The organism is Citrobacter sp. Cb041 (assembly GCF_030336655.1).
Classification (GTDB): domain Bacteria; phylum Pseudomonadota; class Gammaproteobacteria; order Enterobacterales; family Enterobacteriaceae; genus Citrobacter; species Citrobacter braakii.
Window position 1 is genome coordinate 31,664 of record NZ_JAOWDD010000041.1, and the last position, 56,215, is coordinate 87,878.

Sequence of the window (56,215 nt, forward strand, 5' to 3'; positions counted from 1 at the left end):
GCGGGAATAGCTCAGTTGGTAGAGCACGACCTTGCCAAGGTCGGGGTCGCGAGTTCGAGTCTCGTTTCCCGCTCCAAATTCTTACCCCAATAAAAATATCCACAGCGAATAAATACGTTGGGGACGTTTTGTTTCGTCATTGACATACTCTTGTAAACAGACTTATCCACAGGTTCGGGTATTATTCCTGGAGTGCAAAAAACTTAGTCGGGTGAATAGTATCATTTTAACTATTTGAAAATATTGAATTAATTATCATTTCAAATTGTTAATGCGATCACTTGACGATTTTTTCCCTCTTGAATATCAATGTGTTTTTATTTTTATACACAAGCTGTGGATGACTTAAGCGTCACGCGGCAGACCCTTTTCAATGACCCTGACCAAACGTTGTTTCTTCGGTAACTGCACTTCAACTACGCAGGCATTTCGCTTCTCGATTTGCTGAGCAACCGCCCATTCTATGTGTTCGTCGAGAAGTGGGTGCTCACCTCTGCGACTTTCCAGCGCGTGAATAATGGCTTCATCCCATGGGGCATTACCCAGCGCAACGGCGATATTTCGCAGCCAGCGCAGGTGGCCAATACGACGAATAGCAGACCCCTCCGTGACTTTTAAAAACCACGCTTCGCTCCAGCTAAACAGCTCTATTAACTCCGGAGCATGAAGCTGTTTGCGTGGGTTGAAGTCATCCTCTGTCGTCAACTGCGAGTAACGGTTCCACGGGCAAATGAGCTGGCAATCATCGCAGCCGTAAATTCGATTCCCCAACAGGGGACGAAATTCTTCCGGGATCGCGCCTTCCAGTTCGATAGTGAGATAAGAGATACAGCGGCGCGCATCTACCGTGTAGGGTTCAACGATGGCTCCGGTGGGACAGATGGTCATACAGGCGACGCATTTCCCGCATCCTTCTTCTACTGGGTTGTCGACCGGCAGGGGCAAATCGATCAGTAATTCCCCGAGGAAGAAAAATGAACCAGCTTCGCGATTGAGGATAAGTGAGTGCTTACCTGTCCAGCCAAGCCCGGCTTTTTCCGCTAATGGACGCTCAAGAATGGGCGCAGAATCGACAAAAGGTCTAAAATTCAGCGAAACGCAGTGCTGTTGAATCCTCTCTCCCAGTTTTTTTAAGCGGTTACGCAGCAGTTTATGGTAGTCGCGCCCAAGCGCGTAACGGCTGACGTAACCCAGAGAGGGGTTTTTCAACGTGCTGGCAAAGGCCGCATTGGCAGGAAGATAGTTCATACGTACGCTGATGACACGTAACGTACCGGGTAATAATTCGTGAGGTCGGGCGCGCATCATGCCGTGACGGGCCATCCAGTCCATCTCGCCGTGATAGTGTTTATCCAGCCAGGCCTGCAGTTTGGGCTCCGCTTCGCTGAGGTCGGTATCGGCAATACCGACCTGCTGAAAGCCAAGCTCCAGCCCCCACTGCTTAATATTTTGCGCTAACTGATTGAGATCGAGGGGCTCTGACATGACGGACCATACAATGAAGAAAAACCCCGCAAGTATACCACACTCCATTTGGCACGCCGATGACATCAGGCGGATGGAGCGAGAGGCGGCAGACAGTTTAGGACTGACGTTGTACGAGCTGATGCAACGGGCGGGAGAGGCGGCGTTTCAGGTCACCCGCGAGACATATCCAAACGCTCAGCACTGGCTGGTGCTATGTGGTCATGGCAACAACGGTGGTGATGGTTACGTGGTGGCAAGGCTTGCCAAAGCTCAGGGGCTTGATATTACGTTGCTGGCGCAGGAGAGTGATAAAGCGCTCCCTGAGGAAGCACAGCAGGCACGCGACGCCTGGCTTAACGCCGGTGGCGTCATTCATGCTGCGGATATCAATTGGCCAGATCGCGTGGACGTCATTATTGATGCGCTGTCAGGCACGGGCTTAAAACACGCGCCGCGTGAGCCGCTCTCGGCATTGATCGAACGAGCTAATCACCATCCTGCCCCTGTCGTGGCAATAGACATTCCATCCGGCCTGCTGGCGCAGACGGGCGCGGCGCCGGGCGCGGTTATCAATGCGGCGCACACCGTGACCTTTATTGCGTTGAAGCCTGGTCTGCTAACCGGTAAAGCGCGCGATGTCACCGGACGCCTGCATGTTAACGCACTCGGTCTGGACGACTGGCTGGCGGGGCAGAACGCGCCGCTGCAACGGTTTGATGCTCAACAGCTTGTACATTGGTTAACGCCGCGTCGACCCACCTCGCACAAAGGCTCCCACGGTCGGCTGGTGATCATCGGTGGTGACCACGGCACGGCTGGCGCAATACGCATGGCCGGTGAAGCGGCGCTGCGTGCAGGAGCCGGGCTGGTTAAAGTGCTGACCCGTAGTGAAAATATTGCGCCTATTCTGACTGCCAGACCGGAACTGATGGTCGATACGCTGACGCCGCAGACTCTGGAGGAGAGCCTGGCGTGGGCGGATGTTGTGGTGATAGGACCAGGGCTTGGTCAGCAGGAATGGGGTAAAAAAGCGCTGCAAAAGGTAGAGAATTTTCGCAAACCGATGCTCTGGGATGCGGATGCGCTGAACCTGCTGGCAATCAACCCCGATAAACGTCACAATCGCGTGATCACGCCGCATCCTGGTGAAGCCGCGCGACTTCTGGGCTGTTCCATTGCAGAAATTGAAGACGATCGCTTACTTTGTGCACAACGTCTGGTAAAACGGTACGGAGGCGTCGTCGTGCTGAAAGGCGCGGGTACGGTTGTTGCTGCCGAACAGGCCGAATTGGGTATTATTGATACCGGCAATGCTGGAATGGCCAGCGGCGGAATGGGTGATGTGCTTTCCGGTATTATTGGCGCATTGCTCGGACAGAAGCTTACCCCGTATGATGCGGCATGTGCGGGATGTGTCGCGCACGGTGCGGCGGCGGATGTGCTGGCGGCGCGTTTTGGTACGCGCGGCATGCTGGCGACAGATCTCTTTACCACGCTACAGCGTATTGTTAACCCTGATGTGATTGACGTTTATCATGATGAATCGAGTAATTCCACTACCTGATGAGCAGGCGACTTTAGACCTGGGACTGCGGGTAGCCAAAGCCTGTGATGGCGCGACGGTAATTTATTTGTACGGCGACCTGGGGGCGGGTAAAACCACTTTCAGCCGGGGATTCCTGCAGGCGTTAGGTCACAAAGGAAATGTAAAAAGCCCCACCTATACGCTGGTTGAACCCTATTCGCTCGATAATTTGATGGTATATCACTTCGATCTGTACCGACTTGCGGACCCAGAGGAGCTGGAATTTATGGGGATCCGCGATTATTTTGCCAATGACGCCATCTGTCTGGTGGAATGGCCGCAACAAGGTAAAGGTGTACTGCCAGACCCGGACGTCGAAATACACATTGAATATCAGGCGCAAGGTCGAGAGGCGCGCATAAGCGCAGTCTCCTCATCGGGTGATTTATTGCTGGCGCGTTTAGCCGATTAACCTTAAGGGTGGCGGGATGATTTATCGCATCAGAAACTGGCTGATGGCAACACTGGTCCTGCTGTGCGCGCAGGCAGGGGCCGCCAGCCTCTCCGATCTTCAGGTGTCCAATGGCGATCAACAAGCGCGGATTACGCTGAGCTTTATTGGCGATCCTGAATACGCAGTTTCGCAGGACGGGAAACGAACCGTCGCGTTGGATATTAAACAAACCGGTGTGATTCAGGGGTTACCGCTGCTGTTTAGCGGCAATAATCTGGTGAAATCTATCCGTTCCGGCACGCCAAAAGATGCGCAGTCTCTGCGCCTGGTGGTGGATTTAACCGAGAACGGCAAAGCCGAAGCCGTAAAACGCCAGAACGGCGGCAATTATACCGTCGTGTTTACCATCAAAGCTGATGCGCCACCGCCGCCTCCACCACCTCCAGTGGTTGCGAAGCGTGTTGAAGCGCCGGTTATCGCCCCGCGCCCTGCCGAGCCTGCGCGTAATCCGTTTAAAGCGGAAAACGATCGCACCACGATGGTAACCAACAGTAATACCTCCACACGGCCTGCGGCGCGCGCCAGTACAAGTAACGGCGAAAAAGTAGTTATCGCCATTGATGCCGGACACGGCGGGCAGGATCCTGGCGCTATTGGTCCCGGTGGCACACGTGAGAAAAACGTCACGATTGCCGTGGCGCGCAAACTGCGCAGTTTGCTCAATGATGACCCGATGTTTAAAGGCGTACTCACCCGTGATGGCGATTACTTTATCTCGGTGATGGGGCGTTCAGACGTTGCGCGTAAACAAAACGCCAACTTCCTGGTCTCTATACATGCAGATGCCGCACCAAACCGGGATGCCACAGGTGCTTCCGTCTGGGTACTGTCAAACCGTCGGGCAAACAGTGAAATGGCCGGCTGGCTGGAACAGCACGAAAAGCAATCGGAACTGTTGGGTGGGGCGGGCGATGTGCTGGCAAACAGCCAGTCCGATCCTTATCTCAGCCAGGCCGTGTTGGATCTGCAGTTCGGTCATTCGCAACGCGTTGGGTATGATGTAGCGACCAGCATGATCGGCCAGTTAGAACGTATTGGCTCGATGCATAAGCGTCGTCCGGAACACGCCAGCCTTGGGGTATTACGTTCGCCTGATATCCCGTCAGTGCTGGTTGAAACTGGCTTTATCAGTAACAACAGCGAAGAGCGTCTGTTGGCGAGTGATGACTACCAGCAGCAGCTGGCCGAGGCAATTTACAAAGGATTGCGTAACTATTTCCAGGCGCACCCGATGCAAACCGGGCCTCAAGGCACACCGGCGCAAACCGCCAGTGCGGTATCGCCTGGCAACACGTTAACAAATTAAGGATTAGCCATGCCGATTCAGGTTCTACCGCCACAGTTGGCGAACCAGATTGCCGCAGGCGAGGTGGTAGAACGGCCTGCGTCAGTGGTGAAGGAGCTGGTGGAAAACAGTATTGATGCTGGTGCGACGCGCATTGATATTGATATTGAGCGCGGCGGCGCGAAGCTTATCCGTATTCGTGACAACGGCTGCGGGATTAAAAAAGACGAGCTGGCGCTGGCGCTGGCGCGTCATGCCACCAGTAAAATTTCCTCGCTTGACGATCTCGAAGCCATCGTGAGCCTCGGGTTTCGCGGCGAAGCGCTGGCCAGTATCAGCTCCGTTTCTCGTTTAACCCTGACGTCGCGTACGCAAGAACAACCTGAAGCCTGGCAAGCTTATGCCGAAGGGCGCGACATGGATGTGACGGTTAAACCCGCTGCGCATCCGGTGGGAACCACGCTGGAGGTGTTAGATCTGTTCTACAACACTCCGGCGCGGCGCAAGTTTATGCGCACCGAGAAAACTGAATTTAATCATATCGACGAAATAATCCGCCGCATTGCGCTGGCACGTTTTGATGTGACGATTAATTTGTCGCACAACGGCAAAGTGGTGCGTCAGTACCGGGCAGTGGCCGCGGATGGGCAGCAGGAGCGCCGACTGGGCGCGATTTGCGGCACGCCATTTCTGGAACATGCGCTGGCGATTGAATGGCAGCATGGCGATTTAACGCTGCGCGGCTGGGTGGCCGATCCTAACCACACAACGGCGGCGCTGGCGGAAATCCAGTACTGCTATGTGAATGGCCGGATGATGCGCGACCGGTTGATCAACCATGCTATTCGTCAGGCCTGTGAAGATAAGCTGGGAGCCGATCAGCAGCCCGCTTTTGTGTTGTATCTGGAAATCGACCCGCATCAGGTGGATGTTAACGTACATCCCGCCAAACATGAGGTCCGTTTTCATCAATCACGCCTGGTGCATGATTTTATTTACCAGGGCGTGTTGAGCGTCCTGCAACAGCAGCTTGAAACGCCGCTGCCGTTGGCTGATGACGACGAGCCCGCGCCAAGGCACATCCCAGAAAACCGCGTCGCGGCCGGGCGTAACCATTTTGCCGAACCGGCCCCGGCGCGTGAACCTGCGACACCGCGTTACTCAGCATCTGCTGGCGCTGGCAGCAGTGGTGGCCGTCAGACGGGGGCCAGTTGGCCTCATGCCCAGCCTGGATATCAAAAGCAGCAGGGTGAGATTTATCAGCAACTGTTACAGACGCCGGTTCCGCCGCGTAAAACGCCGGTTTCTGAAACGCCATCAGCACCTCTGACCGGCAACAGTCAGGGCTTTGGGCGGGTGCTAACCATTGTCGGTACGGACTGCGCATTACTCGAATGCGATGGTCATATTCGGTTGCTGGCATTGCCGGTGGCGGAACGTTGGCTACGTCAGGCGCAGTTAACGCCGGACCAGGGCGTCGTTTGCGCTCAGCCGTTACTGATCCCTTTACGTCTAAAAGTGACCGCTGATGAAAAAGCGGCGCTGCAAAAAGGGCAGAGCCAACTGGCTGAGTTGGGTATTGAATTTCAACTGGATGCACAGCATGTGACCATCCGGGCGGTGCCTTTACCCTTACGCCAACAAAATTTACAAATCTTGATTCCTGAACTGATAGGCTACCTGGCGCAGCAGTCCGAATTCGAACCGGGCAATATTGCACAGTGGATTGCACGTAATCTGATTAGCGAGCATCCGCAGTGGAGCATGGCTCAGGCGATTACGCTGTTAGCGGATGTTGAGCGGCTTTGCCCACAACTCGTGAAGGCGCCGCCGGGTGGTTTGTTACAACCTGTTGATTTACATTCGGTAATGAATGCCCTGAAACATGAGTGATACCCGTAAGGCGAGCCTGCCAAAGGCGATTTTTTTGATGGGGCCGACGGCCTCCGGTAAAACGGCACTGGCAATTGAATTGCGTAAAATTTTGCCTGTAGAGTTGATAAGCGTTGATTCCGCCCTTATTTACAAGGGGATGGATATCGGTACAGCCAAGCCTGATGCAGATGAATTACAGGCCGCGCCGCACCGGTTGCTGGATATCCGCGATCCGTCCCAGGCGTACTCTGCTGCGGATTTTCGCCGCGATGCGTTAGCCGAGATGGCCGATATCACCGCAGCGGGGCGTATTCCGCTGCTGGTGGGCGGCACAATGTTATATTTCAAAGCCTTGCTTGAAGGGCTGTCGCCGTTACCGTCGGCAGATCCGGAAGTCAGGGCCAGAATTGAGCAGCAGGCGGCAGAGCATGGGTGGGACGCGTTACACCGACAGCTTCAGGAAATAGATCCGGTGGCTGCGGCGCGTATTCATCCAAATGATCCGCAAAGACTTTCCCGGGCACTGGAAGTTTTTTTCATTTCGGGTAAAACTTTAACGGAGCTGACGCAAACGTCAGGAGATGCTTTGCCGTATCAGGTGCATCAGTTTGCTATCGCCCCGGCGAGCCGTGAACTGCTCCATCAGCGAATTGAGCAGCGTTTTCATCAGATGTTGGCTTCAGGTTTTGAAGCAGAAGTCCGGGCGCTATTTGCCCGTGGAGATTTGCATACGGATTTGCCTTCCATTCGTTGTGTAGGGTATCGCCAGATGTGGTCATACATTGAAGGCGAAATTTCATACGATGAAATGGTTTATAGAGGTGTTTGCGCCACGAGGCAGTTGGCGAAGCGACAGGTAACCTGGTTGCGTGGTTGGGAAGGGGTGCACTGGCTTGACAGTGAAAAGCCTGACCAGGCGCGAAACGAAGTATTACAGGTTGTTGGTGCTATCGCGAACTGAATGTGTACAATTGAAACGTATCGTGCGCAATTTTTCAGAATCGAAAGGTTCAAAGTACAAATAAGCATATAAGGAAAAGAGAGAATGGCTAAGGGGCAATCTTTACAAGATCCGTTCCTGAACGCACTGCGTCGGGAACGTGTTCCAGTTTCTATTTATTTGGTGAATGGTATTAAGCTGCAAGGTCAAATCGAGTCTTTTGATCAGTTCGTGATCCTGTTGAAAAACACGGTCAGCCAGATGGTTTATAAGCACGCGATTTCTACTGTTGTCCCGTCTCGCCCGGTTTCTCATCACAGCAATAATGCCACCGGCGGCACTGGCAGCAACTACCATCACGGTAGCAACGCGCAAGGTTCATCTGCGCAACAGGACAGCGAAGAAACCGAATAAGGTTGTTAGCTGTTTTACACACGGGGAGCCAGCGATCCTGCGTTCCCCGTTGATATATATTAAGGGGTTGACGCTTGTTTGACCGTTATGATGCCGGTGAGCAGGCGGTACTGGTACACATCTATTTTTCGCAAGACAAAGATATGGAAGACCTCCAGGAGTTTGAATCTCTGGTTTCTTCCGCCGGTGTCGAAGCAATGCAGGTGATTACCGGGAGCCGTAAAGCACCGCACCCGAAGTATTTTGTTGGTGAAGGTAAGGCAATCGAAATTGCGGAAGCCGTAAAAGCGACTGGCGCTGCGGTGGTGATTTTTGATCATGCTCTAAGCCCCGCCCAGGAACGTAACCTGGAACAGTTGTGCCAGTGTCTTGTTATCGACAGGACAGGTCTTATTTTAGATATTTTTGCCCAGCGTGCGCGCACCCATGAGGGTAAGTTGCAGGTTGAGCTGGCGCAGTTGCGCCATATGGCTACTCGTCTGGTCCGTGGCTGGACCCACCTTGAAAGGCAAAAGGGCGGGATTGGTTTGCGCGGTCCGGGTGAAACCCAGCTCGAAACCGACCGTCGTTTGCTGCGTAATCGCATTTTGCAAATACAGTCGCGCCTGGAAAAAGTTGAAAAGCAACGTGAGCAGGGGCGACAGTCGCGCAAGAAAGCGGATGTCCCAACCGTATCACTGGTGGGATATACCAACGCCGGAAAATCCACCCTGTTCAACCAGATCACCGAAGCCCGGGTTTACGCAGCGGATCAACTGTTTGCGACCCTGGACCCAACGCTGCGCCGTATAGACGTAGCGGACGTCGGTGAAACCGTGCTGGCGGATACCGTAGGGTTTATCCGTCATTTGCCGCACGACCTGGTGGCGGCGTTTAAAGCCACCCTGCAGGAAACGCGTCAGGCGACATTGCTGCTGCATGTTATTGATGCTGCAGATTTTCGTGTGCAGGAAAACATCGAGGCCGTCGACACGGTGCTCGAAGAGATCGATGCGCATGAGATCCCGACTCTGCTGGTGATGAATAAAATCGATATGCTGGATGATTTTGAACCGCGTATCGACAGAGATGAAGAGAATAAACCCATTCGCGTTTGGGTTTCAGCGCAAACGGGAATAGGTATACCACAGCTTTTTCAGGCTTTGACTGAGCGACTTTCCGGTGAGGTGGCGCAGCATACGTTGCGTTTGCCGCCGCAGGAAGGGCGTCTGAGAAGCCGGTTTTACCAACTTCAGGCAATAGAAAGAGAGTGGATGGAGGAGGACGGCAGCGTAGGTCTGCAGGTTCGTATGCCGATCGTAGACTGGCGTCGCCTCTGTAAACAAGAACCGGCACTGGAAGACTATATTGTCTGACCTGACGGATATGGCCTGAAGATTTTTTCGCCTCTATACCTTGTGGGTTTTGTGCAGCATGAAGGTGGCAAGTCCTGAAATCTTCAGGAGCATAGTCAACTATGTGACTGAGATTAAGGGGCGTAGCCAACGCATCGGCAGCGCAAAATACGCAGGTATAGCATCGCATAACAAATATGGAGCACAAAAATGGCGTGGAATCAGCCCGGTAATAACGGACAAGACCGCGACCCGTGGGGAAGCAGCAAACCTGGCGGCAACCCTGAGGGAAATGGAAACAAAGGTGGTCGCGATCAGGGACCTCCCGATCTGGATGATATCTTCCGCAAACTGAGTAAAAAGCTCGGTGGTCTGGGTGGCGGTAAAGGTGCTGGTTCTGGCGGCGGTAGCTCATCGCAAGGCCCGCGTCCGCAATTGGGTGGTCGAGTCTTTACTATCGCAGCGGCAGCTATCGTCATTATCTGGGCGGCCAGCGGTTTCTACACCATTAAAGAAGCGGAACGCGGCGTGGTGACACGCTTCGGTAAATTCAGCCATTTGGTTGAACCGGGTCTGAACTGGAAACCGACCTTTGTCGACGAAGTGACCCCGGTCAACGTGGAAGCCGTGCGTGAACTTGCCGCATCCGGCGTGATGCTGACCTCTGACGAAAACGTCGTACGCGTTGAAATGAACGTGCAGTACCGCGTGACCGATCCGCAGCGTTACCTGTTTAGCGTAACCAGCGCGGATGACAGTCTGCGTCAGGCAACCGACAGCGCCCTGCGTGGGGTTATCGGTAAATACACCATGGACCGTATCCTGACCGAAGGGCGTACCGTTATTCGTAGCGATACCCAGCGTGAACTGGAAGAAACGATCCGTCCGTACAACATGGGTATCACCCTGCTGGACGTCAACTTCCAGGCAGCACGTCCGCCGGAAGAAGTAAAAGCCGCGTTTGACGATGCCATTGCAGCACGTGAAAACGAGCAGCAGTACATCCGTGAAGCAGAAGCGTACACCAACGAAGTTCAGCCACGTGCTAACGGTCAGGCGCAGCGTATTCTGGAAGAAGCGCGTGCTTACAAAACGCGAACCATCCTGGAAGCACAGGGTGAAGTGGCTCGTTTCGCAAAAATTCTGCCGGAATATAAAGCCGCACCGCAAATTACTCGCGAGCGTCTGTATATCGAAACCATGGAAAAAGTGCTGAGCAATACCCGCAAAGTCCTGGTTAACGATAAGGGCAGCAATCTGATGGTTCTGCCGCTGGATCAAATGCTGAAAGGCGGTAGTGCGCCAGCAGCAAAGAGTGACAGCAGTTCAAACCTGCTGCGTCTGCCGCCAGCAACGACGTCCGGCGCTGGAGCAAGCAATACCTCGTCCACCAGTCAGGGCGATATTATGGACCAACGCCGCGCGAACGCGCAGCGTAACGACTACCAGCGTCAGGGGGAATAACGATGCGTAAGTCAGTTATTGCGATTATCATCATCGTTCTGGTAGTTCTGTTCATGTCTGTCTTTGTGGTCAAAGAAGGCGAGCGCGGGATTACTCTGCGCTTTGGTAAAGTTCTGCGTGACGATGAAAACAAGCCGCTGGTTGTTGCACCAGGCCTGCACTTCAAGATTCCGTTTATTGAATCTGTGAAGATGCTGGATGCGCGTATTCAGACCATGGACAACCAGGCCGATCGCTTTGTTACCAAAGAGAAGAAAGACCTGATCGTTGACTCCTACATTAAGTGGCGCATCAGTGACTTTAGCCGTTACTACCTGGCAACGGGCGGTGGCGATGTTTCTCAGGCAGAAGTCCTGCTGAAACGTAAGTTCTCTGACCGTCTGCGTTCTGAAATTGGTCGTCTGGACGTGAAAGACATCGTTACCGATTCCCGCGGTCGTCTGACGCTGGAAGTTCGTGATGCGCTGAACTCCGGTTCTGCTGGCACGGAAGATGAAGTCGCGACACCGGCGGCAGATAGCGCGATTGCCGAAGCGGCTGAGCGTGTTCAGGCTGAAACAAACGGTAAAGTACCTGTCATCAACCCGAACAGTATGGCGGCATTGGGCATCGAAGTGGTTGACGTGCGTATCAAGCAAATCAACCTGCCTGCTGAAGTGTCTGAGGCTATCTACAACCGTATGCGCGCTGAGCGTGAAGCGGTAGCGCGTCGCCATCGTTCACAAGGTCAGGAAGAAGCGGAAAAACTGCGTGCCACGGCGGATTATGAAGTGACTAAAACGCTGGCAGAATCTGAGCGTCAGGGCCGCATCATGCGCGGTGAAGGCGATGCAGAAGCCGCTAAACTGTTTGCCGATGCGTTCAGCCAGGATCCTGACTTCTATGCCTTCATCCGTAGCCTGCGTGCTTACGAGAAGAGCTTTGAAGGCAACCAGGACGTGATGATCATGAGCCCGGACAGCGATTTCTTCCGCTACATGAAGACACCGAGCGCTACGACACGCTAGTAAAGTTCCAGCGGTTTTAAACCAGCAAAACCACCGGCATCCCCAGGGATGCGGTGGTTTTCTTTTTATAAAAGGACGATGGATGAATTCAACAATTTTGCTGGCGCTCGCGCTGGTTTTGGTGCTGGAAGGCCTGGGCCCTATGCTTTATCCCCGCGCGTGGAAGAAAATGATTTCCGCAATGGCGCAACTTCCCGAAAATACTTTGCGTCGTTTTGGTGGAGGTCTTGTGGTTGCGGGCGTTGTGGTCTACTACATGTTGAGGAAAACGATTGGCTGATCAATAAGTAGCCTATTTTGCGGATTTTCGCATGCAAAAAGTGCTGTATATCTGAAAAAGCGGTGGTAGAATCCATTTTTAAGCAAACGGTGATTTTGAAAAATGGGTAACAACGTCGTCGTACTGGGCACCCAATGGGGTGACGAAGGTAAAGGGAAGATCGTCGATCTTCTGACTGAACGGGCTAAATATGTTGTGCGCTACCAGGGTGGTCACAACGCAGGCCATACTCTCGTAATCAACGGTGAAAAAACCGTCCTCCATCTTATTCCATCAGGTATTCTTCGCGAGAATGTCATCAGCATCATCGGTAACGGTGTTGTACTGTCTCCGTCCGCGCTGATGAAAGAAATGAAAGGACTGGAAGATCGTGGCATCCCGGTTCGCGAGCGCCTGCTGTTGTCTGAAGCTTGTCCGCTGATCCTTGATTATCACGTTGCGTTGGATAATGCTCGTGAGAAAGCGCGTGGCGAGAAAGCGATCGGTACTACCGGTCGTGGCATCGGTCCGGCTTATGAAGACAAAGTAGCTCGTCGCGGTCTGCGCGTTGGCGATCTGTTTGATAAAGCAACCTTCGCTGAAAAACTGAAAGAAGTGATGGAATATCACAACTTCCAGCTGGTGAATTTCTATAAAGTTGAAGCAGTTGACTACCAGAAAGTGCTGGATGATGTGATGGCGATTGCCGACATCCTGACCTCTATGGTTGTTGATGTTTCCGATCTGCTGGACCAGGCGCGTAAGCGTGGCGATTTCGTCATGTTCGAAGGCGCACAGGGTACCCTGCTGGATATCGACCACGGTACCTATCCGTACGTAACGTCTTCCAACACCACCGCAGGTGGCGTGGCGACCGGCTCCGGCCTGGGTCCACGTTATGTGGATTACGTTCTGGGTATCATCAAAGCTTACTCTACACGTGTAGGCGCGGGTCCGTTCCCGACTGAGCTGTTTGATGACGTTGGCGAGTTCCTGTGCAAACAAGGTAACGAGTATGGCGCGACCACCGGTCGTCGTCGTCGCACCGGTTGGCTGGACTCCGTTGCGGTACGCCGTGCAGTACAGATTAACTCCCTGTCTGGCTTCTGCCTGACCAAACTGGACGTACTGGACGGTTTGAAAGAGGTGAAAATCTGTGTCGCTTATCGTATGCCGGATGGCCGTGAAGTAACGACTACCCCGCTGGCTGCAGACGACTGGAAAGGTATCGAGCCGATCTACGAAACCATGCCGGGCTGGTCTGAATCCACCTTCGGTGTGAAGGAACGTAGCGGTCTGCCGCAGGCAGCACTGAACTACATCAAGCGTATTGAAGAACTGACCGGTGTGCCGATTGATATTATCTCAACTGGCCCAGACCGTACTGAGACCATGATCCTGCGCGACCCGTTCGACGCATAATTCTGGTTATAGCGTGGCGTCGAATGGCGCTGCGCTTGCACTATCTTAGGCCGGATGAGGCGCTTTGCATCATAATCCGGCTTAAAATCACGTAAGTTCCTCGCTTTTTTCCTTCCTGAACTGAAATAAATTAGCGACCTGGCTGGTGGCTGGTTTATCATCAATGTAATTAATACCACCAGGTTTATCCGTTTTATCCCTTTTCCTGAGGTTGATGTGCAGTTAACAAGTTTCACCGATTACGGATTACGTGCGCTAATCTACATGGCGTCACTTCCCGAAGGACGTATGACCAGTATTTCTGAGGTGACAGAAGTCTACGGCGTGTCCCGTAATCATATGGTCAAAATAATCAATCAACTTAGCCGTGCGGGCTTCGTTACTGCTATTCGAGGAAAAAATGGCGGTATCCGCCTGGGTAAACCAGCTAAGGATATTGGTATTGGTGATGTGGTTCGCGAGCTGGAACCACTATCGTTGGTCAATTGTAGCAGCGAGTTTTGCCACATTACCCCAGCCTGTCGACTCAAACAGGCGCTTTCTAAGGCAGTGCAAAGTTTTCTCACGGAACTGGACAACTACACACTTGCTGATTTGGTTGAAGAGAATCAACCGCTTTATAAATTATTGCTGGTGGAGTGACGAAAATCTTCATCAGAGCTGACAATGGAGGAACCTCGATGTCACAAGATCCTTTCCAGGAACGCGAAGCAGAAAAATACGCGAATCCTATCCCGAGCCGGGAATTTATCCTCGAACATTTAACTAAACGTGAAAAACCGGCCAACCGCGATGAGCTGGCCGCTGAACTCAACATTGAAGGTGAAGAGCAGCAAGAAGCGCTGCGTCGCCGCCTGCGCGCCATGGAGCGTGACGGGCAACTGGTCTTCACTCGTCGTCAGTGCTATGCGCTGCCGGAGCGTCTTGACCTGCTGAAAGGTACCGTTATTGGCCACCGTGATGGCTACGGCTTTCTGCGCGTTGAAGGCCGCAAAGATGACCTGTACCTGTCCAGCGAGCAGATGAAAACCTGCATTCATGGCGATCAGGTGTTGGCACAGCCGCTGGGAGCGGACCGTAAAGGTCGTCGCGAAGCGCGTATTGTGCGCGTACTGGTACCGAAAACCAGCCAGATTGTCGGTCGCTACTTCACCGACGCTGGCGTTGGGTTTGTCGTCCCTGACGACAGCCGCCTGAGCTTTGATATCCTGATCCCGCCGGAAGAGGTGATGGGTGCTCGTATGGGTTTTGTGGTCGTGGTTGAGCTGACCCAGCGTCCGACGCGTCGCACTAAAGCGGTGGGTAAAATTGTTGAAGTCCTGGGCGACAACATGGGAACCAGCATGGCCGTTGATATGGCTCTGCGTACTCATGAAATCCCGTATATCTGGCCTCAGGCGGTCGAAAAACAGGTCTCCGGACTGAAAGAAGAAGTGCCGGAAGAAGCGAAAGCCGGACGTGTCGATCTGCGCTCCCTGCCGCTGGTCACTATCGATGGCGAAGATGCGCGTGACTTCGACGATGCGGTTTACTGCGAGAAGAAACGCGGCGGCGGCTGGCGTTTATGGGTGGCGATTGCTGACGTAAGCTATTACGTTCGCCCGCCGACTCCGCTGGACCAGGAAGCGCGCAGCCGTGGCACATCCGTCTACTTCCCATCGCAGGTTGTTCCGATGCTACCGGAAGTGCTGTCTAACGGATTGTGTTCGCTCAACCCACAGGTGGACAGGCTGTGTATGGTCTGTGAAATGACCATTTCGTCGAAAGGCCGCTTAACAGGCTTTAAATTCTACGAAGCGGTTATGAGCTCCCATGCGCGTCTGACCTACACCAAGGTCTGGCACATGCTGCAGGGCGATCAGGAACTGCGTGAGCAGTACGCGCCGTTGGTTAAACACATTGAAGAGCTGCATAACCTCTACAAAGTGCTGGATAAAGCGCGTGAAGAGCGTGGCGGTATCTCGTTTGAAAGTGAAGAAGCGAAGTTTATCTTCAATGCTGAACGCCGTATTGAGCGTATTGAGCAGACGCAGCGTAATGACGCGCACAAACTGATTGAAGAGTGCATGATCATGGCGAACATCTCAGCGGCGCGATTCGTTGAGAAAGCCAAAGAGCCGGCACTGTTCCGCATTCACGATAAGCCGACGACCGAAGCGATTAATTCGTTCCGTTCGGTGTTGGCGGAGCTGGGGCTGGAGCTGCCCGGCGGTAATAAACCCGAGCCGCGTGATTACGCTGAACTGCTGGAGTCGATTGCTGACCGTCCTGACGCAGAAATGCTGCAAACTATGCTGCTGCGTTCAATGAAGCAGGCGATTTACGATCCGGAAAACCGCGGTCACTTTGGTCTTGCGTTGCAGTCTTATGCACACTTTACCTCGCCGATCCGTCGTTACCCGGATCTCTCCTTGCACCGGGCGATTAAGTATCTGCTGGCGCAGGAGCAGGGACATAAAGGCAACACCACGGAAACGGGTGGCTACCATTATTCGATGGAAGAGATGCTGCAGCTGGGTCAACACTGTTCGATGGCCGAGCGCCGTGCTGACGAAGCCACACGCGACGTCTCTGACTGGCTGAAGTGCGACTTCATGCTGGATCAGGTAGGTAATGTCTTCAAAGGCGTGATCGCCAGCGTGACCGGGTTTGGTTTCTTCGTTCGTCTTGATGAGCTGTTTATCGACGGTCTGGTGCATGTCTCCTCCCTGGATAACGACTACTATCGTTTTGACCAGGTTGGGCAGCGTCTGACGGGAGAATCCAGCGGTCAAATGTATCGCCTGGGCGATCGCGTGGAAGTTCGCGTGGAAGCGGTCAACATGGACGAGCGTAAAATCGACTTCAGTTTGATCTCCAGCGAACGTGCACCGCGCAATGAAGGTAAAACCGCGCGTGAAAGAGCGAAAAAAGGCGATGCGGGTAAAAATACCGGTAAGCGTCGTCAGATGGGCAAAAAAGTAAATTTCGAGCCGGATAGCGCTTTCCGCGGCGAGAAGAAAGGCAGAGCCAAACCTCAGGCCGATAAAAAAACGGCTGAGAAGAAAGGCGATAAAAAAGCGAAAAAGCCATCGGCAAAAACGCTTAAAATCGCTGCCGCCACCAAAGCTAAACGCGCGACGAAAAAGAAAGTCGCGCAATAACAGCCATAAACAGTAAGTCGGGCAACCTCGCGTTGCCCGCGTTACGCATAAACTATTAACGAGTACATTCATGAGTGAAATGATTTACGGCATCCATGCGGTGCAGGCTCTGCTGGAACGTGCGCCTGAGCGCTTCCAGGACGTCTTTATTCTCAAAGGTCGTGAAGATAAACGCCTGCTGCCGCTGATCCACGCACTGGAAGCACAGGGTGTTGTCATTCAGCTGGCTAACCGCCAGTTCCTGGATGAGAAAAGCGAGGGTGCGGTACATCAGGGAATTATTGCTCGCGTGAAACCGGGTCGTCAGTATCAGGAAAACGATCTGCCGGATCTGATTGCTACGCTCGATCAGCCGTTTTTTTTGATCCTCGATGGTGTTACCGATCCGCATAACCTGGGGGCATGCCTGCGTAGCGCCGATGCTGCTGGCGTCCATGCTGTTATCGTACCGAAGGATCGTTCTGCGCAGTTGAATGCAACGGCGAAAAAAGTGGCCTGCGGTGCGGCAGAAAGCGTACCGCTGATCCGTGTGACCAACCTGGCGCGCACTATGCGTATGCTGCAGGAAGAGAATATCTGGATCGTCGGAACCGCAGGTGAAGCTGACCATACTCTCTACCAGAGCAAAATGACCGGACGTCTGGCGCTGGTGATGGGCGCAGAGGGTGAAGGTATGCGTCGTTTGACCCGCGAACACTGTGACGAACTGATCAGCATCCCGATGGCTGGGAGCGTTTCGTCGCTGAACGTTTCAGTTGCGACGGGCATCTGCTTGTTTGAGGCTGTACGCCAGCGCGGCTAAACTATCTCCCTCATTTCTCTCTTCTCTCAAGCCATCCTTCGGGATGGCTTTTTTGTGACCGTTGTCCCATGCGTGCAGCCCTCTGCCTGACCATACTTAAGGTGACGGCCATTGACGGAGGGAGACACAATGCACTGGCAAACGCATACCGTTTTTAACCAACCTGTACCGCTCAATAACAGCAACTTATATCTGTCCGATGGCGCGCTGTGTGAAGCGGTTATCCGTGAAGGCGCTGGCTGGGACAGCGATCTTCTCGCCAGTATTGGTCAGCAGCTAGGGACTGCCGAGTCGCTCGAGCTTGGCCGTCTGGCCAATGCTTTTCCACCCGAGTTGTTGCGCTACGACTCGCAGGGTCAGCGGCTGGATGATGTGCGTTTTCATCCTGCCTGGCATTTACTGATGCAGGGATTGTGCGCCAATCGCGTACATAATCTGGCCTGGGAAGAAGACGCGAGGCAGGGAACATTTGTCGCCCGGGCGGCCCGTTTCATGCTGCATGCGCAGGTGGAAGCGGGCACGTTGTGTCCGGTTACCATGACTTTTGCCGCCACGCCGTTGTTACTTCAGATGTTACCTACCCCCTTTCACGACTGGTTTACGCCGCTGCTAAGCGACCGTTATGACTCGCATTTACTGCCCGGAGGGCAAAAGCGTGGTTTATTGATCGGCATGGGAATGACCGAGAAGCAGGGGGGGTCAGATGTGCTGAGCAATACCACTCAGGCAGAACGTCTTACAGACGGCTCGTATCGACTGGTGGGACATAAGTGGTTTTTCTCCGTGCCGCAAAGCGATGCCCATTTGGTACTGGCCCAGGCAAAGGGAGGCTTATCCTACTTTTTTGTACCGCGATTTTTACCCGACGGGCAGCGTAATGCTATCCGTCTGGAGCGGCTGAAAGATAAGTTAGGCAATCGCTCCAACGCCAGCTGCGAGGTTGAATTCCACGATGCGATTGGCTGGCTATTGGGTGAAGAAGGGGAAGGTATACGTCATATCCTGAAAATGGGCGGGATGACGCGTTTTGACTGTGCGCTCGGCAGTCATGGCATGATGCGACGTGCTTTTTCCATCGCGATTTACCATGCGCACCAGCGACAGGTTTTTGGCAAACCATTGATCGAACAACCGATGATGTGCCAGGTATTAGGTCGGATGGCGCTCCAACTGGAAGGTCAGACGGCGTTACTGTTCCGACTGGCGCGGGCCTGGGACCGTCGCGCTGATGCCAAAGAATCTCTGTGGGCCAGGTTGTTCACGCCAGCAGCGAAATTCTCTGTTTGCAAGGCCGGTATGCCGTTTGTTGCAGAGGCGATGGAAGTGCTCGGCGGGATTGGCTACTGCGAGGAGAGTGAATTGCCGCGCCTGTATCGTGAGATGCCGGTAAACAGTATCTGGGAGGGCTCTGGCAACATTATGTGCCTCGATGTATTGCGGGTGCTGACAAAACAACCCGGCATATACGATATGCTCAGCGAAGCCTTTGCTGAGGTAAAAGGGCAAGACCGACATTACGATCGAAGGGTACGTCAACTACAGCAGCGTTTACGTAAACCCAGCGAGGAGTTGGGACGGGAGATTACACAGCAGCTTTTCCTGCTCGGTTGCGGGGCGCAGATGTTGCGCTATGCCTCTCCGCCAGTGGCGCAGGCCTGGTGTCAAATGATGCTCGATACGCGTGGTGGACTACGATTGTCCGAGCAGGTGCTGAACGACTTGCTCCTGCGGGCAACGGGGGGATTACGGTAATAATATGCCTGATGGCGACGCTGGCGCGCCTTATCATGCCTACATTCAATGTAGGCCGGATAAGTTTACGCCATCCGGCAATCTGTTAAGCATAGAGTATGGCCTGTACGCGCCAGTTGTCGGGCTGCTGGTCTTCGTACATCTGAATGATCCGATACCATGAGGCACCCTGTTCATCCGCTTTTAACGCGACTACTCGTTCTACATCCTGCGGATTCCCTGCAATGTTACTGACAGATATCAGGCCAATTTCGTTCAGGCCTGTAACGCAGTCAGCACTGGCGAACTCGGCAGACTGCGCCGTAGTACCTACCAGTCCGGCAGAAAGCAGCAGTGAGGATAAGGCAAGTGATTGTTTCATCGTCAGCTCCATTATTCGTACCCCTACACACGGCAGGGCATTCCATCGCGATCATAAACCTCAAGCTTCCTGCTGTTGGTTTATTGTGCACAGGTAAACGCATAGCGGCGCAAAGCAATGTAAAGCTGACTAAATTCCAACCCAATGTTATTTACGATACAAAATAGCCTGTGAATACCATTGGCCTGTCACGATGGTTTCATCCACTAATAAAACCACGTAGTAATCAGCTTTAGCCGCGACGGCTTTGTCACGGATCTCTGCCAGCGCATCATCCGGAGAGCCTCTTACCAGCGCGCTGACCGTTCCTATTCGCTGTAACCCATTACTCTGGTCACGGCGGATCTCCTGCGGGTGGTCGGCAGCGGGCGGTGCGGGTTGCGGCGTTCCCTGTAGCACGCTACAGGCGCTTAAAAGCATCACCAGCAATAAAGAGGCAAACCGACGCATAACTCTATCTCGTTTCCTGATAGCCATAGTGTAGTGCCTTATCAATTTCCCTTTAGGGGAATGTTCCCGAAGTGTTATCTCTCACGCGATTTTCGAATGAAAATGTTGCGAAAGCGTAACCCAGTTCTCAACATTATGAATCATTGCCGAACACATTCGCTTGCGTTAAGTATTGCTGCATGGCATACCAGAAAAAAAGAGGCGACAAATGATCGAAATTGAAACACGACAGTTGGCTGGTATCCCTGTCCTGCACGCCGTTCCGGCTGGTAAACGCGAGTGTTCACTCCCTTGCATTATTTTCTATCACGGGTTTACATCTTCAAGTCTGGTCTATAGCTATTTTGCCGTTGCTCTGGCTCAGGCCGGATTCCGGGTTGTCATGCCAGATGCGCCCGACCATGGTGCCCGCTTCAACGGTGATGCTCAGGAGCGAATGTTCCGCTTCTGGCATATATTGCAGCAAAACATGCAGGAGTTTACGACGTTACGTGCGGCGCTGGTGGCGGAAAATTGGCTATCAGATGAAAGACTTGCTGTTGCGGGGGCGTCGATGGGAGGCATGACGGCGTTGGGCATTATGACCCGCCATCCCGAGGTTAAATGTGTAGCCAGCCTGATGGGTTCGGGCTATTTTACCCGTCTTGCACAAACGCTTTTTCCCCCTTTACGGGTCCAGACGCCAGAGCAGCAGGCAGAGTTCGATGCCGTTATCGCACCGCTCGCCGAATGGGATGTTACGCATCAGCTACAACGGCTGGCCGACCGACCGTTGCTGTTGTGGCATGGACAGGAGGACGATGTGGTGCCCGCGGTTGAAACCTTCCGCTTACAGCAGGCGCTGATTCAGGCAGGGCTGGATAACAATTTAACCTGCCTGTGGGAAGCGGGCGTACGCCACCGCATCACGCCAGAGGCGCTGGCAGCGACGGTAACGTTTTTTCGCCAGCACCTTTAAACGCGCACGATGCTTACGCCCTGAGCTTCAAGTTGTTGCAGAATCTCAGGGTTAGCATTTTTGCCGGTAATGAGCATATCGATTTGATCGGCGCGACTGAACAGCATCCCCGCGCGTTCACCGACCTTACTGCTATCGACCAGCACCACCAGTTTACCCACTACGTTAAGCATCTTCTGCTCAGCCATCGCGGTTAGCATATCGGTTTTATACAGTCCGTCCGCGGTCAACCCTTTACCGCTGGTAAACATCCAGTGTCCGGCATACAGGCTATTTTCGCTGCCTTGCGGACTAAGCGTGATGGACTGGCTTTTGTTGTATTGCCCTCCCATGATGATCACGCTGTCATGCTCCTGGTCGATCAGATAGTTCGCCAGCGGCAGATAATTGGTGATGATCTGCACCGGCTTGCCGCACATTTCACGACCAAGCAGGAAGGCGGTTGATCCACAGTTGATCACCACGCTTTCACCCGCATTTACAAGTTGGGATGCGGCCTTGGCAATGCGAACTTTTTCATCGTGGTTCTGCGCCTGATGCAGATTCATAGGTGTCCAGCGCGGACGTTGCTGGGTGATGGCTTCTGCGCCATTGCGGACTTTCTTGAGTTTGCCGCTTTCGTCGAGTTTATTGATGTCCCGGCGTGCTGTGGCTGGTGAAATCCCCAGACGCTCAATCACGTTCTCAACGGTAACAAAGCCCAACTGCGCCAGCATATCCAGCAATATTTGATGTCTTTGTGCTTCAGTCATGAGCTATTCCGATACAAATTGATTTGAAAAGATGATATTTGAAATAGCCTGGAAATACTAAAGTAAATGGGAAAAAATGCCGGAATAGACCGGCATTTTGTAGGGGTCACAAGAAGGATTTAAACGGCAGATCCGGTTCAATCGTGAAGCAGTCATCAAAGCCGCGCGGATAGTGATATTCAAAGTTATCTTTGTCCAGCGGCCAGGTGAACTTACCGCCCACCTGCCAGATAAACGGCTTAAAGCCATACTTCAGTCGATCTTTTTTCATCTCCCACAGTACGCGGATCTCCTGAGGGTCGGCCTGGAAGTTTGACCAGATGTCATGATGGAAAGGGATCACCACTTTCGTATTCAACGCTTCCGCCATGCGCAGCATGTCGGAGCTGGTCATTTTGTCCGTAATCCCGCGCGGATTCTCACCATAGGAGCCGAGCGCAACGTCGATCTGGTGCTCGTTGCCATGCTTTGCGTAGTAGTTAGAGTAGTGCGAGTCTCCGCTGTGGTACAGCGTACCGCCCGGTGTTTTGAACAGGTAGTTTACCGCACGTGCATCCATACCATCCGGCAGCACACCTGCCGCTTTTTGATCGGCAGGCAGCGTGATTAATGCCGTACGATCAAACGCGTCAAGCGCATGAATTTCAATATCTTTCACTTTCACCACATCGCCTGGTTTTACCACGATGCAGCGCTCTTTTGGCACACCCCAACCCATCCACAGATCCACACAGGTTTGCGGCCCGATAAATGGCACGTCATCGGCGCAGTTTTGCATGACGGCGGCCGCGACATTCACGTCGATGTGATCGTTATGATCGTGTGTCGCCAGCACTGCATCGATCTGTCGAATTGCAAACGGATCAAGAACAAACGGCGTGGTGCGCAGGTTTGGCTGCAGTTTCTTCACCCCAGCCATGCGTTGCATCTGGTGGCCGGTTTTCATTAGCGGGTTACCGTGACTCTGTTTACCCGTTCCGCACCAGAAATCGACGCAAATGTTCGTCCCGCCTTCCGACTTCAGCCAGATGCCGGTACAGCCAAGCCACCACATAGCGAATGTGCCCGGGGCGACCTGCTCCTGTTCGATCTCTTCATTCAGCCAACTTCCCCACTCCGGGAATGTGCTCAGGATCCATGATTCACGCGTGATGCTTTTTACTTTACTCATCGCATTTACCTTCATATTTATTCAGATTAAGTCAATTTATGATTTGTTTTGATTGATATTGACATCATTTTTTCAAGAAGGCAATGCGTTGATTTTTGGTGTTCAGCGGGGAAATGTGAGCAAATCACAGCGTGACAGGATGGTTTACTTGAGTGTTTGTTTTGTATTTTATTGTTTTAATAGAGTTTATTTTGGAAGTGATTAATTAGAAGTAAAGCCACTCTGCAAGTGTGTGAATTATTTGCGTACTGCATCACATTTAATCAAATTCAATCTTGTTGTGATTACTTTTGAAAATTAGAGTGAGGGCACAACATCCTGGGCATCTGTAATGAATGTTCAGCAACTTCGTCTACTGGAGATCGTTATGGAGATCCTCTACAACATCTTTACCGTCTTTTTTAATCAGGTTATGACCAACGCGCCCTTGCTGTTGGGTATTGTGACCTGTCTTGGTTACATCCTGCTGCGTAAAAGCGTCAGCGTTATTATCAAAGGCACGATCAAAACGATTATCGGTTTTATGTTGCTGCAAGCGGGATCGGGCATTCTGACCAGCACGTTTAAACCGGTGGTGGCGAAGATGTCCGAAGTTTACGGTATCAATGGTGCGATTTCCGATACCTATGCCTCCATGATGGCAACCATCGAACGTATGGGCGATGCCTATAGTTGGGTGGGTTATGCTGTGCTGTTGGCGCTGGCGCTGAATATTTGTTACGTACTGCTACGGCGTATTACCGGCATTCGCACCATCATGTTGACCGGCCACATAATGTTCCAGCAGGCGGGCCTGATTGCCGTCTCTCTCTACATCTTCGGTTACCCGATGTGGACCACCATCATCTGCACCGCGGTGCTGGTGTCGCTCTACTGGGGCATTACCTCCAATATGATGTACAAGCCGACGCAGGAAGTGACCGACGGCTGCGGTTTCTCCATCGGTCACCAGCAACAGTTCGCTTCATGGATTGCCTACAAAGTCGCGCCTTATCTGGGTAAGAAAGAGGAGAGTGTTGAAGATCTGAAGCTGCCGGGCTGGCTGAATATCTTCCATGACAACATCGTTTCTACCGCGATTGTTATGACCCTCTTCTTCGGCGCGATCCTGCTCTCTTTCGGCATTGATGTGGTTCAGGCGATGGCGGGTAAAACCCACTGGACGGTCTATATTCTGCAGACCGGTTTTTCGTTTGCCGTCGCTATTTTCATCATCACTCAGGGCGTACGTATGTTCGTTGCTGAGCTTTCAGAAGCGTTCAACGGTATCTCTCAACGTCTGATCCCGGGTGCAGTGCTGGCTATCGACTGCGCGGCGATTTATAGCTTTGCGCCCAACGCGGTGGTCTGGGGCTTTATGTGGGGCACCATCGGCCAACTGATTGCGGTGGGCATCCTGGTGGGTTGCGGCTCTTCTATTCTGATTATCCCTAGCTTTATTCCGATGTTCTTCTCGAACGCGACTATCGGCGTGTTTGCTAACCACTTTGGCGGCTGGCGCGCGGCACTCAAGATTTGCCTGGTGATGGGGATGATCGAAATCTTCGGCTGCGTCTGGGCGGTGAAGCTCACCGGGATGAGCGCCTGGATGGGCATGGCGGACTGGTCAATTCTGGCGCCGCCGATGATGCAGGGCTTTGCCTCCATCGGCATCGTGTTTATGGCCGTCATTATTCTGATTGCACTGGCTTATATGTTTTTCGCAGGACGCACCTTGCGCGCTGAGGAAGACGCAGAAAAACAACTGGCAGAACACTCTGCTTAATAAGGAGTTCCGATTATGACCGTACGTATTTTGGCTGTATGTGGCAATGGGCAGGGGAGTTCCATGATCATGAAGATGAAGGTGGATCAGTTTTTAACCCAGTCAAATATTGACCATACGGTAAACAGTTGCGCAGTAGGTGAATACAAAAGTGAACTGAGCGGCGCGGATATCATCATCGCTTCTACCCATATTGCCGGTGAGATTACCGTATCGGGCAATAAATATGTTGTTGGCGTACGCAACATGCTGTCTCCCGCCGATTTTGGACCAAAACTGCTGGAAGTGATCAACGCGCATTTCCCTCAGGACGTGAAGTAAGGAGGCGGCCTATGAAATTACGTGATTCGCTGGCAGACAATGACGCCATCCTTTTACAGGCCGAGGCCAGTTCCTGGCAGGAAGCGGTAAAGCTGAGCGTGGATCTGCTGGTTAAGGCTGATGTGGTTGAACCACGCTACTACCAGGCCATCCTCGACGGAGTCGAACAGTTCGGCCCGTATTTCGTGATTGCGCCCGGCCTGGCGATGCCGCACGGCCGTCCGGAGGAAGGGGTTAAGAAAACCGGTTTTGCGCTGGTGACGCTGAAAACACCGCTGGTGTTTAACCACGAAGATAACGACCCGGTCGACATCCTGATCACCATGGCGGCAGTAGACGCCAACACACATCAGGAAGTCGGCATCATGCAGATCGTGAATCTTTTTGACGACGAAGCCAATTTCGACCGTTTACGTGCCTGCCGTACCGCGCAGGAAGTGCTGGATTTAATTGATAACGCCACTGCGGCGGCTGTTTAAAAGGATACCAAAATGTCATTACCTATGTTGCAGGTTGCGCTGGATAACCAATCAATGTCTTCCGCCTATGAAACGACGCGTCTGATTGCCGAAGAGGTCGATATCATTGAGGTGGGCACGATTCTTTGCGTGGCAGAGGGGGTGCGCGCCGTACGCGATCTGAAGGCGCTTTATCCGCATAAAATTGTGCTGGCGGATGCCAAAATCGCCGACGCGGGTAAAATCCTCTCGCGCATGTGTTTCGAAGCCAATGCTGACTGGGTTACCGTCATCTGCTGCGCGGATATCAATACCACCAGGGGGGCGCTGGAGGTGGCGAAAGAATTTAACGGCGACGTGCAGATTGAACTGACTGGTTACTGGACCTGGGAGCAGGCGCAGGAGTGGCGTGACGCGGGCATTGGGCAAGTGGTATATCACCGCAGCCGTGACGCGCAGGCGGCGGGTGTGGCATGGGGAGAGGCAGATATCAGCGCCATCAAACGCCTTTCTGATATGGGCTTTAAGGTCACCGTCACCGGCGGCCTGGCGCTGGAGGATTTGCCGCTGTTCCAGGGGATCCCTATCCACGTCTTTATTGCCGGACGCAGCATTCGCGATGCCGCCTCTCCGGTAGACGCTGCGCGTCAGTTCAAACGTTCCATCGCCCAACTGTGGGGATAAGGAGCGACTATGTTGTCGAAACAGGTCCCGCTCGGTATCTATGAAAAAGCGCTCCCCGGCGGGGAGTGCTGGCTGGAACGCTTGCAGCTGGCGAAGGAACTGGGCTTTGATTTTGTTGAAATATCGGTTGATGAAACCGACGATCGCCTGGCGCGTCTTGACTGGCGCCGCGAGCAGCGACTGGCGCTGGTGGCCGCTATCGCCGAGACAGGGATACGCGTACCGTCCATGTGCCTGAGCGCTCATCGTCGGTTCCCCCTTGGCAGTGAAGATGATGCGGTGCGCGAACAGGGGCTGGAGATCATGCGTAAAGCCATTCAGTTTGCGCAGGATATCGGTATTCGCGTTATTCAACTGGCGGGTTACGACGTCTATTACCAGCAGGCCAATAACGAAACGCGTCGTCGGTTTCGCGATGGGCTGAAAGAGAGCGTGGAGATGGCGAGCCGCGCGCAGGTGACGCTGGCGATGGAAATCATGGATTATCCGCTGATGAATTCGATCAGCAAGGCACTGGGTTATGCCCACTATCTCAACAATCCGTGGTTCCAGCTGTATCCCGATATTGGCAATTTGTCGGCGTGGGATAACGACGTGCAGATGGAGCTGCAGGCTGGGATGGGTCATATCGTTGCCGTACACGTGAAGGATACCAAACCTGGTGTATTCAAAAATGTGCCGTTTGGTGAAGGGGTTGTTGAGTTCGAACGTTGTTTTGCGACGCTCAAACAGAGTGGGTACTGCGGACCATACCTGATTGAGATGTGGAGTGAAACGTCGGACGACCCGGCACGTGAAGTCGCGAAGGCGCGCGACTGGGTGAAGGCGCGAATGGCCAGCGCAGGTCTGGTGGAGGCGGTGTAATGCAAAAACTTAAACAGCAGGTTTTTGAGGCCAATATGGATTTGCCGCGCTACGGGCTGGTGACGTTCACCTGGGGGAACGTCAGCGCCATTGACCGCGAGCGCGGGCTGGTGGTGATTAAGCCTAGCGGCGTCGACTACCAAACGATGCAGGTAGATGACATGGTGGTTGTGGATCTGGCCGGCAACGTAGTGGAAGGGCGCTATCGTCCTTCTTCTGATACCGCCACCCATCTGGTGCTGTATCGCCGCTATTCTTCTCTCGGCGGCGTGGTGCACACCCACTCAACCCACGCGACGGCATGGGCGCAGGCGGGTCTGGCAATTCCCTCGCTCGGCACGACGCATGCGGATTACTTCTTTGGCGATATTCCCTGCACTAGGGCGTTAACTGAAGCTGAAGTTCAGGGCGAGTATGAGCTAAATACCGGTAAGGTGATTGTCGAAACGCTGGGGGAGGTGGAACCTTTGCATACGCCTGGCGTAGTGGTGTACCAGCATGGCCCGTTTGCCTGGGGCAAGGATGCTCACGATGCGGTACATAACGCCGTGGTGATGGAGGAAGTGGCAAAAATGGCATGGATTGCGCGTGGCATTAATCCGGCGCTTAGCCCCATCGACAGCTATCTGATGAATAAGCATTTCATGCGTAAGCACGGTCCAAACGCCTATTACGGACAGAAGTAACGACTAAGTCCTGGAGCCCAATTATTCAGGGGATGTTATTGATCTGGCTGTGGGACTTTGTTGCAAAAAAAGCCCCCTGTGAAGGGGGCAAATTAAACTGCGGCAATGTTCTCGTTGGTTATTTCTGGTGCTAGCGGTAAATATCTGCACTGGCGTGCATATTTCCGTTACTACCGGGTTCCCTGGTGAGGATCACGTGGTAGTAGGTTGCGCCTTGCGCATCGGTCTCTTCATTCAGGGCCTGAGTGGCTTCACTTTCAGTGGCGAAGTTATGATTTATGTAAATGACGCCTAAGCTCTGCACATCATCCATATTCCTGGCCTGATGATTGTCAATTTTGATGGCTGCCGTTGCATTTGCACTAAGCAAAAGCATAGCCAGAAGGGTCAAAACACGGGCTCGCATATGTACCTCCTCGACTGCGGTCTCTGGTTGCCTCTCTCCTGTGAGTGATTAGCTTCTGATGTAATTTTAACCGTTACCGGCGCAGTCGATAGCGACCATTTCTGATGCAGTTGTTCAAAAAATTACCGCATGACCATCTTTTCTTTTATTAACAGGCCGCTGGTGTGTACCGCGCGGTGAAAAATACCTGTCTTTCGCGCATAAGCACTTACCAAATAGTCAATTTAATCGGGTGAGTACGCCGTTTATAGTGAGCCGGATAATTAATATAACTTTATGATAATAAGGCAAAAACTTATGGATACTTCATTCATGGATTTCAGCTACTTTGTGATTATGTTTATGGTCGCGCTGGTGGCAGGCTTTATTAACGTGGTGTCGGGCGGCGGTGGTTTTCTCTCGATTGGCGCACTGTTAATTTCTGGTTTACCCCCGGCGAATGCGCTGGCAACCAATAAAATTCAGGCGCTGGGCAGCTCGCTGACCTCCGGGATTTATTTTTTACGCCGGGGGCATATCAACGTGCAGGAGCACAAGTATGTGTTTTTATCTGCCTTTATCGGTTCTGCGATGGGAACGACGCTTATCCAGTTCATTGAACCGGAACTGCTGAAGAAACTGCTCCCGATCCTGATTATCGCGGTCGCCATCTACTTTATTTTTGCGCCAAATCTCAGCGAACCGAAAAGAAAGCAGCAGGTATCCCTGTTTCTCTTCTCGTTGATCGGCGGGGGATGCATTGGTTTTTATGACGGCTTTCTCGGTGCCGGGGCTGGCTCCTTTTATACCCTCAGCTATATCCTGCTGTGGGGATACAGCATCGATAAGGCGCAAATTCACTCGAATTTTATTAACCTGGCGTCCAACATCGCCTCGATATTGTTCTTCATTTTTGGCGGTAAAATGATCTGGTCGCTGGGGCTGGTGATGTTTGCCGGGCAGTCCCTCGGCGCACGTCTTGGCGCGACGGTCGTACTAACGCGCGGCAAGAAAGTTATCCGACCCATGATTGTCATTGTCTCCATTTGCATCAGCGTCAAAATGCTGCTGGATATGTATTAATGGCGACACGATAAATAATCGTACAATTACCTTGAGTTTAGTGGCAGGCGCCAGTATTATGACGCGTCAATTTTTCAGCCGACCTTTAACACGTTCCTTGCCTCCCCGGGCCTCGGCTGACCCAGACAGGAGGCTGAATAATCCGTAAGGAGCAATTCGATGCGTCATTACGAAATCGTTTTTATGGTCCATCCTGACCAGAGCGAACAGGTTCCGGGTATGATCGAACGCTACACTGCTGCCATCACTGGTGCAGAAGGCACGATCCACCGTCTGGAAGACTGGGGCCGCCGTCAGCTGGCTTACCCGATCAACAAACTGCACAAAGCTCACTACGTTCTGCTGAACGTTGAAGCGCCGCAGGAAGTGATCGATGAGCTGGAAACTACCTTCCGCTTCAACGATGCCGTTATCCGCAGCATGGTTATGCGTACTAAACACGCTGTTACCGAAGCATCTCCGATGGTTAAAGCGAAAGACGAGCGTCGTGAACGTCGCGATGATTTCGCTAACGAAACCGCAGATGATGCTGAAGCTGGGGATTCTGAAGAGTAATTTCTGATGACCAACCGTCTGGCGTTGTCCGGCACCGTGTGCAGGGCTCCCCTTCGAAAGGTCAGTCCATCAGGAATTCCTCATTGCCAGTTCGTGCTTGAGCATCGTTCTGTGCAGGAGGAAGCCGGGTTTCACCGGCAGGCGTGGTGCCAAATGCCCGTTATTATTAGCGGACACGAAAACCAGGCCATTACTCACAGTATAACGGTCGGTAGCGCAGTGACCGTTCAGGGGTTCATCTCTTGCCACAAGGCAAAGAACGGCCTGAGCAAAATGGTTCTGCATGCCGAGCAGATTGAATTGATAGATTCTGGAGACTAGCCATATGGCACGTTATTTCCGTCGTCGCAAGTTCTGCCGTTTCACCGCGGAAGGCGTTCAAGAGATCGACTATAAAGATATCGCTACGCTGAAAAACTACATCACCGAAAGCGGTAAGATTGTCCCAAGCCGTATCACCGGTACCCGTGCAAAATACCAGCGTCAGCTGGCTCGCGCTATCAAACGCGCTCGCTACCTGTCCCTGCTGCCGTACACTGATCGTCATCAGTAATCGGTCACGGTCCATTAATACGACTTTGAGAGGATAAGGTAATGCAAGTTATTCTGCTTGATAAAGTAGCAAACCTGGGTAGCCTGGGTGATCAGGTTAACGTTAAAGCGGGCTATGCTCGTAACTTCCTGGTACCACAGGGTAAAGCTGTTCCTGCTACCAAGAAAAACGTTGAATTTTTCGAAGCGCGTCGCGCTGAGCTGGAAGCTAAACTGGCTGACGTTCTGTCCGCTGCTGAAGCTCGTGCTGAGAAAATCAACGCACTGGAAACCGTAACCATCGCGTCTAAAGCTGGCGACGAAGGTAAACTGTTCGGTTCCATCGGTACTCGCGACATCGCTGACGCTGTAACTGCAGCTGGCGTTGAAGTAGCTAAGAGCGAAGTTCGTCTGCCGAACGGCGTTCTGCGTACCACTGGTGAGCACGAAGTGAGCTTCCAGGTTCACAGCGAAGTGTTTGCTAAGCTGACTGTAAACGTAGTTGCAGAATAAGTTTTTATTCTGATTACCGCGTAAAAGCGCCGGCCTTGTGTCGGCGTTTTGCTTTTCTGTTCCCTCCGCTTTTCGCTCTGGCTATTCTTTATCCTTTTCGGGATAATCATAAAAATAAAACATTATTTCAAAGTGGTGATGGAATGGAACCAACGCACCAACCTCTGTTTGCGCGTAAAAATGTTGTCTACCTGAGCGCAGCGTTTTGCTGTCTGCTGTGGGGGAGCGCCTATCCGGCGATCAAAAGCGGATATGAGATCTTCCAGATTGCCACGGATGACATTCCCTCAAAAATTGTCTTTGCCGGCTATCGCTTCCTGTTTGCTGGATTATTGCTGCTATTGCTGGCGGTGGCGCAACGTAAACCGATTGGCCGGTTAAGCCCGCGTCAGTACGGTCAGCTCACGCTGTTGGGACTGACGCAAACCTCGCTGCAATACATCTTCTTCTATATTGGCCTGGCGTTCACGACGGGGGTGAAGGGGTCGATCATGAACGCGACCGGCACCTTCTTCAGCGTGCTGCTGGCCCATTTTATCTATCAGAACGACAAGCTGAGCTACAACAAAGTGCTGGGCTGTATCCTGGGCTTTACCGGCGTAATGGTGGTGAACTTTAGCAGCGGACTGGATTTTAGCTTCAGCTTGTTAGGGGACGGTTCAGTGGTGATGGCGGCCTTTATTCTTTCTGCCGCCACGTTATACGGTAAACGCATTTCTCAGACGGTAGACCCGACGGTAATGACAGGATATCAGTTGGGTGTCGGCGGTCTGGCGCTGGTTATCGGCGGCTACGCTTTTGGTGGCACGCTGACCGTACACGGCGCGTCTTCAGTGGCGATTCTGGGCTACCTGACGTTACTCTCTTCGGTCGCTTTTGCGTTGTGGAGTATTCTGCTCAAGCATAACCGCGTGGGGATGATTGCGCCGTTTAACTTCCTGATCCCGGTTTCGGGGGCGGTTCTGTCGGCGATATTCCTCGGCGAAAACATTCTCGAATGGAAATATGCGCTGGCGCTGGTGCTGGTCTGTTCCGGGATCTGGTGGGTGAACAAGATGAAGCGCTGACGCTTCACCTTGATGTCTGATGCGCTGTGTTTATCAGCGCCTACAGGTGTGCCGGTTAACGGGCGCGAATAAAACTGCCGTTAGGTTGCCGAGTAAACAGTACCTGCTGACCATTACCGGTATCAATGGTTAATCCCGTTACCACGCCGTTGGCATTCTGCCTGATTTGTACCATCTGGCCGTCTTTCAGGTTGCTCAGCGGTTTTCCGGCACCTTCAACCTGCGCCATTGCGTATACATCGGTTGGCGGGAGGTTATGGTCACGGAATACCTGCGCCAGCGTTTTGCCCGAGTCTACGCGATAGGAGCGCCACTGCTGCTCAATTCCACTATCCTGTTGGAAAGGTTGCGTCTGCGGCTGAGATTGCTGAGCCTGCGGCTGCGCGTCTGGTTCTCCTTCCTGGATTGGCTCTGGGGCAAGCGGAGCGACCTGGCCCGGATCGTTTTGCGGGGCGACCAACTGTGCCTGCAGTTGAGCTTCGGTCGGCGGCTGCGACTGTGACTGTAAATCCAGCTGGGCAGTACGCGTAACCACAGGGGCATCGCTGGTGTCACTGGAGGGCAGCAGGAAGCCTATCACCAGCACGATAGCAGCAATTATAATGCCGCGTCGGTGCATAGGCGGTAGCGGATCCATAATGCGAAAATTGTCCGGTGCATGCCAGATTTTCGCCAGGGTTGGTTTTAATTCAAAGCGCCCGGGCATGGCTTTCCTCCTGCTCCGCGTCTCGTTCCTCGATCATAGAGTATAGATGGCTAATGCTATGATGTTCGTCATATTACCCGCTTTCGTGACGTCAACGCGGGGTATTCCTATTGTTTATGTTTCCTCGCGATTTGTCATCTGTTCCCGAGACAAAGTTTTACCGGATGCGGCATGGCTGATATGCTGCCCGCTACTTTACATCCGATGAAAGGAAATATGATGGCTAACCCGACTTTTGACACTATCGAAGCGCAAGCAAGCTACGGCATTGGTTTGCAGGTAGGACAACAGCTGAGTGAATCCGGACTGGAAGGACTGTTGCCTGAAGCGCTGGTAGCGGGTATCGCTGACGCGCTGGAAGGTAAGCACCCGGCAGTGCCGGTTGATGTTGTGCATCGCGCACTGCGTGAAATCCACGAACGCGCTGATGCAGTACGTCGCGAGCGTTTCCAGGCTATGGCGGCTGATGGCGTCAAATATCTGGAAGAAAACCGTGAGAAAGACGGTGTGAACAGCACTGAATCCGGTTTGCAGTTCCGTGTGCTGACTCAGGGCGAAGGTGCTATTCCAGCGCGTACTGACCGCGTTCGCGTGCACTACACCGGTAAACTGATCGACGGTACCGTGTTTGACAGCTCTGTCGCACGCGGCGAACCGGCTGAATTCCCGGTTAACGGCGTGATCCCTGGCTGGATTGAAGCACTGACCCTGATGCCGGTAGGTTCCAAATGGGAACTGACTATTCCTCAGGAACTGGCTTATGGCGAGCGTGGCGCTGGCGCGTCCATTCCTCCGTTCAGCACGCTGGTGTTCGACGTTGAGCTGCTTGAGATCCTGTAAGCAGTGACTTCTGTTCCCTCCGAGGCCGGGGGGAACAAAAAAATAGCGTGAAAAGCTATAGTTACGTGGTTGTCGATATTTTATTTTGCAAATGCCTCGTTAGCGTGTATTTTTGTGAGCTGATTCGCGCTATCAGAGTGATATGACACTCACTTTAAACATTAAATTAACATTATATCTAAATCTTAGTATTCATCCCGCCAATTCTTACCTAATATCGATGAGTCCTGATAATCAGGAACGTCGTATCATAGACACACTAAAGGCCGTAGAGCCTGAACAACACAGACAGGTACAGGAAGAAAAAACATGGTAGATCAGGTAAAAGTCGACGCCGCTGAAGAGGCTTCGTCTGAACAGTCGCTACGGCGCAATCTCACAAACCGTCATATTCAACTTATTGCCATTGGTGGTGCTATTGGTACCGGCCTGTTTATGGGCTCTGGTAAAACCATCAGCCTCGCCGGACCGTCGATCATCTTTGTGTATATGATTATCGGTTTTATGCTGTTTTTCGTGATGCGTGCAATGGGTGAATTGCTGCTCTCGAATCTGGAGTACAAATCTTTTAGTGATTTCGCCTCTGATCTGCTCGGGCCATGGGCCGGGTATTTTACCGGCTGGACTTACTGGTTCTGCTGGGTTGTTACCGGGATGGCAGACGTTGTCGCCATTACGGCGTATGCGCAATTCTGGTTCCCCGAACTTTCAGACTGGGTCGCCTCGCTGGCGGTGATCGTGCTGCTGCTGAGCCTCAACCTTGCCACTGTAAAAATGTTCGGAGAGATGGAGTTCTGGTTTGCGATGATCAAAATCGTCGCCATCATCGGCCTGATTGTCGTTGGTCTGGTGATGGTGTTGACGCACTTCCAGTCGCCAACCGGCGTTCAGGCATCGTTCACGCATCTGTGGAATGACGGTGGCTGGTTCCCGAAAGGTCTGAGCGGCTTCTTTGCTGGCTTCCAGATAGCCGTGTTCGCGTTTGTGGGTATTGAGCTGGTGGGAACGACCGCAGCGGAAACCAAGGACCCGGAGAAATCTCTGCCGCGCGCCATTAACTCGATTCCGATCCGTATCATCATGTTCTACGTTTTTGCGCTGATCGTGATTATGTCCGTAACACCGTGGAGCTCGGTAGTGCCAACCAAGAGCCCATTCGTTGAACTGTTTGTGCTGGTCGGTCTGCCTGCCGCGGCGAGCCTGATCAACTTTGTGGTGCTGACTTCAGCTGCCTCTTCCGCAAACAGTGGCGTGTTCTCTACCAGCCGTATGCTGTTCGGCCTGGCACAGGAAGGCGTAGCGCCTAAAGCATTTGCCAAACTGTCTAAACGCGCAGTTCCGGCGAAAGGTTTAACCTTCTCCTGTATCTGTCTGCTGGGCGGCGTGGTGATGCTTTACGTGAACCCGAGCGTGATTGGCGCGTTCACCATGATCACCACCGTGTCGGCGATTTTGTTCATGTTCGTCTGGACCATCATTCTTTGCTCGTACCTGGTGTACCGCAAGCAGCGTCCGCACCTGCATGAAAAATCAATCTACAAGATGCCGCTAGGCAAGCTGATGTGCTGGGTATGTATGGCGTTCTTCGTCTTCGTACTGGTACTGCTGACGCTGGAAGATGATACCCGTCAGGCGCTGATCGTGACGCCGCTGTGGTTCATCGCGCTGGGTCTGGGTTGGTTGTTTATCGGTAAGAAACGTATGGCAGGTATGCGTTAATTTTAGTGCCCGGTAGCGCGATGCTTACCGGGCCTGAATTCCGTAGGCCGGATACGCGTTAGCGCTATCCGGCGATATCTTTACTCCCCGGCGAGAGCTCGCGGGAACAACACATTATTTTCCAGACTGATGTGTTCCATCAAGTCGTCGATCATCTCGTTAATGCCGTTATACATGGCTTTCCAGGTGGTGCAGGCTTCTGGCGGCGGCGTCACGTTATGGGTGATGTGTTTGATCACTTCGACCAGTTCACCGGCATCGTCATGTTCGCTTTCCATCACGCTGATTGGTCCCATCGCCTGGCTACCCATGCCCTGTTTGATCATCGGGAACAGGATCTGCTCTTCTTTCATCATGTGGCTGGACAGCTCTTCATGCAGCATGGTCAGGTTTTTCGCCAGACCGCGTGGTACGTTCGGTTTATCTGCGTGAACGCGTTCAACTTTCGTGGCCTGCAGGATCAGTTCCGGTAGCTGTTCGCGGTGTCTGTCGTGATAACGCACGATGATATGATCGATGATTTCAGCCAGTGCCACGGTACGCCAGTCTTTCTCCAGCGGCTGTTCAGCCAACTGCGCGAGCTGTGCCTCAATAACGTCTAAATCCAGCTCTTTACGCGCAGCAGCGCGTGCCAGCGTTTGCTTACCGCCGCAGCAGTAATCCATATCGTATTTACGAAACAGGGCCGAAGCGCGAGGAATAGAGAGCGCCAGTTCACCTAAAGGTTGATCGCGATAAGACATTGCCGTTACCTCATTCTCAATAATATAAGATGTATTTTAAATGCAACTTATGGCGAAGGATATAACCCTTTCGGGGTGGGGGTTTTTGTGAGGAATGTCACGAAAATTTCTTGTTTCGTTAAGGTGCTGAATCTTATTAGAAAGGAGAGGGATGGCAAAAAAAGCCGCGCGACAGGATTAAATAAGCGCACGCCGCTGCCGATAGTTAGACCTCAGACAATACCTGCATAATAAAAGGCTACAGATGTTCAAACGAATCAAAGTGATAACCTTACTTATCACCGTGTTACTTGCCCTTGGCGCGATGCAGCTCATCTCCGCGGGCGTCTTTATTGGCGCGCTCAATAACGATAAGCAAAACTTTAACGTCTCTCAGCTTTCCAGCCAGAACGTGGCCGAGTTTACCGATGCGTGGATTAGCCTGAACCAGGCTCGCGTCACGCTCAACCGGGGCATGTTGCGTTTACAGGGAACGATGGCCAGCGAGATTAACGGCGGTCAGTTGAAGGAACTGGTGAACACGGCAAATCGCCTGTTGGCCGAATCGAAAGAGCATTACGATAAATACTACGCCCTGCCGGAAACACCGGGGCTTGATGAACATCTGGCCGATCGACTGGAAGAGCAGTACGGCATCTATTCTGCGACGCTGGCTAAAATGAACGCGCTGCTGGCTGAAGGTAAGCTGGAAGAGATGTTCAAGCAGAATGCCGAGCAAAAGCAAACGGCCATGCAGGAAGTCTATCGGGAATGGCGTAGCGCGCAAACGGCGCTGGCCACTGCCGGAGTGCAGGACAATGAGAGTGATTACCAGAAGATAATCTGGCTGCTGTCTGCCGTGATGCTGATTGTTGTCACCGTGATTATCGCCAGCTGGCTGGCGATGCAGCGAGTGCTGCTCAAGCCTCTCCACGAAGTGATGGGGCATATTCGCCACATTGCTGCGGGTGATTTGACGCACAGCATCAACGCCGATGGCAGCAATGAGATGGCGCTGCTGGCAGTCAACGTTCGCGACATGCAGCAGGCGCTGGCGAACACAGTCAGCGTGGTGCGTGACGGGGCTGACACCATCTATACCGGCGCAGGTGAAATTGCCGCCGGCAGTAACGATCTCTCTTCACGTACCGAGCAGCAGGCCGCCTCTCTGGAAGAGACTGCTGCCAGCATGGAACAACTCACCGCTACCGTGAAACAGAACGCGGATAACGCGCGTCAGGCGACCAGTCTGGCAAAAAATGCCTCACAGACGGCGCAGAAAGGCGGAACCGTGGTTGATGGCGTGGTGCGTACGATGGATGAAATCGCCACCAGTTCCAGCAAAATCGCGCAAATTACCAATGTTATCGACGGCATTGCCTTCCAGACTAATATTCTGGCGCTGAACGCGGCAGTAGAAGCGGCGCGTGCGGGCGAGCAGGGGCGCGGGTTTGCCGTGGTCGCTGGCGAGGTCCGTACACTGGCACAGCGTAGCGCTCAGGCGGCGAAAGAGATTAAGGCGCTGATTGATGACTCGGGGAATCGGGTAAATGCTGGTACGGCGCTGGTGCATGAAGCGGGTGAAACGATGGCGGAAATTGTGAGCGCCGTGACCCGTGTGACCGACATCATGGGCGAGATAGCCTCGGCCTCTGATGAACAGAGCCGGGGTATCGATCAGGTAGGTCAGGCGGTTGCCGAGATGGATCGCGTGACGCAGCAAAACGCCTCGCTGGTGGAGGAGTCCGCTTCCGCCGCCGCCGCGCTCGAAGAGCAGGCAGCACGACTGAATCAGACCGTAGCGGTGTTTAAAGTTTAACGTCTACTCCGGCCTACAAAATAATACCTTGTAGGTCGGATTAGCGCAGCGCCGTCCGGGCCATTATGATTGTGGAACCACGACGACGCTTGGTTTCTGTGGTTTGGCTCTGACGGCTATCACCACCCCAACAATCAGCAGCGCAATGCCGCTTACCGTCAGCAGCGGCGGGAATTCCTGGCGCAGGATAAAGGTGTACACCAGGCCAGCCAGCGTTTCGAAGACAATCAGCGGGCCGAGGATCACCGTCGGCAATTTTTGGCTGGCGACGTTCCAGCACAGTGCGCCAACCCACGAACACAATACCGCAATCGCTATCATCAGGCCGATAAACACGCCCGGACGCGGGCCGAAGGGCAGGGCAAAGTCCGGCGTTTGCCCGTTCAGCCACAGGCAGGCTGCAATATAACCGAGCAGAGAAACAGGCAACGTTACCAGTGCCTGGGCCGTCGCCCACATCATCGGGTGCTTATCTGGATTCTCGCGCAGCCAGCGGGCATTACGCAGCGCATACCACGCCCAACACACTACCGAGATCAGCGCCAGCGCGATTCCAGAACCATAACGCCAGCCGCTAAAGTCGGGTAAGCCTTGATTCAGCTCCGAGATATTCACGCACAGCAGACCGATACCAATCAGCACCAGCGCAGGCGACAGACGCCACCATGATAATTTGCCGTCGCGCTGGCTGTAGAGCAGGTTAGCGAAGACCGGGATCACAACCGGCAATGTACCAATAATCATCGTTGAAACCGGCGCGCCAGTGCGCTGGATGGCGCTTGCCAGGCAAACGTAATAAATCAGATTACCCATCATCGTTAACGCCAGCGCAGTGACCCAGTCTTTACGCGTCAACTGACGCAAGCGCACACGCCCCAGCCAGGCAATCGGCAACGCTATTAGCCCCAGCGCCAGATAGCGTCCCATCGACTGCAATACCGCCGGGTATTCCGGTACGATCAGCGGCCCAACAAAAATTAATCCCCACATCAGCCCAGCCAGCAGGGCATACAACACGCCGCTAATCATTTTTGACATCCACATCGCTTAACAATAAGTCGAGTGTAGGCAGGAAAAATGCAGCCGTATTGTATGAGATTGCTGTTCAACGCCGGACGACTTGTTTCTGATAACGTACCGGCGTAATACCGTAGCGATGGGTAAACGCGCGGGTGAGATGCGACTGGTCGGTGAGGCCGGTTGCGGCAGCGACCTCCGCGGCGGGCATTCCGTGAGTGAGAAAACCTTTGGCTCGCCACAGGCGGATCGCCATCAGCATCTGGTGCGGCGTGACGTGGAAATGAGATTTAAACTGGCGCTGAAAATGCCAGGGACTCAGCGCTGCAACCCGCGCCAGTTCGTCGAGCGTGACCGGGTGCATATAATTATCGTGCAAATACTCGCGTACCCGCTCAAAGCGATGCGATCCCTCCGGTAATACCGGCGCATGGCGGGCCAGCGGCTGGAACGTGTCGATCAGATCGAGTAATAGCCCTTTTTGCGCCAGCGGATCCTCAGTGTTCCACAGGCCATGGATCAGCGAGCAGATCTGGCGCGAGCGTAGCGGATCGTGACGCGTTACGTCATGAAACCACCAGTGGCGGATCCCGGTGACTTCTTCCAGAAGCTCTGGCTCAAGATAGATCATCCGATAGCGCCAGCCGTCGGCGGTTTCCGCTTCGCCGGTATGTAGCTCATCGGGATTCATGGTGACGACGGAATGGGCGGGGGCCACGTACTGCGTGCCGCGATAGCGAAAACGTTCGGCTCCGGCTTCTATCGCGCCAATACCAAACGCTTCATGGGTGTGGGGTTCAAAGGCGTAACGCGAGATGTGCGCATGATACAGCTCAACGCCCGGCACCTGTGCCAGATGGCGAAAGCGGGCGCTGTCTTTCTCATCAATAAACTGCTCAGGTACACCTTGCACGTCTTCTCTCCCCACGCATCATCATGTCATTATCAGAGAGGATGCGCGGGGATGCCACCACAATTAACTAATTTTTAACACTTACACGATGCCTTTGACGCTGTCTGCCAGCGACGTGGTTGGGCGACCAATCAGTTTGCTCAGCGTATGGCTGTCGTCGAAGAGGCCACCTTTAGAGGCACCAACGTCTGAGTCAGCCAGCATGTCCGCCAGTCCGGCAGGCAGACCAACACCTTTCAGCGCGGCGGCAAAATCAGCTTCGCTCAGATTTTGATACACCACTTTTTTACCGCTCTGTTTTGCCAGTTCGGCCGCCAGCTGGCTCAGGGTCCAGCCTGCGTCGCCCGCCAGTTCATAGATTTTACCGGCATGACCGTCTTCACTGATGACGCGCGCAGCGGCAGCGGCATAGTCGGCACGGGTCGCCGAGGCGATTTTGCCTTCTCCCGCCGCCCCAATAAACACGCCGTGTTCCAGCGCGGCTGGTGCGCTGGCGAGATAGTTTTCGGTGTACCAACCGTTACGCAGCAGCGCGTACGCGATACCGGATTCAGCCAGCATCTTCTCGGTTGCGACATGCTCATCAGCCAGCCCCAGCGGGGAGCGATCGGCGTGCAGCAGGCTGGTGTAGGCGATAAATTTCACGTGGGCCGCTTTCGCCGCGTTAATCACGTTGCGATGCTGCGGGGCACGTTGTCCCACTTCGCTGGAGGAGATTAGCAGTAACTTGTCTATCCCCTGTAAGGCTGTGGTAAAGGCAGCTTCATCGCTGTAATCCGCCTGACGAACGGTAATGCCCTGCTGGCTAAGCGCCGTCGCTTTAGCAGGATTACGCACAATAGCCACAATCTGGCTGGCAGGAATGGTTTTCAGTAGCGTTTCAATAACGTGTTGGCCCAGTTGGCCAGTGGCACCAGTAATCGCGATCATAGGATAACTCCTTTGGTATTGGTCTTGTGTTTAATCACATTAACACCTAAACTTACTTTTAGTAAGTACGTACAAAAAGGTTAGTATGAAAATGACAGCTTTGACGCTCTCCCAGCAATTACGTGATGGCAACTTGTTTGCCGAGCAGTGTCCCTCCCGCGAGGTGTTAAAACACGTCACCAGCCGCTGGGGTGTATTGATTCTGGTGGCGCTGCGCGACGGTACGCACCGCTTCAGCGATTTGCGCCGTAAGATGGGCGGCGTCAGTGAAAAAATGCTGGCGCAATCCCTGCAGGCGTTAGAACAGGACGGGTTTATCAATCGGGTGTCATATCCGGTGGTACCGCCGCATGTGGAGTATAGCCTGACACCGTTGGGTGAGCAGGTGAGCGAAAAAGTCGCAGCGCTGGCGGACTGGATAGAGGTGAATTTGCCGCAGGTTTTGGCAAATCATACCGTTAAGAACGAAGACGTCCCGGCATCAGCGTAAACGACCCGGTCGGGCTTGCCGGATGGCGCAGCGCCACCCGGCGTGATCTTACTTACTCAAATCCAATTGATAAATGGCGAAGCCGATGTCATCGGCAGCGACTTTCTTCAGTGGATACTGGCCTTTCTCTTTGATAAACGCAGCGGCTTTATCAGACGGTGATGTTTCAAAGCGAATATCCAGTTGTGTCTCGCTGTGAATCGGCGCCAGACGCCAGTTGTTATCTGCCGCTGGATGAATTTCGCCTGCGCTCTTTGTCTGGGAACCTATCCATGCTGCCAGCACCGAGCGGTTTTCATCTGGTGATGCAAACGCGATGTGGCTGTCGCCGGTCCCGGCAAACTTACCGCCGTAGGCGCGGTAGTTGTTGGTCGCGACGAGGAAGGTTGCGTTCGGATCGATCGGTTTACCGTTAAAGGTCAGATTTTTAATACGCTCCGCTTGCGGGTTAATCGTCTGGCATTCACCGTCATAGCGAGCGGGTTGTGAAACATCAATCTGATAATTCACGCCGTCAATCACGTCGAAGTTATAGGTACGGAAGCCATCCCAGTTAATTAACGACTGTGGTTTGCTGCTGTGGATATCAATCTGATTAAACTGCCCGGCAGAACATTCCAGCCACTCTTTCACCTCTTTACCGCTGGCTTTCACCACGACCAAGGTATTGGGATAGAGATACAAATCAGCGGCGTTACGGAAGGTAAGCTGACCTTTTTCGACTTCGACAAAGCTGGCCGGATCGTTCTTGCGTCCACCGACTTTAAACGGTGCAGCGGCGGAAAGTACCGGTAGTTTTGCCAGGTCCGGATCGCCCTGGATAAAATGTTCCACATAGGCTTTCTGCGCATTATTCACCACCTGCACGGTCGGGTCGTCCTGAACCAGCGCCAGATAGCTGTACATGTTGTCGGCAGATTTACCGATTGGCTTGCTGACAAACTCACGCGTGGCATCGTGATCGGCTTTTAGGATCTCAACAATTTTTTGGTCTTCGCCAGCCAGTGATTTTTTGGCCGCGGCGTCATAAATCGGGCGCGCCTGCGCTTTCCCCTGCGTAACCTGCCATTTACCGCTGTCGTTATTCAGTACTAAATCCACCACGCCCAGGTGATCGCCCCACATGCCCGGCATCACCGCAGGAACGCCATTGAGCGTACCTGTTGTGATATCTGCGCCTTTGATGTTGGCAAAGTCTTTCCCCGGGAAAACGGCGTGAGCGTGACCAAACATAATGGCATCCACGCCCGGAACTTCACTGAGGTAGTAAACGGAGTTTTCCGCCATCGCCTGGTATGGGTCGGCAGAAAGCCCGGAGTGAGCAACCACCACCACGACATCGGCACCTTTGGCTCGCATTTCCGGCACGTATTTACGTGCGGTTTCCGTAATGTCATTCACCGTCACTTTGCCGCTGAGGTTGGCTTTATCCCAGGTCATGATCTGCGGCGGCACAAAACCGATATAGCCAATTTTCAGCGTCTGCGTGTTTCCTTCCTGATCGACAACCTCAGTCTCTTTGATCAGATAAGGAGTAAACAGCGGCTTTTTGGTCTTAACGTCGATGATATTGGCGTTAACGTAAGGGAATTTCGCCCCGGCTAGCGCGTTGTGCAGATACTCAAGACCGTAGTTGAATTCATGGTTGCCAAGGTTACCCACGGCGTAATCCAGCGTATTCAGTGCCTTATATACCGGATGCGTTTCGCCCGCTTTCAGCCCCTTGGCCGCCATATAATCCCCGAGCGGGCTGCCCTGAATCAGATCACCGTTATCAACCAGCACGCTGTTTTTGACTTCACCACGTGCTGCGTTGATCAGGCTTGCCGTACGAACCAGGCCAAATTTTTCAGTCGGCGTATCTTTGTAATAATCGAAATCCATCATATTGCTATGTAAATCAGTGGTTTCCATTATACGCAGATCGACGGTCGCGGCATTGACGCTGGCTGCAATCAGCGTGGCCAGAAACGTTGCACTAAACTTAATCATCAGGGGCATCCTTTTAAGATCTAAGCCACAAAAGAAAATGTATATAAATCTTCTTGCTTACAGAACTGTGAATCATGACATGAATATAGCGTTTAAAACCGCAGACGCTATCACAGTTGGCGGATCCTTTGGCGATCGGGTATAAGTAAAACAACGAGTTAACACCACGACAGAAACGAGGTGGAGAATGTTAGAACATGTATGCCAGCTTGCACGGAATGCGGGCGATGCCATTATGCAGGTCTACGATGGAATCAAACCGATGGAGATTACCAGCAAGCAGGACGATTCTCCGGTCACGGCGGCGGATATCGCCGCGCATACGGTGATCCTCGAAGGATTACTGGCGCTGACGCCGGATATTCCGGTCCTGTCTGAAGAAGCGCCTCCTGGCTGGGATGTTCGCCAGCACTGGCAGCGCTACTGGCTGGTAGACCCGCTGGACGGTACCAAAGAGTTCATTAAGCGTAACGGTGAATTCACCGTCAATATTGCGCTTATCGAGCAAGGAAAGCCGGTACTGGGCGTGGTTTACGCGCCGGTGATGAAAGTGATGTACAGCGCGGCAGAAGGTAAAGCGTGGAAAGAAGAGTGCGGCGTGCGCAAACAAATCCATGTTCGTGACGCGCGTCCGCCGTTGGTGGTGATTAGCCGCTCGCATGCTGACAATGAGTTAAAAGAGTATCTGCAACAGTTGGGTGAGCACCAGACCACGTCGATTGGCTCATCGCTGAAGTTCTGCCTGGTGGCGGAAGGGCAGGCACAGCTGTACCCACGTTTTGGGCCAACTAACGTATGGGACACCGCCGCTGGCCACGCTGTTGCCGCCGCAGCCGGGGCGCACGTTCACGACTGGCAGGGGAAATCTCTGGATTACACCCCACGTGAATCATTCCTCAACCCCGGCTTCCGCGTCGCTATTTACTGAGTAATTTGTGCAGCAGGGCAATAACCTGCTGCACCTCTTCCTGCGTCAACGCACCATCTTTTGCCCACTGAACGCGTCCGTCCTTATCAAGTACGGCGATAGCGGAGCTCTCTTCATCCAGTTGCCAGGCTTTACGCGCAATGCCATTGCTGTCGACAATAAATTGTGACCACGGGTAGAGCTTCTTATTGCTCTCCAGACTGCTGCGCACAAACATACCGGAGCCAGGAATAGCGTCATCGGTGTTGACGATCGTGGTGGTCTGGTATTTGTCGTGCGGCAGGTTGGCCGCCTTGATTGCCTCGATCAGCGTAGCATTTTTCTCTTTGGCGGAGGTGCGTCCGGCAATGTGTTGCACAATTCGCACTTTCCCTGGCAGCTGCGCGCTATTCCAGCTTTTGTAGCTAAACTTATCGTTATCGAGAATCAGTTCGCCACGATCGGCGATCCCCACCGGCGGTACGCGCTGGTTAGTCTCAAACGAATGCGCACAGGCAATCATCGGCAGCAGCAGGCACGACAGCGCCAGCAGTTTTTGTAAGGTCATAGGTTTTCCTTCTTTCTTTATTTTGCAGGTGATCCGACCACTTGGGTCTGGAATTTAATCATATGTGCGATTGATGCTTTTTCCCGCAAGCGCGATGCCAGTTTGCGGACGGGCGCACAAATCCTGCGAAAAATGAAGGCTTATACTGAAGACAGCGAAGCGTTGAAAAGATAATTCTGAATATTTGTAACCTGAAGGTAAATAAACTTATACACGCTGGAAACATGAGCGAGATAGTCTATAGTCATAGGGCATTAAAATTTGCGCCTGAGGATTGTCGGACCGATTGTGGTACCGCAAAGGCGTAATGCTCAGCAGGAGACAACAATGAAAATTTTCCAACGATACAACCCGCTGCAGGTGGCGAAGTACGTGAAGATCCTGTTTCGTGGACGGTTATATATCAAGGATGTAGGCGCTTTTGAATTTGATAAGGGTAAGATTCTTATCCCAAAAGTGAAGGACAAACTGCATTTTTCCGTGATGTCCGAAGTTAACCGTCAGGTCTTGCGTCTGCAAACTGAGATGGCTTGATCAAAGTGCTATGCGGTAGTTAAAAAAACGGCTCCTGAATGGGAGCCGTTGATGTTTCTGCAGGACGTTAAGACGCCTTTGCCTCTTCTTTTGCATCCGGCAGTTTCGGTACCAGTACGGTAGGTTTACTGTCCAGACGCGTCACCAGCAGCTGATCAATCTTGTAGTTATCGATATCCACCACTTCAAATTTGTAGCCTGAATACTTCACCGAGTCGGTGCGTTTCGGGATTTTACGCAGCATGAACATCATAAAGCCGCCGATGGTTTCATAGTTGCCGGACTGCGGGAACTCATCGATATCCAGGACGCGCATAACGTCATCAATCGGCGTACCGCCATCGACTAACCATGAGTTTTCATCGCGCGCCACGATCTGCTCTTCCAGACCCTGACCGACTAAATCGCCCATCAGCGTAGTCATAACGTCGTTGAGCGTGATAATCCCCACCACCAGCGCGTACTCGTTCATGATGACGGCAAAGTCTTCGCCTGCGGTTTTGAAGCTTTCCAGCGCTTCAGAGAGCGTCAGCGTATCCGGCACAATCAGCGTATTGCGGATCTGTACGCCACTGTTCAGCGCCATGCTTTGGTTCGCCAGTACGCGGTTGAGGAGATCCTTTGAATCGACATAGCCAATGATGTGGTCGATATCTTCGTTACACACCAGGAATTTGGAGTGTGGGTGTTCCGCCACCTTGTTCTTCAGGCTTTGCTCATCTTCGTGGAGATCGAACCAGATAATATTCTCGCGCGAGGTCATGGAAGACGGTACGGTACGGGATTCCAGTTCGAACACATTTTCAATCAGCTCATGTTCCTGCTTACGCAGAACCCCTGCCAACGCACCCGCTTCGACCACGGCGTAAATATCGTCCGAGGTGATGTCGTCTTTACGCACCATCGGGATCTTAAACAGACGGAAGATGTTATTTGCCAGACCGTTAAAGAACCACACCAGCGGGCGGAAGACGAGCAGGCAGAAGCGCATCGGGTTGATGATACGCAAAGCCACAGCTTCTGGCGCAATCATACCGATGCGTTTCGGAGTTAAATCCGCGAACAGGATGAACAGGCCAGTAACCAGCGAGAACGACAGAATAAAGCTTAACTGTTCGGACAGCTCTGGAGTGAAGTACTTCGAGAAAAGGCTGTAAAACGCCGGGGAGAATGCCGCATCACCGACAATACCACCGAGAATTGCGACCGCGTTAAGGCCAATTTGCACGACGGTAAAAAACATGCCGGGGTTTTCCTGCATCTTCAAAACACGTTGTGCGTTTACGTTGCCTTCATCGGCAAGCAGTTTAAGTTTTATTTTGCGTGATGCAGCAAGCGAGATCTCGGATATCGAGAAAAACGCACTCACGGCGATCAGGCAGAGAATGACTAAAATACTGTTTAACATATCTTATCCGACCGTTAAGGCCAGATCCTCGGAAGGGAGAAGTTGATAAATCCATGTGAAAACCGGCTCGTGGCGTTGAGCCGGTAAATTCAGAAGCTAGTATAGCGTAAGGTACTGTAAAGTCGCCAGAGGAGCTTTTTTGGCCTTATTCTGCGGGGTTAAGCCTACGTACCATCTGCATCTCACTTTCGCTATAAGGCGAACCATCCGGCTTCAGCACATCATGAAACCATAGCGATGCCGTCGCTTCGTCAAGCGGGATATCCGGCCACGGCAACCAGGTTTGCGTTTTCCCTTGTACCAACCCCCAGTGAAAGCTGGAAACGCGCTGGGCGCTAAACAGCGGTAGCTGCTCTTCTATTCGGCTATCAACATGGCGTGCCAGCCACTCGGTACAAAAGAGCGGCCTGCCAAATTCGGCCAACTGCGACAGAAGAGTCAACTGGCCTGGGGTATCGACGTAGGCATGGTAGCTAATCACATCGGAAAGCCGCAGCGCGGCGATATCAACAGGATGCGTAAACGCATTCCCGCACGCAGTGCGATCGTCAATATGCCAGGCCGCTACGGTCAACGGTTGAGACGGTGACTCCTGCCGTGCCCAGCCAAACAGATGGGTCATCAGGGTTAAGGCGTAAATTTCCAGCCTGTCGTCATAGTGGGCAAATTCGCCAGTGTGACAAAAAATCCCGCCGTTGCCTGGCTCATTATATAAATCCCAGACGCTGATACGTGAGTCATGGCGAAAGTAACGGATGATATCTCTGACGTAGGCTTCAATTTGCGGCCAACAGCGTCGGTCCAGCACGCAGGCGCGGCCTGGGCTACCCGCTGCCTGGCTATTGTGAACGCCGGGAACTGGGGCCTTTTGCTGGCCGATAACGGGCTCATCACCGGAAAAAGCGCAGTCGTCGAGCAGCGTCAGCATCACTTTTATGCCGTGGCTACGGGCAATGTTCAGGAAGAGATCAATGCGCTCGAGCAGCCCATCGCGGTCATGCTGCCAGACGGTAAACGGTAAATTTGTTCGTAGCTGGTTATAGCCATACTGGCTGGCCCAGCCGAGTTCCTGATCGATAGTGCTGCTATCGAAACTCTCTACCTGCCACATTTCGAGCCAGTTAACCGCGGTGCGCGGCAAGTAGTTAAAACCGCAGCCCCAGGGTTGATCTTGATACCAGCTTTGCGCTCGTGTTTTGCTCCATGGGTTATACATGATGCGCTCCTTATTCGGCATCTGAGAGACTGACGCGTCCTGCCGTACGCTGCGTGGCGCTGCCGCCCCAAACTTCATCGTATTCGTAGCCGGTAAGCTGTTTTATCACCACCCGGGTTTCTTCATCGCAGTCGCGATAGTTGCCACCCAGCTTGCGGCGGGCGATCTCTTTGAGCAGAACTTTGTGGGTTTCGCGGGTAAGTTTAAATTTGTAGGTGGCGTAGAAACTCACCGCCAGCAGCGCCGCAGTAGCAAAGATCATCAATCCGATAATGGCGTGTAATGCGCTTTCCGGCTGCGCGCCGCTGCCTTTTACAAAGCCTGCCTCTTCCAGCACCATGCCGATAAGCAAAATAGCGATTGCCACCGTACTTTTACGGGTGAGTACCATAACACCCGCAAAAATCCCTTCGCGGCGCTGTTGGGTCACCATCTCATCGATATCAGGAATAAAGCTATAGATATTCCACGGGATATAGTAAAGACCGGAACGTGCCATACCAAGCAGAATAAATATCGCAGAGAACAGAATATTGGACACCTGGGTTTCGGTGTAATAAATAACAAATAAAAATACCAATACGCTAAATATACAGGTGTAAGCGAGGCGTAGTGCTGCTGATGGGGTTATATTGAGTTTGTTCAGTAATAGCATAAACCCATAGGTGCCAAAAACTGAAGCGAAGGCGGCAATACTTAACCAGCCAGAAACGGAGGCTACATCCTGACTCAAGCAATAAACTACGTAATAGGTAAATACTGACCCGAATACATCCATAGCGGTAAATGAGAAAATATAAATAATAATATGCAGGCGAAATGCCCGGATCCTGAAAGAAGAAAACAGATCGAGTATCAAATATTTAAGGTGATTCAGTATCCCGCTATTGCGCTGCAGGTTAGTTTGAAATGTCTCTTCCTGAACGTCTTTGGCCTCCCACGTGCAGCGCCAGGTTATGAACACGGCGAGGCAGAACACGACGGAAAATATCAGCCCGGTTAGTGTATAGGTAAATGGGTTATCTTTGCCCGTAAACTGCATCAGGATACCGGGTACCGATACGGCAAGGAATCCGCCCAGCTGCGAGCAGATCATGCGCATACCGGAGAGGCGGCTGCGTTCTTCGTAGCGGTTAGTCATTTCTGCGGCCAGGGTTTCCCACGGCACCAGGACCATCGCTGACAGCAGCTCAATCGACAGATAGGTTCCCAGGTAGTACCAGTAACCCATGTCGGTCAGCCATAGCAGGGCATAGAGAAACATTAAAGGACAACTGAGTAATAAAAAGAAGCGGCGACGGCCAAATCTTCGACCTAGCCAGGTGTTGCCAAAGTTATCGGTGATATAACCCATAATTGGGCTAAGTACAGCATCAATCACGCGGGCAATGGCAAATATTGATCCTGCTTCCAGCACGCTTAAACCGCAGTAGGTTGTGTAAAAAAATAAAAGCCATGTTCCGATAATGGCGAAAGCACCGCCGCCAAATAAATCAGTAATGCCATAGCCGATCGCTACACCATAACTGACTCTGCGTTCAGTTGGTTTGACCATAATATTTTCCAGTATGTAGGGTATGCGTAATCCGGTATTATCCGGCTGTTGTTATTTAATTCTTCAGCGCTGAGTTAATTTTAATTATTAATGGTTATCCATTGTCGTGTTTTAGATGAATGATAAATAGCATCGACTATCGCCAGTGATTTTCGGGCTTCATTAATATTGATATATTCTGTCTGACCTCCATGAGTAATAGCATGATAAAACTGACGAATAGCCTGTTGGTGGCCCAGGCCCCAGTAACTTTTGACGTGGCCGTCCGGCGAACCATCGCAATCCAGCTTCAGGCGTCGGTCCGCTGTAACGCGCCACAGGGTGTTATCGGTGAGCTGGAGCATGCCTTGCTCGCAATGGATCTCCAGCAGCAGCGGTGAATCGAGGGTGTTACAGTTGCTGGCGTAAAACAGACCGCGGGCGCCGTTGGCAAAGTGCAGGGTCGCCATCGCGCTGTCTTCGGCTTCAGTGACGTCCGCCAGTTCACTGCTATCCACTACGCCTTTCAAACGCGTCACGCCGCCTGCGAACCACTGCATCAGATCGAGGGTATGAATAGCCTGGTTGATTAGTAAACTGCCGCCTTCGCTGGCAAAACGCCCACGCCACGGACTTTCGCTGTAATAAGCCCGGGAGCGCGACCAGGTCAAAACCGCTTTAATGCTTAGCATTCTGCCGAGCGTATTTTTCGCCAGTTCGTCGCGGATACGTAAACTGGTTGGATTAAGGCGGTTTTGATAGCACACGCCCAGTAAGCCTTGGGCAGACGCCGCCGCGTAAGCTATGTCTGCTACCTCTGTGCAATTCAACCCTACCGGTTTTTCGCAAAACACATGTTTCCCGGCGGCAAGCGCGGCCGTAATCATGTTTTTGTGCTCGAAGTGAGGCGTACAGATATGGACGACGTCAATGTCATTATCCAGCAGCATTTCCCGGTAATTCTGGTAATAGCGGCAGTTATACGCGATGGCCTGTTGCAAACCGTTGGCGCTATCAATATCGACCAGCGCGCGCAGCGTGACCCCCGGCAAAAGCCGGAGGGCGTTTACGTGGATGCTGTGGATAGCCCCCGCGCCGATGATGGCGGCATTTAGCGTTGTCATGTCACCTCCGGTTATGTGCGGGCATTCGCCAGCATTTGTGCCTTCACGCACAGTTCTGCGGCTTTAAAGGCGTGGGCCTGAGTCATGGCGTTTTCCGTGCGATTCAGACAATCGAGAATGAATTCGCCGAAGAAAGGAAAACCAACTTTGCCCGCGACTGGGTAGCGGAATTCCCCTTCTTTATTCACCAGATACACCACATCCTGTTCACCTCGGGTGATATCCACATACTTGCGGATCTCAATGTAGCCTTCGGTACCCAGCAAGGTCAGGCGTCCATCCCCCCAGCTACTGAGCCCCTGCGGCGTGAACCAGTCGCAGCGGAAGTAGCCGGTCGCCCCGTTGTCGCCCGCCAGCATGGCATCGCCAAAGTCTTCGAACTGCGGATACTGCGGATGATTGACGTTACGCACATGGCTGGCGACGATATGCGCCTCGCTATTGCCGGTATAAAAGAGAAATTGTTCGATTTGATGGCTGCCGATGTCGCACAGAATGCCGCCAAAATAGCGTTTGTCGTAAAACCAGTTCGGGCGACCGTTGCCTTCGCGGTGCGGACCGGTGCCCAGAGTTTGCATCACGCGCCCAATAGCCCCTTGATGGATTAGCTGGCCGGCAAACACGGCGCTTTCAACGTGCAGACGCTCGCTGTAATAGACCGCGTATTTACGTCCGGTCTTCGCCACCATTGCTTTGGCGTCTTCCAGCTGTGCGAGGGTGGTTAACGGAGCCTTGTCGGTGAAGTAGTCTTTACCAGCCGCCATTACCTTCAGCCCCAGCGGGCAGCGTTCAGAGGGAATTGCCGCCCCGGCAACCAGCCGGACCTCGCGATCGTTCAGGATAGTCTCGAGCGAATCGGCAACCTGCGCTTGCGGATAATGCTGCAGAAATTGATCTATTTTGAGCGGGTCGGGATCGTAAACCCATTTCAGCGTGGCACCTGCTTCAATCAACCCGTTGCACATGCCGTAGATATGACCGTGATCGAGTGAGGACGCGGCAATGACAAACTCGCCAGGCTCCACGACCGGCTGAGGCTTCCCGGTAGGGGCGTAGTGCATTCCATCTTGCTTGTTCATTTTTTAACTCCTGAATCTAAGTCTTTACCCAGGGGGATAGCGCCCACCTCCGTGAAATTGCTCACGGAGGCGGATTTCTCATAAAAATGTGGGGCGATTTCAATCAGCCCGCTGGTGCGATAAAACGCATCGGTGTGGTGGATGGGCAGTGTTACCACCGTGCGGGTGATGGCGGATTTATAGATAGCGGTAATCAGCTCCAGCGAGCGCTTGCCTTGTTCGCCATCGACTAGGGGACATGTCCGTTTGTCGATGGCGTTAAGCAGGTTATCGATTTGTCCGGTATGTAGCGTCCATTGCAGTGCTGGCGTAGCGCGAAAAAGTGTCTCCAGATGCTGTTCCAGTTCGCCGTTATTGTTTGGTTGCGGGAAGCCGTTATCCGCCGACTGGCTGGCATGAACCTGCCACGGCGCAGAAATACGCGCCTTTTCGCCTTGAATGACAATCTTTTGGTCTTCGCCGTGATGCACCACGGAGGCGGTCACCTGTGTCAGTGCCCCGTTGGGGTATTTGAAGATAGCCGCGCTAAGGTCTTCGACTTCCGCATTGTCATGAGCAACGTTGGTCATCATCGCCACCACTTCGGCCGGGAAACCCAGCATCCATTGAATGGCGTCAATGTGGTGCACTGCGTGATTCAGCGTGCAGCCGCCGCCTTCTTTCTGCCACGTGCCGCGCCACCATAAGTCGTAATAGCAGTGTCCGCGCCACCAGAATGAATCCACCTGCGCATGGCAAATCTTGCCCGCCAGCCCGGAATCAACAACGGTTTTCAGACGCCAGAAGGCATCGGTAAAGCGGTTTTGCGCGATGACCGATAAGGTTTTCCCGCTGGCCTTTTGCGCGGCGATCATCGCATCGCACTCTTCGAGTGAGGCGGCCATCGGTTTTTCGCACAGCACATGTTTTCCGGCCTGCAGCGCATCAATGCTGATAGCTGCGTGCACGTACGGCGGAGTGCAGACATCGACCACATCTACTTCGATGCCCGCGTCCAGCATCGCCTGATGACTGTGGTAGACCCGCGTTTCGCCCAGGCCATAGCGTGATTTCTTCTCTTCGGCTTTCTCCGGGTAGATATCAACCAGGGCGACAATCCGGCAACGATCGGTGAACTGTAAATACCCCTGAATGTGGTTGTGGGAGATATTCCCGGTTCCAACAATGGCAATATTCAGCATGATTTTCTCCTGCGCGTTACCAGCTACCGGAAGCGTCCAGCGTGCGGCTGGCCGTGGTTTTTTCCACTGAAGAGGCGATACGTTGTTGGATCAACTGGAAGTAACGCTGTTCATCGATCGGTAGCTCGACCCAGTCATCGGTCCAGGTAGAGAGGTGCATCGCATTGGAAAGCGTCAGGCCGCGAATGCCTTCCAGACCGGGGGCAATCAGCGGCTCGCCGTGCAGAATCGCGGCGGTGAAATTGCGGGTAATGACATAATGCTCGCTGCATTCTGGTTCGGTAGGGATAGTCACCTCCCAGCATTCCGGCTCACCAAAACCGTTTTGCCAGCGGGCGTTAAAGTCGGTTTCGGATTCCCGTAGTTTCCAGAAGCGCAGGCGGCCTTCTTCCACTACCACTTTTCCCCGGCTGCCGACAATTTCCAGGCGATTTGTGCCGGGTGTTTCGGCGACGGTGGTGATGAACACGCCGGTCGCGCCGTTGGCGTATTCCGCGTAGGCCGTGACGTCATCTTCAACTTCAATCTGGCGGTGTTTGCCAAACTGGCAAAAGGCACGCAAGCGTACCGGCATGCCGACCAGCCATTGCCATAAATCGAGTTGGTGCGGATCCTGATTAAGCAGCACGCCGCCGCCTTCACCTTTCCAGGTCGCGCGCCAGCCGCCGGAGTTGTAATAGCTCTGCGAACGATACCAGTTGGTAATGATCCAGTTAGAGCGACGCAGCTCGCCGAGTTCGCCACTGTCGATCAGATCCTTAACTTTCTGATACAGCGGATTGGGGCGCTGGTTGTACATCAAGCCGAACACCACATCGCATTCGCGCGCACAGGCGTTCATCTCTTGTACCTGCGCGGTGTAGACCCCAGCAGGCTTCTCGCACAACGTATGGATGCCAAGACGCATGGCCATCATCGATAAACCTGGATGGTCATAGTGCGGTGTGGCGACGATAACGGCGTCGATCAGCCCACTTTCCAGCATCTCACGCGCATCGCTGAACAGTGTCACCTCTTCACCGACCAGCCGTTGGATCGCCGCATGCTGATCAGGATTGTTATCGCATACTGCGGCGAGCGCTGCTTCTTGTACCGTTCCGGCCAGCAGGTAGCGCGCGTGGACGGTACCAATGTTGCCAACCCCAATAATGCCAAAGCGTATTTTTTTCATGTCGTGCCTTTTTCATGAGAAAGAAGGGATATGCGGAACATATGAAACGCCTGGAATATCGACAATGTGATTTTGTGAGAACGGTTGCAGGATGAAAAAGAAGTTCATCCAGTCATTGAAAAAGTGTTTTAGAGTCAATGAACTACGTTTGCAAAAAATTGCAAAGATTGATTGCGAGTGAGGTCACAGAATGTCTGGCAAGCTAAAAATGGACGAAATTGCTGCCCTGACAGGGTACTCGGTGAGTACGGTGTCGAGAGTACTTAGCGGAAAGTCATATACCAGCGATAACGCGCGCGATGCGATTGTCAGCTGCGCGCGCAGGCTGGGCGTTCTGGACTCGCTGTCCAGTGGACGGCTATTGATCAACGGCATCGCCATTTTCGCCCCGTTGCGTACCTTTACCGCCCGTGGCGATGCATTTTACCTCGAAGTGACGCGCGGAATTGCTGAGGCGATAGCGCCGCATGATGTCTATCTGAGTTACTGCGGGCTGGATGAGCAACGCGCGGACATAAAGGTCTTTCAGGAAAAGGCCAACAGTAAAAATATCAATGCCATTATTCTCATCGGCATTGATGACCCGACCGTGCATAAACTGGCGCTACTGCTGGATAAACCCTGCGTGTTGATTAACTCGCAGGACAAAGAAGGGTTACTGGATGCGGTATCCCCCGATCACCGGGCAATTGGCAACCGTGCTGTGCAATATCTTTTTGATCAGGGGCATCGGCGTATTCTCCATGTCACCAGCCTGCGCCGGGAAACCTTGTACTGGCGTCTGGAGGGCATTAAGGAGGTCTACCGACAATATCAGATACCGTTTGATACCGGGCGTGATCTGCTGGTGACGGAAGGGTTTTCTGAGGATGAATCAGAACGTGCGATGGACCACTGGCTACGTGAGACGCCGCGTGAAGCGTGGCCAGAGGTCATTTTCTGCGCCGGGGCATCAATGTCGACGGGCATCCAGCGGGTGCTGGAAAACGGTGGCGTGGAGATACCCGGTGAGATGTCGCTGATGACGACGGATGTTCAGGAGTTGGATGCGCATATCGTCGCCGCGGTAACCAGTATCACTATCCCCTGTCGGGCACTGGGCGTGGAGGCGGTGCATTTGCTGCAGAACCGTCTTAATCGCCCCTCTGCGCCCGTGTTTAACCTGTTGTTGAAGGGAAAGGTGACGGATCGGGGAACCGTTACCCACGCAACGCGCCATGCCGCGCGGGTGACGGTAGCGCGCTAATCGCGGATCAACGTTCTGGCGGCAGACAAACGCCAATCCCGCCAATGCCACAGTACCCATAAGGATTTTTATGCAGATACTGCTGGTGGTCGTCCTCGGCATAGTAGAACGGGGTTGCGGTAGTGATTTCCGTTGTAATGGTGCGCTCGTCGCCAGCGGCGGTCATTGCTGCCTGAAAACGCTCAAGGCTTGCCCGTGCCGCGACGGTTTGCTCCGGCGTTAACGGGTAAATGGCGGAGCGATACTGCGTCCCCTGGTCGTTCCCCTGACGCATGCCCTGCGCCGGGTCGTGATTTTCCCAGAACACCTGCAGCAGTTGCTCGTAGCTGATAACATGCGGGTCATAGACGACGCGTACCGCTTCGGCGTGTCCGGTGTCGCCGGAACACACTTCCCGATAGGTTGGGTTAGGGGTGTAGCCGCCGGTATATCCGGCCGCTGTGCTGTATACCCCGGGTAATGACCAGAATAAACGTTCAACGCCCCAGAAACATCCCATGGCGAAAAAGGCTATCTCCATACCGTCGGGCACGTTGGTCATCGAATGTTGGTTAACCGCATGCAGCGTTGCCACTGGCATCGGGGTGTTGCGTCCAGGTAGGGCATCTGCTTGAGTAACAAGATGCTTTCTATCAAATAAACTCATGGCCGTTCTCCCGAAATCAGTCATTTGGGTTAAGGTTGTAACGAGACGCGTCTTTGCCCACAATAAACGGCGTGAATACGTCTAGAGTTAAACATAAGAAATATTTGGGTTGTCGTCTGTTTTTCAACTCTTATTGTTGATTTTTTGTTAAGCCGAGGAACGGCATAGTATTTTTTTCCAGGGGTGGGAAAAAAGGATATTCAGGAGAAAATGTGCCACATATCCGTCAGTTATGTTGGGTGGGATTACTGTGCTTAAGTGGCTCCGCCGCCGCAGCGAATGTTCGCTTACAGGTCGAGGGATTATCAGGACCGCTGGAGAAAAACGTCCGTGCGCAGCTATCCACGATTCAAAGTGATGAAGTCACTCCAGACCGACGCTTTCGTGCGCGCGTTGATGATGCCATCCGCGAAGGGCTAAAAGCGCTGGGCTACTTTGAGCCCACCATTGATTTTGAGCTGCGTCCGCCGCCGGCGAAAGGACGCCAGGTGTTGATTGCCAAAGTGACCCCTGGTGAGCCGGTGCTGATTGGCGGCACCGAAGTGATTCTGCGCGGTGGCGCACGTACGGATAAAGATTACCTGGATCTGCTGAAAACGCGACCGGCAATCGGCACCGTGCTGAATCAGGGGGACTATGATAACTT

57 protein-coding genes and 1 tRNA gene (1 of these 58 only partly in view) are annotated in these 56,215 nt (G+C 53.1%); 37 read left to right on the forward strand and 21 right to left on the reverse strand.

Annotated elements, in window-relative coordinates:
* Positions 1-76: transfer RNA gene (locus tag OGV52_RS17970), tRNA-Gly, on the forward strand.
* A 269-nt stretch (positions 77-345) separates the two neighbouring features.
* On the opposite strand, the gene queG is transcribed toward OGV52_RS17970, so the two are convergent.
* Positions 346-1,485, reverse strand: a complete 1,140-nt coding sequence (gene queG / locus OGV52_RS17975; protein WP_137380230.1) for a tRNA epoxyqueuosine(34) reductase QueG — start codon at positions 1,483-1,485, stop codon at positions 346-348.
* Here queG and nnr point away from each other — a divergent pair.
* The 15 genes from nnr (at position 1,484) to OGV52_RS18050 (ending at position 19,203) form a co-directional block, all read left to right on the forward strand.
* Complete coding sequence (nnr, locus tag OGV52_RS17980) at positions 1,484-3,031, forward strand: bifunctional ADP-dependent NAD(P)H-hydrate dehydratase/NAD(P)H-hydrate epimerase (protein ID WP_181546768.1); 1,548 nt, start codon at positions 1,484-1,486, stop codon at positions 3,029-3,031. The two genes, queG and nnr, sit on opposite strands and share 2 nt — an antisense overlap.
* Entirely contained in the window at positions 3,003-3,464 is a 462-nt protein-coding gene (gene tsaE / locus OGV52_RS17985; protein ID WP_016151410.1) for a tRNA (adenosine(37)-N6)-threonylcarbamoyltransferase complex ATPase subunit type 1 TsaE, read from the forward strand. The genes nnr and tsaE overlap by 29 nt, the downstream gene beginning before the upstream one ends.
* Positions 3,465-3,480: 16 nt before the next feature.
* Complete coding sequence (gene amiB / locus OGV52_RS17990) at positions 3,481-4,812, forward strand: N-acetylmuramoyl-L-alanine amidase AmiB (RefSeq protein ID WP_019078199.1); 1,332 nt, start codon at positions 3,481-3,483, stop codon at positions 4,810-4,812.
* A 9-nt stretch (positions 4,813-4,821) separates the two neighbouring features.
* Positions 4,822-6,684, forward strand: coding sequence for a DNA mismatch repair endonuclease MutL (mutL, locus tag OGV52_RS17995; RefSeq protein WP_049041783.1), 1,863 nt, complete (start codon positions 4,822-4,824; stop codon positions 6,682-6,684).
* Positions 6,677-7,627: a tRNA (adenosine(37)-N6)-dimethylallyltransferase MiaA gene (miaA, locus tag OGV52_RS18000; RefSeq protein ID WP_287108898.1), complete on the forward strand. Its 951-nt coding sequence runs from the start codon at positions 6,677-6,679 to the stop codon at positions 7,625-7,627. Before mutL ends, miaA begins: the two co-directional genes overlap by 8 nt.
* 84 nt (positions 7,628-7,711) lie before the next feature.
* The gene (gene hfq / locus OGV52_RS18005) at positions 7,712-8,020 is read left to right on the forward strand and encodes an RNA chaperone Hfq (RefSeq protein WP_003025584.1); all 309 of its coding nucleotides are present in this window, start codon (positions 7,712-7,714) and stop codon (positions 8,018-8,020) included.
* Positions 8,021-8,094: 74 nt separating this feature from the next.
* Positions 8,095-9,375: a ribosome rescue GTPase HflX gene (gene hflX / locus OGV52_RS18010; RefSeq protein WP_016151415.1), complete on the forward strand. Its 1,281-nt coding sequence runs from the start codon at positions 8,095-8,097 to the stop codon at positions 9,373-9,375.
* 189 nt (positions 9,376-9,564) lie between these two features.
* Entirely contained in the window at positions 9,565-10,818 is a 1,254-nt protein-coding gene (gene hflK, locus OGV52_RS18015) for an FtsH protease activity modulator HflK (RefSeq protein ID WP_200080260.1), read from the forward strand.
* A gap of 2 nt (positions 10,819-10,820) precedes the next feature.
* Positions 10,821-11,825 (forward strand): protease modulator HflC, encoded by a 1,005-nt coding sequence (hflC, locus tag OGV52_RS18020; RefSeq protein WP_049282118.1) that lies wholly within the window; start codon positions 10,821-10,823, stop codon positions 11,823-11,825.
* An 82-nt stretch (positions 11,826-11,907) separates the two neighbouring features.
* Entirely contained in the window at positions 11,908-12,105 is a 198-nt protein-coding gene (locus OGV52_RS18025; protein WP_019078201.1) for a DUF2065 domain-containing protein, read from the forward strand.
* A gap of 102 nt (positions 12,106-12,207) precedes the next feature.
* Entirely contained in the window at positions 12,208-13,506 is a 1,299-nt protein-coding gene (gene purA, locus OGV52_RS18030; RefSeq protein ID WP_003025606.1) for an adenylosuccinate synthase, read from the forward strand.
* A gap of 216 nt (positions 13,507-13,722) precedes the next feature.
* A complete protein-coding gene (nsrR, locus tag OGV52_RS18035; RefSeq protein ID WP_003025609.1) occupies positions 13,723-14,148 on the forward strand; it encodes a nitric oxide-sensing transcriptional repressor NsrR in 426 nt (141 codons plus the stop codon).
* A gap of 38 nt (positions 14,149-14,186) precedes the next feature.
* Entirely contained in the window at positions 14,187-16,649 is a 2,463-nt protein-coding gene (gene rnr, locus OGV52_RS18040; protein WP_287108900.1) for a ribonuclease R, read from the forward strand.
* A gap of 70 nt (positions 16,650-16,719) precedes the next feature.
* On the forward strand, positions 16,720-17,451 hold the full coding sequence (gene rlmB / locus OGV52_RS18045; RefSeq protein ID WP_003830482.1) for a 23S rRNA (guanosine(2251)-2'-O)-methyltransferase RlmB: 732 nt from the start codon (positions 16,720-16,722) through the stop codon (positions 17,449-17,451).
* Positions 17,452-17,580: 129 nt separating this feature from the next.
* A complete protein-coding gene (locus OGV52_RS18050; protein ID WP_287108902.1) occupies positions 17,581-19,203 on the forward strand; it encodes an isovaleryl-CoA dehydrogenase in 1,623 nt (540 codons plus the stop codon).
* Between the two features lie 85 nt (positions 19,204-19,288).
* On the opposite strand, the gene yjfN is transcribed toward OGV52_RS18050, so the two are convergent.
* A complete protein-coding gene (yjfN, locus tag OGV52_RS18055) occupies positions 19,289-19,564 on the reverse strand; it encodes a DUF1471 family protease activator YjfN (RefSeq protein ID WP_016151420.1) in 276 nt (91 codons plus the stop codon).
* A 147-nt stretch (positions 19,565-19,711) separates the two neighbouring features.
* Positions 19,712-20,041 carry a biofilm peroxide resistance protein BsmA gene (gene bsmA / locus OGV52_RS18060; protein WP_287108903.1) on the reverse strand — a complete coding sequence of 110 codons (330 nt, stop codon included), beginning with the start codon at positions 20,039-20,041 and terminating at the stop codon, positions 19,712-19,714.
* Between the two features lie 181 nt (positions 20,042-20,222).
* On the opposite strand from bsmA, the gene yjfP reads away from it, so the two are divergent.
* Complete coding sequence (gene yjfP, locus OGV52_RS18065; RefSeq protein WP_103766918.1) at positions 20,223-20,972, forward strand: esterase; 750 nt, start codon at positions 20,223-20,225, stop codon at positions 20,970-20,972.
* Here yjfP and ulaR read toward each other — a convergent pair.
* Together ulaR and ulaG are read right to left on the reverse strand one after the other, a co-directional pair.
* A complete protein-coding gene (gene ulaR / locus OGV52_RS18070; protein WP_016151423.1) occupies positions 20,969-21,724 on the reverse strand; it encodes an HTH-type transcriptional regulator UlaR in 756 nt (251 codons plus the stop codon). The genes yjfP and ulaR overlap by 4 nt on opposite strands.
* A 106-nt stretch (positions 21,725-21,830) precedes the next feature.
* Positions 21,831-22,895 carry an L-ascorbate 6-phosphate lactonase gene (gene ulaG / locus OGV52_RS18075; RefSeq protein WP_049282114.1) on the reverse strand — a complete coding sequence of 355 codons (1,065 nt, stop codon included), beginning with the start codon at positions 22,893-22,895 and terminating at the stop codon, positions 21,831-21,833.
* Positions 22,896-23,262: 367 nt separating this feature from the next.
* On the opposite strand from ulaG, the gene ulaA reads away from it, so the two are divergent.
* From ulaA to OGV52_RS18105, 6 genes are read left to right on the forward strand one after another with little or no spacing between them, the layout of a single operon-like run.
* Complete coding sequence (gene ulaA / locus OGV52_RS18080; RefSeq protein ID WP_287108936.1) at positions 23,263-24,660, forward strand: PTS ascorbate transporter subunit IIC; 1,398 nt, start codon at positions 23,263-23,265, stop codon at positions 24,658-24,660.
* 15 nt (positions 24,661-24,675) lie between these two features.
* The gene (gene ulaB, locus OGV52_RS18085) at positions 24,676-24,981 is read left to right on the forward strand and encodes a PTS ascorbate transporter subunit IIB (RefSeq protein ID WP_016151426.1); all 306 of its coding nucleotides are present in this window, start codon (positions 24,676-24,678) and stop codon (positions 24,979-24,981) included.
* Positions 24,982-24,992: 11 nt separating this feature from the next.
* Positions 24,993-25,460, forward strand: coding sequence for a PTS ascorbate transporter subunit IIA (gene ulaC, locus OGV52_RS18090; RefSeq protein WP_109017781.1), 468 nt, complete (start codon positions 24,993-24,995; stop codon positions 25,458-25,460).
* A 12-nt stretch (positions 25,461-25,472) separates the two neighbouring features.
* The gene (ulaD, locus tag OGV52_RS18095) at positions 25,473-26,123 is read left to right on the forward strand and encodes a 3-keto-L-gulonate-6-phosphate decarboxylase UlaD (RefSeq protein ID WP_046275837.1); all 651 of its coding nucleotides are present in this window, start codon (positions 25,473-25,475) and stop codon (positions 26,121-26,123) included.
* Positions 26,124-26,132: 9 nt separating this feature from the next.
* Entirely contained in the window at positions 26,133-26,987 is an 855-nt protein-coding gene (locus OGV52_RS18100) for an L-ribulose-5-phosphate 3-epimerase (RefSeq protein WP_016151429.1), read from the forward strand.
* The gene (locus OGV52_RS18105; protein WP_094761021.1) at positions 26,987-27,673 is read left to right on the forward strand and encodes an L-ribulose-5-phosphate 4-epimerase; all 687 of its coding nucleotides are present in this window, start codon (positions 26,987-26,989) and stop codon (positions 27,671-27,673) included. Before OGV52_RS18100 ends, OGV52_RS18105 begins: the two co-directional genes overlap by 1 nt.
* Before the next feature lie 130 nt (positions 27,674-27,803).
* Here OGV52_RS18105 and yjfY read toward each other — a convergent pair whose 3' ends face one another.
* Positions 27,804-28,079, reverse strand: coding sequence for a DUF1471 family protein YjfY (gene yjfY / locus OGV52_RS18110; RefSeq protein ID WP_016155520.1), 276 nt, complete (start codon positions 28,077-28,079; stop codon positions 27,804-27,806).
* A gap of 297 nt (positions 28,080-28,376) precedes the next feature.
* Here yjfY and OGV52_RS18115 point away from each other — a divergent pair, with 297 nt between their 5' ends.
* The 6 genes from OGV52_RS18115 (at position 28,377) to OGV52_RS18140 (ending at position 31,807) form a co-directional block, all read left to right on the forward strand.
* A complete protein-coding gene (locus tag OGV52_RS18115) occupies positions 28,377-29,141 on the forward strand; it encodes a TSUP family transporter (RefSeq protein ID WP_016151432.1) in 765 nt (254 codons plus the stop codon).
* 159 nt (positions 29,142-29,300) lie between these two features.
* A complete protein-coding gene (rpsF, locus tag OGV52_RS18120) occupies positions 29,301-29,696 on the forward strand; it encodes a 30S ribosomal protein S6 (RefSeq protein WP_016151433.1) in 396 nt (131 codons plus the stop codon).
* A 6-nt stretch (positions 29,697-29,702) separates the two neighbouring features.
* Positions 29,703-30,017, forward strand: coding sequence for a primosomal replication protein N (gene priB, locus OGV52_RS18125; protein WP_003025674.1), 315 nt, complete (start codon positions 29,703-29,705; stop codon positions 30,015-30,017).
* A gap of 4 nt (positions 30,018-30,021) precedes the next feature.
* Positions 30,022-30,249 carry a 30S ribosomal protein S18 gene (gene rpsR / locus OGV52_RS18130; RefSeq protein ID WP_000135199.1) on the forward strand — a complete coding sequence of 76 codons (228 nt, stop codon included), beginning with the start codon at positions 30,022-30,024 and terminating at the stop codon, positions 30,247-30,249.
* A gap of 41 nt (positions 30,250-30,290) precedes the next feature.
* A complete protein-coding gene (gene rplI / locus OGV52_RS18135; protein WP_003025676.1) occupies positions 30,291-30,740 on the forward strand; it encodes a 50S ribosomal protein L9 in 450 nt (149 codons plus the stop codon).
* 143 nt (positions 30,741-30,883) lie between these two features.
* Positions 30,884-31,807 (forward strand): DMT family transporter, encoded by a 924-nt coding sequence (locus tag OGV52_RS18140; RefSeq protein WP_103766916.1) that lies wholly within the window; start codon positions 30,884-30,886, stop codon positions 31,805-31,807.
* 55 nt (positions 31,808-31,862) lie between these two features.
* On the opposite strand, the gene OGV52_RS18145 is transcribed toward OGV52_RS18140, so the two are convergent.
* Complete coding sequence (locus OGV52_RS18145; RefSeq protein ID WP_016151435.1) at positions 31,863-32,513, reverse strand: LysM-like peptidoglycan-binding domain-containing protein; 651 nt, start codon at positions 32,511-32,513, stop codon at positions 31,863-31,865.
* Positions 32,514-32,732: 219 nt separating this feature from the next.
* On the opposite strand from OGV52_RS18145, the gene bamJ reads away from it, so the two are divergent.
* Both bamJ and cycA read left to right on the forward strand, forming a co-directional pair.
* Positions 32,733-33,353 carry a BamJ family beta-barrel-assembly machinery protein gene (gene bamJ / locus OGV52_RS18150; protein WP_029139741.1) on the forward strand — a complete coding sequence of 207 codons (621 nt, stop codon included), beginning with the start codon at positions 32,733-32,735 and terminating at the stop codon, positions 33,351-33,353.
* A 309-nt stretch (positions 33,354-33,662) separates the two neighbouring features.
* Positions 33,663-35,072, forward strand: a complete 1,410-nt coding sequence (cycA, locus tag OGV52_RS18155; protein ID WP_016151437.1) for a D-serine/D-alanine/glycine transporter — start codon at positions 33,663-33,665, stop codon at positions 35,070-35,072.
* Between the two features lie 80 nt (positions 35,073-35,152).
* Here the strand turns inward: cycA and ytfE are convergent, their stop codons facing one another.
* On the reverse strand, positions 35,153-35,815 hold the full coding sequence (gene ytfE, locus OGV52_RS18160) for an iron-sulfur cluster repair protein YtfE (protein WP_003025690.1): 663 nt from the start codon (positions 35,813-35,815) through the stop codon (positions 35,153-35,155).
* A gap of 244 nt (positions 35,816-36,059) precedes the next feature.
* Here ytfE and OGV52_RS18165 point away from each other — a divergent pair, with 244 nt between their 5' ends.
* Positions 36,060-37,613 (forward strand): methyl-accepting chemotaxis protein, encoded by a 1,554-nt coding sequence (locus OGV52_RS18165; protein WP_046275835.1) that lies wholly within the window; start codon positions 36,060-36,062, stop codon positions 37,611-37,613.
* 63 nt (positions 37,614-37,676) lie between these two features.
* Here the strand turns inward: OGV52_RS18165 and OGV52_RS18170 are convergent, their stop codons facing one another.
* The 3 genes from OGV52_RS18170 to OGV52_RS18180 form a co-directional block, all read right to left on the reverse strand.
* Positions 37,677-38,642, reverse strand: coding sequence for a DMT family transporter (locus tag OGV52_RS18170; protein ID WP_016151440.1), 966 nt, complete (start codon positions 38,640-38,642; stop codon positions 37,677-37,679).
* 76 nt (positions 38,643-38,718) lie between these two features.
* On the reverse strand, positions 38,719-39,543 hold the full coding sequence (locus tag OGV52_RS18175; RefSeq protein WP_094761019.1) for an AraC family transcriptional regulator: 825 nt from the start codon (positions 39,541-39,543) through the stop codon (positions 38,719-38,721).
* 81 nt (positions 39,544-39,624) lie between these two features.
* Positions 39,625-40,473, reverse strand: coding sequence for an SDR family oxidoreductase (locus tag OGV52_RS18180; RefSeq protein ID WP_287108906.1), 849 nt, complete (start codon positions 40,471-40,473; stop codon positions 39,625-39,627).
* Positions 40,474-40,558: 85 nt separating this feature from the next.
* Here OGV52_RS18180 and OGV52_RS18185 point away from each other — a divergent pair, with 85 nt between their 5' ends.
* Entirely contained in the window at positions 40,559-40,963 is a 405-nt protein-coding gene (locus OGV52_RS18185; protein WP_016151443.1) for a winged helix-turn-helix transcriptional regulator, read from the forward strand.
* A 48-nt stretch (positions 40,964-41,011) separates the two neighbouring features.
* On the opposite strand, the gene cpdB is transcribed toward OGV52_RS18185, so the two are convergent.
* Complete coding sequence (cpdB, locus tag OGV52_RS18190) at positions 41,012-42,955, reverse strand: 2',3'-cyclic-nucleotide 2'-phosphodiesterase (RefSeq protein ID WP_287108907.1); 1,944 nt, start codon at positions 42,953-42,955, stop codon at positions 41,012-41,014.
* 187 nt (positions 42,956-43,142) lie between these two features.
* Between cpdB and cysQ the strand changes: the two genes are divergently transcribed.
* On the forward strand, positions 43,143-43,883 hold the full coding sequence (gene cysQ, locus OGV52_RS18195) for a 3'(2'),5'-bisphosphate nucleotidase CysQ (RefSeq protein ID WP_016151445.1): 741 nt from the start codon (positions 43,143-43,145) through the stop codon (positions 43,881-43,883).
* Here cysQ and OGV52_RS18200 read toward each other — a convergent pair.
* Positions 43,873-44,430 (reverse strand): YtfJ family protein, encoded by a 558-nt coding sequence (locus tag OGV52_RS18200; RefSeq protein WP_016151446.1) that lies wholly within the window; start codon positions 44,428-44,430, stop codon positions 43,873-43,875. The two genes, cysQ and OGV52_RS18200, sit on opposite strands and share 11 nt — an antisense overlap.
* 327 nt (positions 44,431-44,757) lie before the next feature.
* Between OGV52_RS18200 and OGV52_RS18205 the strand changes: the two genes are divergently transcribed.
* Complete coding sequence (locus tag OGV52_RS18205; protein ID WP_003025710.1) at positions 44,758-44,964, forward strand: DUF1107 domain-containing protein; 207 nt, start codon at positions 44,758-44,760, stop codon at positions 44,962-44,964.
* 67 nt (positions 44,965-45,031) lie between these two features.
* Here OGV52_RS18205 and paeA read toward each other — a convergent pair whose 3' ends face one another.
* The 7 genes from paeA to OGV52_RS18240 form a co-directional block, all read right to left on the reverse strand.
* Positions 45,032-46,372 carry a polyamine export protein PaeA gene (gene paeA / locus OGV52_RS18210; protein ID WP_003830418.1) on the reverse strand — a complete coding sequence of 447 codons (1,341 nt, stop codon included), beginning with the start codon at positions 46,370-46,372 and terminating at the stop codon, positions 45,032-45,034.
* A 145-nt stretch (positions 46,373-46,517) separates the two neighbouring features.
* On the reverse strand, positions 46,518-47,588 hold the full coding sequence (locus tag OGV52_RS18215; RefSeq protein WP_200049760.1) for a glycoside hydrolase 5 family protein: 1,071 nt from the start codon (positions 47,586-47,588) through the stop codon (positions 46,518-46,520).
* Between the two features lie 10 nt (positions 47,589-47,598).
* Positions 47,599-49,143 (reverse strand): MFS transporter, encoded by a 1,545-nt coding sequence (locus OGV52_RS18220; RefSeq protein ID WP_049283040.1) that lies wholly within the window; start codon positions 49,141-49,143, stop codon positions 47,599-47,601.
* 80 nt (positions 49,144-49,223) lie between these two features.
* On the reverse strand, positions 49,224-50,246 hold the full coding sequence (locus OGV52_RS18225) for a Gfo/Idh/MocA family protein (protein WP_141876177.1): 1,023 nt from the start codon (positions 50,244-50,246) through the stop codon (positions 49,224-49,226).
* Between the two features lie 11 nt (positions 50,247-50,257).
* Positions 50,258-51,325: a Gfo/Idh/MocA family protein gene (locus OGV52_RS18230; protein ID WP_049283038.1), complete on the reverse strand. Its 1,068-nt coding sequence runs from the start codon at positions 51,323-51,325 to the stop codon at positions 50,258-50,260.
* Positions 51,322-52,506 carry a Gfo/Idh/MocA family protein gene (locus OGV52_RS18235; RefSeq protein WP_047499962.1) on the reverse strand — a complete coding sequence of 395 codons (1,185 nt, stop codon included), beginning with the start codon at positions 52,504-52,506 and terminating at the stop codon, positions 51,322-51,324. Before OGV52_RS18235 ends, OGV52_RS18230 begins: the two co-directional genes overlap by 4 nt.
* Positions 52,507-52,522: 16 nt before the next feature.
* Entirely contained in the window at positions 52,523-53,677 is a 1,155-nt protein-coding gene (locus OGV52_RS18240) for a Gfo/Idh/MocA family protein (protein ID WP_287108909.1), read from the reverse strand.
* A gap of 190 nt (positions 53,678-53,867) precedes the next feature.
* On the opposite strand from OGV52_RS18240, the gene OGV52_RS18245 reads away from it, so the two are divergent.
* Complete coding sequence (locus OGV52_RS18245; protein ID WP_047499954.1) at positions 53,868-54,923, forward strand: LacI family DNA-binding transcriptional regulator; 1,056 nt, start codon at positions 53,868-53,870, stop codon at positions 54,921-54,923.
* 7 nt (positions 54,924-54,930) lie between these two features.
* Here the strand turns inward: OGV52_RS18245 and msrA are convergent, their stop codons facing one another.
* A complete protein-coding gene (gene msrA / locus OGV52_RS18250; protein WP_049283035.1) occupies positions 54,931-55,569 on the reverse strand; it encodes a peptide-methionine (S)-S-oxide reductase MsrA in 639 nt (212 codons plus the stop codon).
* 212 nt (positions 55,570-55,781) lie between these two features.
* Here msrA and tamA point away from each other — a divergent pair, with 212 nt between their 5' ends.
* Positions 55,782-56,215: the start of an autotransporter assembly complex protein TamA gene (gene tamA / locus OGV52_RS18255; RefSeq protein WP_016155528.1), read on the forward strand. The gene runs 1,300 nt beyond the window's last position; the window shows 434 of its 1,734 coding nt (coding positions 1-434); the start codon lies at positions 55,782-55,784; its stop codon lies beyond the right edge, outside the window.

What these genes read in the sequence shown, in the direction of transcription:
- mutL (WP_049041783.1), top strand. Translation starts at nt 4,822, where the DNA reads ATGCCGATTCAGGTTCTACCGCCACAGTTGGCGAACCAGATTGCCGCA.
- rpsR (WP_000135199.1), top strand. Translation starts at nt 30,022, where the DNA reads ATGGCACGTTATTTCCGTCGTCGCAAGTTCTGCCGTTTCACCGCGGAA.
- cysQ (WP_016151445.1), top strand. Translation starts at nt 43,143, where the DNA reads ATGTTAGAACATGTATGCCAGCTTGCACGGAATGCGGGCGATGCCATT.
- bsmA (WP_287108903.1), bottom strand. Translation starts at nt 20,041, where the DNA reads ATGGCTATCAGGAAACGAGATAGAGTTATGCGTCGGTTTGCCTCTTTA.
- ulaC (WP_109017781.1), top strand. Translation starts at nt 24,993, where the DNA reads ATGAAATTACGTGATTCGCTGGCAGACAATGACGCCATCCTTTTACAG.
- yjfY (WP_016155520.1), bottom strand. Translation starts at nt 28,079, where the DNA reads ATGCGAGCCCGTGTTTTGACCCTTCTGGCTATGCTTTTGCTTAGTGCA.
- OGV52_RS18180 (WP_287108906.1), bottom strand. Translation starts at nt 40,473, where the DNA reads ATGATCGCGATTACTGGTGCCACTGGCCAACTGGGCCAACACGTTATT.
- OGV52_RS18205 (WP_003025710.1), top strand. Translation starts at nt 44,758, where the DNA reads ATGAAAATTTTCCAACGATACAACCCGCTGCAGGTGGCGAAGTACGTG.
- msrA (WP_049283035.1), bottom strand. Translation starts at nt 55,569, where the DNA reads ATGAGTTTATTTGATAGAAAGCATCTTGTTACTCAAGCAGATGCCCTA.
- hfq (WP_003025584.1), top strand. Translation starts at nt 7,712, where the DNA reads ATGGCTAAGGGGCAATCTTTACAAGATCCGTTCCTGAACGCACTGCGT.
- OGV52_RS18230 (WP_049283038.1), bottom strand. Translation starts at nt 51,325, where the DNA reads ATGAACAAGCAAGATGGAATGCACTACGCCCCTACCGGGAAGCCTCAG.
- hflC (WP_049282118.1), top strand. Translation starts at nt 10,821, where the DNA reads ATGCGTAAGTCAGTTATTGCGATTATCATCATCGTTCTGGTAGTTCTG.
- bamJ (WP_029139741.1), top strand. Translation starts at nt 32,733, where the DNA reads ATGGCTAACCCGACTTTTGACACTATCGAAGCGCAAGCAAGCTACGGC.
- OGV52_RS18220 (WP_049283040.1), bottom strand. Translation starts at nt 49,143, where the DNA reads ATGGTCAAACCAACTGAACGCAGAGTCAGTTATGGTGTAGCGATCGGC.
- OGV52_RS18200 (WP_016151446.1), bottom strand. Translation starts at nt 44,430, where the DNA reads ATGACCTTACAAAAACTGCTGGCGCTGTCGTGCCTGCTGCTGCCGATG.
- yjfN (WP_016151420.1), bottom strand. Translation starts at nt 19,564, where the DNA reads ATGAAACAATCACTTGCCTTATCCTCACTGCTGCTTTCTGCCGGACTG.
- OGV52_RS18050 (WP_287108902.1), top strand. Translation starts at nt 17,581, where the DNA reads ATGCACTGGCAAACGCATACCGTTTTTAACCAACCTGTACCGCTCAAT.
- purA (WP_003025606.1), top strand. Translation starts at nt 12,208, where the DNA reads ATGGGTAACAACGTCGTCGTACTGGGCACCCAATGGGGTGACGAAGGT.
- priB (WP_003025674.1), top strand. Translation starts at nt 29,703, where the DNA reads ATGACCAACCGTCTGGCGTTGTCCGGCACCGTGTGCAGGGCTCCCCTT.
- amiB (WP_019078199.1), top strand. Translation starts at nt 3,481, where the DNA reads ATGATTTATCGCATCAGAAACTGGCTGATGGCAACACTGGTCCTGCTG.
- OGV52_RS18105 (WP_094761021.1), top strand. Translation starts at nt 26,987, where the DNA reads ATGCAAAAACTTAAACAGCAGGTTTTTGAGGCCAATATGGATTTGCCG.
- ulaR (WP_016151423.1), bottom strand. Translation starts at nt 21,724, where the DNA reads ATGACTGAAGCACAAAGACATCAAATATTGCTGGATATGCTGGCGCAG.
- OGV52_RS18140 (WP_103766916.1), top strand. Translation starts at nt 30,884, where the DNA reads ATGGAACCAACGCACCAACCTCTGTTTGCGCGTAAAAATGTTGTCTAC.
- OGV52_RS18215 (WP_200049760.1), bottom strand. Translation starts at nt 47,588, where the DNA reads ATGTATAACCCATGGAGCAAAACACGAGCGCAAAGCTGGTATCAAGAT.
- hflK (WP_200080260.1), top strand. Translation starts at nt 9,565, where the DNA reads ATGGCGTGGAATCAGCCCGGTAATAACGGACAAGACCGCGACCCGTGG.
- OGV52_RS18185 (WP_016151443.1), top strand. Translation starts at nt 40,559, where the DNA reads ATGAAAATGACAGCTTTGACGCTCTCCCAGCAATTACGTGATGGCAAC.
- OGV52_RS18115 (WP_016151432.1), top strand. Translation starts at nt 28,377, where the DNA reads ATGGATACTTCATTCATGGATTTCAGCTACTTTGTGATTATGTTTATG.
- OGV52_RS18235 (WP_047499962.1), bottom strand. Translation starts at nt 52,506, where the DNA reads ATGCTGAATATTGCCATTGTTGGAACCGGGAATATCTCCCACAACCAC.
- yjfP (WP_103766918.1), top strand. Translation starts at nt 20,223, where the DNA reads ATGATCGAAATTGAAACACGACAGTTGGCTGGTATCCCTGTCCTGCAC.
- OGV52_RS18145 (WP_016151435.1), bottom strand. Translation starts at nt 32,513, where the DNA reads ATGCCCGGGCGCTTTGAATTAAAACCAACCCTGGCGAAAATCTGGCAT.
- rnr (WP_287108900.1), top strand. Translation starts at nt 14,187, where the DNA reads ATGTCACAAGATCCTTTCCAGGAACGCGAAGCAGAAAAATACGCGAAT.
- cpdB (WP_287108907.1), bottom strand. Translation starts at nt 42,955, where the DNA reads ATGATTAAGTTTAGTGCAACGTTTCTGGCCACGCTGATTGCAGCCAGC.
- rlmB (WP_003830482.1), top strand. Translation starts at nt 16,720, where the DNA reads ATGAGTGAAATGATTTACGGCATCCATGCGGTGCAGGCTCTGCTGGAA.
- ytfE (WP_003025690.1), bottom strand. Translation starts at nt 35,815, where the DNA reads ATGTCTTATCGCGATCAACCTTTAGGTGAACTGGCGCTCTCTATTCCT.
- OGV52_RS18025 (WP_019078201.1), top strand. Translation starts at nt 11,908, where the DNA reads ATGAATTCAACAATTTTGCTGGCGCTCGCGCTGGTTTTGGTGCTGGAA.
- cycA (WP_016151437.1), top strand. Translation starts at nt 33,663, where the DNA reads ATGGTAGATCAGGTAAAAGTCGACGCCGCTGAAGAGGCTTCGTCTGAA.
- miaA (WP_287108898.1), top strand. Translation starts at nt 6,677, where the DNA reads ATGAGTGATACCCGTAAGGCGAGCCTGCCAAAGGCGATTTTTTTGATG.
- ulaB (WP_016151426.1), top strand. Translation starts at nt 24,676, where the DNA reads ATGACCGTACGTATTTTGGCTGTATGTGGCAATGGGCAGGGGAGTTCC.
- rplI (WP_003025676.1), top strand. Translation starts at nt 30,291, where the DNA reads ATGCAAGTTATTCTGCTTGATAAAGTAGCAAACCTGGGTAGCCTGGGT.
- tsaE (WP_016151410.1), top strand. Translation starts at nt 3,003, where the DNA reads ATGATGAATCGAGTAATTCCACTACCTGATGAGCAGGCGACTTTAGAC.
- OGV52_RS18100 (WP_016151429.1), top strand. Translation starts at nt 26,133, where the DNA reads ATGTTGTCGAAACAGGTCCCGCTCGGTATCTATGAAAAAGCGCTCCCC.
- OGV52_RS18170 (WP_016151440.1), bottom strand. Translation starts at nt 38,642, where the DNA reads ATGATTAGCGGCGTGTTGTATGCCCTGCTGGCTGGGCTGATGTGGGGA.
- ulaA (WP_287108936.1), top strand. Translation starts at nt 23,263, where the DNA reads ATGGAGATCCTCTACAACATCTTTACCGTCTTTTTTAATCAGGTTATG.
- OGV52_RS18165 (WP_046275835.1), top strand. Translation starts at nt 36,060, where the DNA reads ATGTTCAAACGAATCAAAGTGATAACCTTACTTATCACCGTGTTACTT.
- ulaG (WP_049282114.1), bottom strand. Translation starts at nt 22,895, where the DNA reads ATGAGTAAAGTAAAAAGCATCACGCGTGAATCATGGATCCTGAGCACA.
- paeA (WP_003830418.1), bottom strand. Translation starts at nt 46,372, where the DNA reads ATGTTAAACAGTATTTTAGTCATTCTCTGCCTGATCGCCGTGAGTGCG.
- rpsF (WP_016151433.1), top strand. Translation starts at nt 29,301, where the DNA reads ATGCGTCATTACGAAATCGTTTTTATGGTCCATCCTGACCAGAGCGAA.
- ulaD (WP_046275837.1), top strand. Translation starts at nt 25,473, where the DNA reads ATGTCATTACCTATGTTGCAGGTTGCGCTGGATAACCAATCAATGTCT.
- queG (WP_137380230.1), bottom strand. Translation starts at nt 1,485, where the DNA reads ATGTCAGAGCCCCTCGATCTCAATCAGTTAGCGCAAAATATTAAGCAG.
- OGV52_RS18225 (WP_141876177.1), bottom strand. Translation starts at nt 50,246, where the DNA reads ATGACAACGCTAAATGCCGCCATCATCGGCGCGGGGGCTATCCACAGC.
- nnr (WP_181546768.1), top strand. Translation starts at nt 1,484, where the DNA reads ATGACGGACCATACAATGAAGAAAAACCCCGCAAGTATACCACACTCC.
- OGV52_RS18240 (WP_287108909.1), bottom strand. Translation starts at nt 53,677, where the DNA reads ATGAAAAAAATACGCTTTGGCATTATTGGGGTTGGCAACATTGGTACC.
- OGV52_RS18245 (WP_047499954.1), top strand. Translation starts at nt 53,868, where the DNA reads ATGTCTGGCAAGCTAAAAATGGACGAAATTGCTGCCCTGACAGGGTAC.